General features: G+C 55.2%; 55 protein-coding genes, 2 tRNA genes and 2 riboswitches (1 of these 59 running past the window's edge). Of the genes, 37 read left to right on the forward strand and 20 right to left on the reverse strand.

What is annotated here, in order from left to right:
* The first annotated feature begins 1 nt into the window (after position 1).
* Together ACXAGA_RS16000 and ACXAGA_RS16005 are read left to right on the forward strand one after the other, a co-directional pair.
* Positions 2-78, forward strand: a tRNA-Met gene (locus tag ACXAGA_RS16000).
* 113 nt (positions 79-191) lie between these two features.
* Positions 192-1145 carry a class I SAM-dependent methyltransferase gene (locus ACXAGA_RS16005; protein ID WP_475118472.1) on the forward strand — a complete coding sequence of 318 codons (954 nt, stop codon included), beginning with the start codon at positions 192-194 and terminating at the stop codon, positions 1143-1145.
* Between the two features lie 40 nt (positions 1146-1185).
* Here the strand turns inward: ACXAGA_RS16005 and ACXAGA_RS16010 are convergent, their stop codons facing one another.
* The 3 genes from ACXAGA_RS16010 to ACXAGA_RS16020 all read right to left on the reverse strand — a co-directional run bounded on the left by ACXAGA_RS16010 (position 1186) and on the right by ACXAGA_RS16020 (position 4310).
* Positions 1186-2574, reverse strand: a complete 1389-nt coding sequence (locus tag ACXAGA_RS16010) for a TRAP transporter large permease (RefSeq protein ID WP_475118473.1) — start codon at positions 2572-2574, stop codon at positions 1186-1188.
* Positions 2574-3122 carry a TRAP transporter small permease subunit gene (locus tag ACXAGA_RS16015; protein ID WP_475118474.1) on the reverse strand — a complete coding sequence of 183 codons (549 nt, stop codon included), beginning with the start codon at positions 3120-3122 and terminating at the stop codon, positions 2574-2576. The genes ACXAGA_RS16010 and ACXAGA_RS16015 overlap by 1 nt, the downstream gene beginning before the upstream one ends.
* An 81-nt stretch (positions 3123-3203) precedes the next feature.
* Positions 3204-4310, reverse strand: coding sequence for a TRAP transporter substrate-binding protein (locus ACXAGA_RS16020; RefSeq protein WP_475118475.1), 1107 nt, complete (start codon positions 4308-4310; stop codon positions 3204-3206).
* A gap of 144 nt (positions 4311-4454) precedes the next feature.
* Here ACXAGA_RS16020 and ACXAGA_RS16025 point away from each other — a divergent pair, with 144 nt between their 5' ends.
* Positions 4455-5183 (forward strand): sulfite exporter TauE/SafE family protein, encoded by a 729-nt coding sequence (locus ACXAGA_RS16025; RefSeq protein WP_475118477.1) that lies wholly within the window; start codon positions 4455-4457, stop codon positions 5181-5183.
* Between the two features lie 30 nt (positions 5184-5213).
* On the opposite strand, the gene ACXAGA_RS16030 is transcribed toward ACXAGA_RS16025, so the two are convergent.
* From ACXAGA_RS16030 to ACXAGA_RS16040, 3 genes are read right to left on the reverse strand one after another with little or no spacing between them, the layout of a single operon-like run.
* Entirely contained in the window at positions 5214-6308 is a 1095-nt protein-coding gene (locus ACXAGA_RS16030) for a Gfo/Idh/MocA family protein (protein WP_475118478.1), read from the reverse strand.
* Positions 6305-7360 carry a sugar phosphate isomerase/epimerase family protein gene (locus tag ACXAGA_RS16035; RefSeq protein ID WP_475118479.1) on the reverse strand — a complete coding sequence of 352 codons (1056 nt, stop codon included), beginning with the start codon at positions 7358-7360 and terminating at the stop codon, positions 6305-6307. The genes ACXAGA_RS16030 and ACXAGA_RS16035 overlap by 4 nt, the downstream gene beginning before the upstream one ends.
* 21 nt (positions 7361-7381) lie before the next feature.
* Complete coding sequence (locus tag ACXAGA_RS16040; protein ID WP_475118480.1) at positions 7382-8419, reverse strand: LacI family transcriptional regulator; 1038 nt, start codon at positions 8417-8419, stop codon at positions 7382-7384.
* A 205-nt stretch (positions 8420-8624) separates the two neighbouring features.
* Here ACXAGA_RS16040 and ACXAGA_RS16045 point away from each other — a divergent pair, with 205 nt between their 5' ends.
* From ACXAGA_RS16045 to ACXAGA_RS16080, 8 genes are all read left to right on the forward strand, one after another.
* Positions 8625-9857 carry an ABC transporter substrate-binding protein gene (locus ACXAGA_RS16045; protein ID WP_475118481.1) on the forward strand — a complete coding sequence of 411 codons (1233 nt, stop codon included), beginning with the start codon at positions 8625-8627 and terminating at the stop codon, positions 9855-9857.
* Positions 9858-10412: 555 nt separating this feature from the next.
* Positions 10413-11243: a carbohydrate ABC transporter permease gene (locus tag ACXAGA_RS16050; RefSeq protein ID WP_475118535.1), complete on the forward strand. Its 831-nt coding sequence runs from the start codon at positions 10413-10415 to the stop codon at positions 11241-11243.
* Positions 11236-12135, forward strand: a complete 900-nt coding sequence (locus ACXAGA_RS16055; RefSeq protein ID WP_475118482.1) for a carbohydrate ABC transporter permease — start codon at positions 11236-11238, stop codon at positions 12133-12135. Before ACXAGA_RS16050 ends, ACXAGA_RS16055 begins: the two co-directional genes overlap by 8 nt.
* A 4-nt stretch (positions 12136-12139) precedes the next feature.
* Complete coding sequence (locus ACXAGA_RS16060) at positions 12140-13210, forward strand: ABC transporter ATP-binding protein (RefSeq protein WP_475118483.1); 1071 nt, start codon at positions 12140-12142, stop codon at positions 13208-13210.
* A gap of 2 nt (positions 13211-13212) precedes the next feature.
* The gene (locus tag ACXAGA_RS16065) at positions 13213-15591 is read left to right on the forward strand and encodes a beta-mannosidase (RefSeq protein ID WP_475118484.1); all 2379 of its coding nucleotides are present in this window, start codon (positions 13213-13215) and stop codon (positions 15589-15591) included.
* A gap of 11 nt (positions 15592-15602) precedes the next feature.
* A complete protein-coding gene (locus ACXAGA_RS16070; RefSeq protein ID WP_475118485.1) occupies positions 15603-16346 on the forward strand; it encodes a sugar phosphate isomerase/epimerase family protein in 744 nt (247 codons plus the stop codon).
* A gap of 10 nt (positions 16347-16356) precedes the next feature.
* Positions 16357-17487 carry a Gfo/Idh/MocA family protein gene (locus ACXAGA_RS16075; RefSeq protein ID WP_475118486.1) on the forward strand — a complete coding sequence of 377 codons (1131 nt, stop codon included), beginning with the start codon at positions 16357-16359 and terminating at the stop codon, positions 17485-17487.
* A 12-nt stretch (positions 17488-17499) separates the two neighbouring features.
* The gene (locus tag ACXAGA_RS16080) at positions 17500-19947 is read left to right on the forward strand and encodes a beta-glucosidase (RefSeq protein WP_475118487.1); all 2448 of its coding nucleotides are present in this window, start codon (positions 17500-17502) and stop codon (positions 19945-19947) included.
* Between the two features lie 60 nt (positions 19948-20007).
* On the opposite strand, the gene ACXAGA_RS16085 is transcribed toward ACXAGA_RS16080, so the two are convergent.
* From ACXAGA_RS16085 to ACXAGA_RS16100, 4 genes are read right to left on the reverse strand one after another with little or no spacing between them, the layout of a single operon-like run.
* Positions 20008-20799 (reverse strand): heme ABC transporter ATP-binding protein, encoded by a 792-nt coding sequence (locus ACXAGA_RS16085; RefSeq protein ID WP_475118488.1) that lies wholly within the window; start codon positions 20797-20799, stop codon positions 20008-20010.
* Positions 20799-21881, reverse strand: coding sequence for a FecCD family ABC transporter permease (locus ACXAGA_RS16090; protein ID WP_475118489.1), 1083 nt, complete (start codon positions 21879-21881; stop codon positions 20799-20801). Before ACXAGA_RS16090 ends, ACXAGA_RS16085 begins: the two co-directional genes overlap by 1 nt.
* 2 nt (positions 21882-21883) lie before the next feature.
* On the reverse strand, positions 21884-22720 hold the full coding sequence (locus tag ACXAGA_RS16095; RefSeq protein WP_475118490.1) for a heme/hemin ABC transporter substrate-binding protein: 837 nt from the start codon (positions 22718-22720) through the stop codon (positions 21884-21886).
* Complete coding sequence (locus ACXAGA_RS16100; RefSeq protein ID WP_475118491.1) at positions 22721-23776, reverse strand: hemin-degrading factor; 1056 nt, start codon at positions 23774-23776, stop codon at positions 22721-22723.
* A 239-nt stretch (positions 23777-24015) separates the two neighbouring features.
* On the opposite strand from ACXAGA_RS16100, the gene ACXAGA_RS16105 reads away from it, so the two are divergent.
* The 12 genes from ACXAGA_RS16105 to hemP all read left to right on the forward strand — a co-directional run bounded on the left by ACXAGA_RS16105 (position 24016) and on the right by hemP (position 34566).
* A complete protein-coding gene (locus ACXAGA_RS16105; RefSeq protein ID WP_475118492.1) occupies positions 24016-24462 on the forward strand; it encodes a hypothetical protein in 447 nt (148 codons plus the stop codon).
* Positions 24459-25088, forward strand: a complete 630-nt coding sequence (locus tag ACXAGA_RS16110; protein ID WP_475118493.1) for a MotA/TolQ/ExbB proton channel family protein — start codon at positions 24459-24461, stop codon at positions 25086-25088. The genes ACXAGA_RS16105 and ACXAGA_RS16110 overlap by 4 nt, the downstream gene beginning before the upstream one ends.
* A 34-nt stretch (positions 25089-25122) precedes the next feature.
* Positions 25123-25461 carry a biopolymer transporter ExbD gene (locus ACXAGA_RS16115; protein ID WP_475118494.1) on the forward strand — a complete coding sequence of 113 codons (339 nt, stop codon included), beginning with the start codon at positions 25123-25125 and terminating at the stop codon, positions 25459-25461.
* Positions 25461-25853 carry an ExbD/TolR family protein gene (locus ACXAGA_RS16120; protein ID WP_475118495.1) on the forward strand — a complete coding sequence of 131 codons (393 nt, stop codon included), beginning with the start codon at positions 25461-25463 and terminating at the stop codon, positions 25851-25853. The genes ACXAGA_RS16115 and ACXAGA_RS16120 overlap by 1 nt, the downstream gene beginning before the upstream one ends.
* Positions 25850-26623 carry an energy transducer TonB family protein gene (locus tag ACXAGA_RS16125; RefSeq protein WP_475118496.1) on the forward strand — a complete coding sequence of 258 codons (774 nt, stop codon included), beginning with the start codon at positions 25850-25852 and terminating at the stop codon, positions 26621-26623. Before ACXAGA_RS16120 ends, ACXAGA_RS16125 begins: the two co-directional genes overlap by 4 nt.
* Positions 26624-26876: 253 nt before the next feature.
* Complete coding sequence (locus ACXAGA_RS16130; protein WP_475118497.1) at positions 26877-28892, forward strand: TonB-dependent receptor domain-containing protein; 2016 nt, start codon at positions 26877-26879, stop codon at positions 28890-28892.
* Positions 28893-28953: 61 nt separating this feature from the next.
* Positions 28954-29265 carry a heme-degrading protein HmuQ gene (gene hmuQ, locus ACXAGA_RS16135; RefSeq protein WP_475118498.1) on the forward strand — a complete coding sequence of 104 codons (312 nt, stop codon included), beginning with the start codon at positions 28954-28956 and terminating at the stop codon, positions 29263-29265.
* An 81-nt stretch (positions 29266-29346) separates the two neighbouring features.
* Positions 29347-30306, forward strand: coding sequence for a sugar-binding transcriptional regulator (locus ACXAGA_RS16140; RefSeq protein ID WP_475118499.1), 960 nt, complete (start codon positions 29347-29349; stop codon positions 30304-30306).
* The gene (deoC, locus tag ACXAGA_RS16145) at positions 30296-31258 is read left to right on the forward strand and encodes a deoxyribose-phosphate aldolase (protein ID WP_475118500.1); all 963 of its coding nucleotides are present in this window, start codon (positions 30296-30298) and stop codon (positions 31256-31258) included. The genes ACXAGA_RS16140 and deoC overlap by 11 nt, the downstream gene beginning before the upstream one ends.
* 11 nt (positions 31259-31269) lie before the next feature.
* Positions 31270-33627 carry an aldehyde dehydrogenase family protein gene (locus ACXAGA_RS16150; RefSeq protein ID WP_475118501.1) on the forward strand — a complete coding sequence of 786 codons (2358 nt, stop codon included), beginning with the start codon at positions 31270-31272 and terminating at the stop codon, positions 33625-33627.
* Positions 33628-33724: 97 nt separating this feature from the next.
* The gene (locus ACXAGA_RS16155) at positions 33725-34231 is read left to right on the forward strand and encodes a PhnA domain-containing protein (RefSeq protein WP_475118502.1); all 507 of its coding nucleotides are present in this window, start codon (positions 33725-33727) and stop codon (positions 34229-34231) included.
* 203 nt (positions 34232-34434) lie between these two features.
* The gene (hemP, locus tag ACXAGA_RS16160; protein ID WP_475118536.1) at positions 34435-34566 is read left to right on the forward strand and encodes a hemin uptake protein HemP; all 132 of its coding nucleotides are present in this window, start codon (positions 34435-34437) and stop codon (positions 34564-34566) included.
* Between the two features lie 21 nt (positions 34567-34587).
* On the opposite strand, the gene nrdF is transcribed toward hemP, so the two are convergent.
* Genes nrdF through nrdH form a run of 4 tightly spaced genes read right to left on the reverse strand, consistent with a single transcriptional unit; the run spans position 34588 to position 38329 of the window.
* Positions 34588-35556, reverse strand: coding sequence for a class 1b ribonucleoside-diphosphate reductase subunit beta (nrdF, locus tag ACXAGA_RS16165; RefSeq protein ID WP_475118503.1), 969 nt, complete (start codon positions 35554-35556; stop codon positions 34588-34590).
* 7 nt (positions 35557-35563) lie between these two features.
* Positions 35564-37702 carry a class 1b ribonucleoside-diphosphate reductase subunit alpha gene (gene nrdE, locus ACXAGA_RS16170; protein ID WP_475118504.1) on the reverse strand — a complete coding sequence of 713 codons (2139 nt, stop codon included), beginning with the start codon at positions 37700-37702 and terminating at the stop codon, positions 35564-35566.
* Positions 37684-38100: a class Ib ribonucleoside-diphosphate reductase assembly flavoprotein NrdI gene (gene nrdI, locus ACXAGA_RS16175; RefSeq protein WP_475118505.1), complete on the reverse strand. Its 417-nt coding sequence runs from the start codon at positions 38098-38100 to the stop codon at positions 37684-37686. Before nrdI ends, nrdE begins: the two co-directional genes overlap by 19 nt.
* A gap of 7 nt (positions 38101-38107) precedes the next feature.
* Complete coding sequence (gene nrdH, locus ACXAGA_RS16180; protein WP_475118506.1) at positions 38108-38329, reverse strand: glutaredoxin-like protein NrdH; 222 nt, start codon at positions 38327-38329, stop codon at positions 38108-38110.
* 96 nt (positions 38330-38425) lie between these two features.
* Positions 38426-38610: riboswitch (cobalamin riboswitch) on the reverse strand.
* A 119-nt stretch (positions 38611-38729) separates the two neighbouring features.
* Positions 38730-38921: riboswitch (cobalamin riboswitch) on the forward strand.
* 108 nt (positions 38922-39029) lie between these two features.
* Between nrdH and ACXAGA_RS16185 the strand changes: the two genes are divergently transcribed.
* The gene (locus ACXAGA_RS16185) at positions 39030-40256 is read left to right on the forward strand and encodes an aromatic ring-hydroxylating oxygenase subunit alpha (protein WP_475118507.1); all 1227 of its coding nucleotides are present in this window, start codon (positions 39030-39032) and stop codon (positions 40254-40256) included.
* A 3-nt stretch (positions 40257-40259) separates the two neighbouring features.
* On the forward strand, positions 40260-41333 hold the full coding sequence (locus ACXAGA_RS16190) for an FAD-binding oxidoreductase (RefSeq protein WP_475118508.1): 1074 nt from the start codon (positions 40260-40262) through the stop codon (positions 41331-41333).
* On the opposite strand, the gene ACXAGA_RS16195 is transcribed toward ACXAGA_RS16190, so the two are convergent.
* On the reverse strand, positions 41330-41869 hold the full coding sequence (locus ACXAGA_RS16195; RefSeq protein WP_475118509.1) for a YdcF family protein: 540 nt from the start codon (positions 41867-41869) through the stop codon (positions 41330-41332). The two genes, ACXAGA_RS16190 and ACXAGA_RS16195, sit on opposite strands and share 4 nt — an antisense overlap.
* Before the next feature lie 4 nt (positions 41870-41873).
* Between ACXAGA_RS16195 and ACXAGA_RS16200 the strand changes: the two genes are divergently transcribed.
* Entirely contained in the window at positions 41874-42140 is a 267-nt protein-coding gene (locus ACXAGA_RS16200) for a TFIIB-type zinc ribbon-containing protein (RefSeq protein ID WP_475118510.1), read from the forward strand.
* Between the two features lie 67 nt (positions 42141-42207).
* Complete coding sequence (locus ACXAGA_RS16205; RefSeq protein ID WP_475118511.1) at positions 42208-42615, forward strand: universal stress protein; 408 nt, start codon at positions 42208-42210, stop codon at positions 42613-42615.
* Positions 42616-42648: 33 nt separating this feature from the next.
* On the opposite strand, the gene ACXAGA_RS16210 is transcribed toward ACXAGA_RS16205, so the two are convergent.
* Complete coding sequence (locus ACXAGA_RS16210) at positions 42649-42834, reverse strand: PLDc N-terminal domain-containing protein (RefSeq protein WP_475118512.1); 186 nt, start codon at positions 42832-42834, stop codon at positions 42649-42651.
* 152 nt (positions 42835-42986) lie between these two features.
* Here ACXAGA_RS16210 and ACXAGA_RS16215 point away from each other — a divergent pair, with 152 nt between their 5' ends.
* The gene (locus tag ACXAGA_RS16215; RefSeq protein WP_475118513.1) at positions 42987-43112 is read left to right on the forward strand and encodes a hypothetical protein; all 126 of its coding nucleotides are present in this window, start codon (positions 42987-42989) and stop codon (positions 43110-43112) included.
* On the opposite strand, the gene uvrB is transcribed toward ACXAGA_RS16215, so the two are convergent.
* On the reverse strand, positions 43109-45301 hold the full coding sequence (gene uvrB, locus ACXAGA_RS16220) for an excinuclease ABC subunit UvrB (RefSeq protein WP_475118514.1): 2193 nt from the start codon (positions 45299-45301) through the stop codon (positions 43109-43111). The genes ACXAGA_RS16215 and uvrB overlap by 4 nt on opposite strands.
* Positions 45302-45434: 133 nt before the next feature.
* On the opposite strand from uvrB, the gene ACXAGA_RS16225 reads away from it, so the two are divergent.
* The 9 genes from ACXAGA_RS16225 (at position 45435) to ACXAGA_RS16265 (ending at position 54786) form a co-directional block, all read left to right on the forward strand.
* Positions 45435-45746: an ETC complex I subunit gene (locus tag ACXAGA_RS16225; protein ID WP_475118515.1), complete on the forward strand. Its 312-nt coding sequence runs from the start codon at positions 45435-45437 to the stop codon at positions 45744-45746.
* Positions 45747-46081: 335 nt separating this feature from the next.
* A complete protein-coding gene (locus ACXAGA_RS16230) occupies positions 46082-47095 on the forward strand; it encodes a tRNA-dihydrouridine synthase (protein WP_475118516.1) in 1014 nt (337 codons plus the stop codon).
* Positions 47096-47226: 131 nt separating this feature from the next.
* A complete protein-coding gene (locus tag ACXAGA_RS16235) occupies positions 47227-48156 on the forward strand; it encodes an MYG1 family protein (protein WP_475118517.1) in 930 nt (309 codons plus the stop codon).
* Positions 48157-48528: 372 nt separating this feature from the next.
* Positions 48529-48966, forward strand: coding sequence for a hypothetical protein (locus ACXAGA_RS16240; protein WP_475118518.1), 438 nt, complete (start codon positions 48529-48531; stop codon positions 48964-48966).
* Positions 48967-49122: 156 nt separating this feature from the next.
* Positions 49123-49788 (forward strand): hypothetical protein, encoded by a 666-nt coding sequence (locus ACXAGA_RS16245; RefSeq protein ID WP_475118519.1) that lies wholly within the window; start codon positions 49123-49125, stop codon positions 49786-49788.
* Positions 49785-51224 (forward strand): O-antigen ligase family protein, encoded by a 1440-nt coding sequence (locus tag ACXAGA_RS16250; protein ID WP_475118520.1) that lies wholly within the window; start codon positions 49785-49787, stop codon positions 51222-51224. The genes ACXAGA_RS16245 and ACXAGA_RS16250 overlap by 4 nt, the downstream gene beginning before the upstream one ends.
* Before the next feature lies 1 nt (position 51225).
* Positions 51226-52035 (forward strand): metallophosphoesterase, encoded by an 810-nt coding sequence (locus ACXAGA_RS16255; RefSeq protein WP_475118521.1) that lies wholly within the window; start codon positions 51226-51228, stop codon positions 52033-52035.
* A 3-nt stretch (positions 52036-52038) separates the two neighbouring features.
* Positions 52039-54192 (forward strand): GumC family protein, encoded by a 2154-nt coding sequence (locus ACXAGA_RS16260; protein WP_475118522.1) that lies wholly within the window; start codon positions 52039-52041, stop codon positions 54190-54192.
* A 165-nt stretch (positions 54193-54357) separates the two neighbouring features.
* The gene (locus tag ACXAGA_RS16265) at positions 54358-54786 is read left to right on the forward strand and encodes a hypothetical protein (protein WP_475118523.1); all 429 of its coding nucleotides are present in this window, start codon (positions 54358-54360) and stop codon (positions 54784-54786) included.
* 127 nt (positions 54787-54913) lie between these two features.
* Here ACXAGA_RS16265 and ACXAGA_RS16270 read toward each other — a convergent pair.
* The 3 genes from ACXAGA_RS16270 to ACXAGA_RS16280 form a co-directional block, all read right to left on the reverse strand.
* Positions 54914-54988 (reverse strand) — tRNA-Gln (locus ACXAGA_RS16270).
* A gap of 60 nt (positions 54989-55048) precedes the next feature.
* Positions 55049-56353 carry a mechanosensitive ion channel domain-containing protein gene (locus ACXAGA_RS16275; RefSeq protein WP_475118524.1) on the reverse strand — a complete coding sequence of 435 codons (1305 nt, stop codon included), beginning with the start codon at positions 56351-56353 and terminating at the stop codon, positions 55049-55051.
* 60 nt (positions 56354-56413) lie between these two features.
* Positions 56414-56819, reverse strand: the end of a protein-coding gene (locus tag ACXAGA_RS16280; RefSeq protein ID WP_475118525.1) for a KpsE/RkpR family capsule polysaccharide export protein. The gene runs 1244 nt beyond the window's last position; 406 of the gene's 1650 nt are visible here — the last part of the coding sequence; its start codon lies off the right edge, out of view — the gene reads right to left on this strand; the stop codon is at positions 56414-56416.

A 56819-nucleotide genomic window follows, 5' to 3' on the forward strand; every position in this document is an offset into this window, starting at 1 on the left:
TCGCGGGGTGGAGCAGCCCGGTAGCTCGTCAGGCTCATAACCTGAAGGTCGTAGGTTCAAATCCTACCCCCGCAACCAATTCATTTGACTTATCGGAAATCGCCAAATAAATGCGGCTTGCTATGGAATTTGTCCGTAGTGCTTCCTTGATCTGCCGCATAAGCAGTTCAGGACCTTTCTAGAAAGTACTGATGATGGTTGGAAAGCCATTCCCTTCGGGTCATTTGATCGCGGACAGACGTGCGGATTTCGCTGCAACGATGGCGCATCTGGGCGATATGGATGCTGCGATTGAAATCTTGCGCTCTGCTTTGGATATTGCGCCAGATTGGGCGGCGGGTTGGTTCAGGTTGGGTGAATATTTCGAACTGATTGACGACCGCGATTCCGCGATTAAGGCGTGGCAGCATGTTGTTGAACATGATCCCAGCGATCCGTTCGGCGCGGGTTTGAAAATAGATTTGATGTCAGGCCTGACGGTGAGCGACACTGCGCCGTCTGCATTCGTTGAAATGCTGTTCGATCAGTACGCGCCCCGTTTCGAAGCCTCGCTTGTCGAAAAATTGGAGTATCGTGCACCCGATTTGCTGATGCAGGGTTTGATGGAGACCGGCCTGAAGACCGCCAAGAAAACATTGGATTTGGGCTGCGGCACGGGCCTGATGGGGGAACGGCTTCGGCCTTATACCGAATGGCTGGGTGGCTATGATATTTCTCAGGGGATGCTGAATGAGGCGCAGGATAAGAACATCTATGACCTGTTAGAAAAGCAGGATTTGAATGCGCTTGAACCCGTACATGGTCAGTTTGATTTGATCGTTGCTGCCGATGTTTTCATCTATTTAGGCGCGCTGGAGCGTATCGTGTCTTGGACATCGCAGGCACTGACGCCGAATGGACGATTTGCATTTACGTTGGAACGTGGTGACCTGCCATATCAGTTGAAAGACAGTCGTCGCTTTGCCCATTCCAGAACCTATGTTCAGGACCTTCTTCAGCAAGCTGGGTTTACGCATATGCACCTAGTGAATTGCGTATTGCGTCAGGACCGTGGCCAAGACGTGAATGGTTTCATGGTTGTCGCCACGCGTGTTGATGATCATTTCAGGCGCGACAGGGACGGAGAACAATCCGAGTTGGCCTAGAAACAAAAAGGCCGCCTGACTAAAGGCGGCCTTTGGTTATTTAGAACAGTTTGGATGGCAGCCACGTGACCAGTTCAGGGAATATGAACAGGAGCACAATCGCCATGATCTGTAGCAGCACAAAGGGAATGACGCCTTTGTATATCTGCCCCGTCGTGATCGAGGCCGGAGCCACACCGCGCAAGTAGAACAGCGCAAAGCCGAACGGCGGGGTTAAGAAACTGGTCTGCAGGTTCACGCCGATCATGACGCCCAGCCAAATGGGGTCAACGCCCAACAGCAACAGGGTTGGCGCTGTAATGGGCAGGACGATGAAGATGATTTCGAACGTATCCAGAATGAAACCCAGAACAAACATCGTCAGCATGACCGCGATCATGGCGCCTGTTGCGCCGCCCGGGATGTTGGACAGGAATTCATGAACCAAATCATCGCCGCCCATCTGACGGAAGACGACGGAAAAGACCGATGCGCCAAACAAGATGATGAAGATCATCGACGTGATCTTTGCGGTGCTTAGCGCGGTGTGGCGGATGATTGCGAAATTCAGACGCCCACGGATCAAGGCAAGAACGGTCGCGCCAACAGCGCCCACGGACGACGCCTCGGTCGGGGTGGCGATGCCGCCCAAAATGGACCCCAGAACGGCTAGGATCAGCAATAGCGGTGGGACCAAGGCCACAAAGACTTCGCGTAGCAAATGTTTGCGGTCTTCTGGGGATACGGGTGTTGCCGGGCAGCTGGCGGGGTCGGTCACAGCTTTGAACAAAACATAGCTGATGTAGATCGCAACCAACAGCATGCCGGGAATAAAGGCGCCTGCGAACAGATCGCCGACGGACACGGCACTAGGGGCAAAATTGCCAAGGCTCATTTGTGCCTGCGAATGCATACCCGCGATCATGTCACCCATGAAAATCAGCACTGTCGACGGCGGGATGATTTGGCCCAATGTGCCCGATGCGCAGATCGTACCGCAGGCAAGTTTCGGATCATATCCAGCCCGCATCATCGCAGGGAGCGAGATTAGACCCATGGTCACGACCGTTGCACCCACAACGCCCGTAGACGCGGCCAGTAGTGCACCAACCACAATCACAGAAATACCCAGACCGCCGCGCATGTTTCCAAACAGCTTGCCCATGGTGGACAGCAGTTGTTCGGCGATATTGGATTTTTCCAGCATCACACCCATAAAGATGAACAGCGGCACAGCGACCAGAACTTCGTTTGTCATATAGCCGGTGAATTTACCCGCCAGCGCGCCCATGTTGGAAAAATCAAAAACGCCCAACCAATACCCGATCAGGCCAAATAGGATCGATGTACCTGCAAGCGTAAAGGCGACAGGAAACCCCAGCATAAGCATGCCGATGACGCCCAGAAACATCAGGCCAGACAGCAATTCTCCGATCAATGTCAGGTCCATTATACGGGCTCCTTATAACGGTAGTCTTCGGGGATCAGGTCGGTTTTTCCGCTGATGGTCAGGATCGAACGGATCAGCATCGAAATCCCCTGTAGCGCGACCGTGATCGCGAAAAAGATAATAAAGGCTTTGACCAGAAACAGGCCTGGTGCGCCGCCTGGGTTGGCGGAGGCTTCTTTCAGGCCCCAACTGCGCGTCACAAATGTCAGGCAGTAGGTGTAGACGACGTACATAAACGGCAACAGGAAAACGGTCACGCCGACCAAATCCATCCATGCCTTTTTTAATGGCGAACCGGGGCGATAAAAGATGTCGACACGCACGTGGTCGTCATGAAACAGCGCAAATGCGGCGACTGCGGTGAACATCACGCCGTTCAGCCATGGATACAGATCCTGCATCCAAAGGCGGGTGTTGGAAAACAGGTATCGTTCGACGACAACCCAGAAACAAATCAGAACGATGGCGATGGATAGCCATGAAAAAACGTTTCCTATCAAACGGTTAATGCCATTTATGAAACGCATGATATGGGACAATAAAGCCATGATTTGCCCTTTCTGCCTTGAACGTTGTTGCGCCAAAGGCCCCGCACGGTGGCAGGGCCTTTGACCGACTTTGACAGTCGATTACAGGTCGGAATAGTCCATGAATTTCTGACGTACAGCGTTGAACGTCTGATCCGTGTTTTCCGTACGGGTGCGCAGCAACTGCAGCGAGTCGATAAAGCTGCGGCCAGTACGGCGAACCAGTTCGTCGTCCGAATTCAGAACGTTGCCTAGAACTTCCTTAGCGGATGCTGCTGCGGCTTCCATGATGTCGTCTGGGAATTGGCTGTGGATGGTCACGCCGTGTTCTTCGACCAGCGTTTTCAGGGCGCGTGGATCGTTTGCATAGAAATCCGATGCAACCTGATCGTATTCTGCCTGCGCTACATCGCGAACGATCGCCTGTAGGTTTGCTGGCAGAGCCTGATATTTCGCTTTGTCTACAACGACTTCGGTCGCTAGGCCCGGTTCGTTGAACGACGATGTGTAGTAGTGTTTGCACACCTGATAGAAACCCAGTGCCAGATCGTTGTACGGACCAACGAATTCGGCTGCGTCCAATGCACCGGACTGTAGCGCTTGGAAAATTTCGCCGCCTGCAAGGTTGGTCACGGATGCGCCCATGCCCTGCCAAACCTGACCGCCCAGACCCGGGGTGCGGAAACGCAGGCCCTGAATGTCGTCGATCGAGGTCAGTTCATTGCGGAACCAACCGCCAGCTTGGGTGCCGGTGTCGCCTGATAGGAAACCCTGAACGCCGAACTGGTCATAGATTTCATCCCACAGTTCCTGACCGCCCATGTAACGGACCCAAGCCGCCATTTCGCGGCTGGTCATGCCGAATGGCACACCGGTAAAGAACGACAGAGCGGTCGATTTGTTCTGCCAGTAATAGGCAGCGCCGTGGCTCATTTCGGCGGTGCCGTCGATAACCGCGTCCAGCGATTGTAGTGGCGGAACCAGTTCACCGGCAGAATAAACTTCGACGGTCAGTGCGCCGTCGGATGCGGCGGTGATGCGGTCGGCCAGACGCTGAGCGCCGACGCCCAGACCTGGGAAATTCTTTGGCCAAGTGGTGACCATGCGCCATGTGATGCGGCCCTGCGCTACGGCTGGCGCGGCTAGCGATGATGCCGCGGCTGCGGTACCGCCCAATGCAGACGTGCGTAGAAATGAACGACGATCCATTTGTTTTCCTCCCAAAATGTCTCAACCTCCCCTCCGAGGTTGCTGCGTGCATACTTGCATTACCTCTACGAAAGGCAAGTAATTTTAGACCAATCGGTGAAATTTTGTTTGCAATTCCAATTGGTTTGGCATCGGTATGCTTGGATGGAGGAAATCATTCTTATAATCGCAGGGTTCATTGCTGGCGTGATGAATGCAATTGCGGGTGGCGGGACCTTTGTGTCCTTTCCTGCGCTCGTTTGGGCGGGGGTGCCGCCATTGTCGGCAAATGCGACCGCGACCTTTGCCGCGCTTCCGGGGTATCTAAGCAGCGCATGGGCCTATCGCGGCGAATTCCGTCAGGCACGACAACGGATTCTGGCGCTGATCGGGGCGGCGGCGGTTGGCGGGCTATGCGGAGCGGGCCTGCTGTTGGTCACGCCTGCACAGATATTCGACGGCTTGGTGCCATGGTTGTTGGTCGTTGCGACGGTCGTTTTTGTTTGGGGACCAGCGATTTTACTGCGGACAGGTCCGCTGCCATCGGTTTTTGCAGCGGCCTGTGTGTTCGCGATCTGCGTCTACGGAGGCTATTTCAACGGTGGGCTGGGCATCATGTTGCTGGCTGGGCTATCGCTGGCTGGAATGCAGAACATCCACGAAATGAACGGTTTGAAAAACCTGATGTCTGCGGTGATTTCGGTGACATCGGTGTCGGCCTATTTTGCGGCTGGCCTGATTGATGTGCGTTCCGCGTTCATCGTTGGTGTTGCTGGTTTGATGGGTGGCATTGCAGGGGCAACATTTGCGCGGCAAATTAAACGCACCGATATCTTGCGTTGGGCCATCGGGGTCATTGGTGCCGTGATGGCGATCCTGTTCTTTCTTAAATAAAAACGGCGACCAGATGGCCGCCGTTTTTGTTTATCGATCAACCCATACGGAATTTTGCTGGGCGCTATGTTGGCAGGCGCGGATGAACCACATCCCGTCCAGCCCAGCGTTGATATCAGTCAGCAAATCGCCGCCCGTTCCCAGAATGCGATCTGCGGCATCGGAATAGATGGTGGCGAACGCTTCGAGGTAGCCTTCGGGGTGGCCGCCCGGGATACGGGTCCATTCGGCGTTGCCGGTTTGGCCGCGGGTGATGATCTGCTTGGGCTCTCCAAATCGGGTAAAGGTCATCCGATTTGGATTTTCCTGTTCCCATTCAATCCCGCCTTTGTCGCCGTAAATGCGTAATTTCAGGCTGTTTTCATTGCCCACAGCGACCTGACTGGCCCAGAGCATTGCACGGGCGCCGCCCTCCATTCGCAGCATGATGTGCGCGTTGTCATCGACCTGACGGCCATCCACGAAGGCATGCAGATCCGCCATCAGCGATTCAGTGCCCAACCCCGTCACAAAGGACAGCAGGTTAAACGCATGGGTGCCGATGTCTCCGATAGCGCCCGCGCCTGACAGTTTGGGATCGGTGCGCCATGCGGCCTGTTTGTTGTCCGCGTCAGATGGTTCGGTCAGCCAATCTTGGGCGTATTCGGCCTGTATCACGCGCAGTTTGCCCAATGCGCCATCAGCGATCATCTGGCGGGCCTGACGCATCAGGGGGTAGCCCGTGTAGTTATGTGTCAGGATGAAATGCGCATCCGATGCCTGCGCCGCGCGGGCCAACTCTTCGGCTTGTTCTGCTGTGGCTGTCAGCGGTTTGTCGCAGATAACGTGGATACCCGCCTTTAGGAACGCGATCGCGGGGGCGGCGTGCATGTGGTTGGGCGTCACGATCGCCACGGCGTCAATACCGTCGTCGCGGGCCGATTCAACGGCTGCCATTTCGTTGAAATCCGAATAGCTGCGTTCGATGTCCAGTTCCGCCGCCGACGCAGCGGCCCGTTCGGGATCAGACGACAAAGCGCCCGCGACCAAATCAAATCGCCCGTCCAGACGCGCCGCATAGCGATGCACGCCGCCGATAAACGCGCCTTGGCCGCCGCCGACCATACCCAGTTTCAGTTTCTTCATAGGCCCAGCATCCGTTTGATCTGTGCCTCGTCCTTTTCCGCGCCGGCGAAGTCGTCGAAGGCTTTTTCGGTCACCTCGATCAGGTGTTTGGCGATGAATGGGGCGCCTTCGGCTGCGCCCTGTTCTGGGGATTTGATGCAGCATTCCCATTCCAGCACAGCCCATGAATCATAGCCATATTGGGTGAGCTTGCTGAAGATGCCGCCAAAATCGACCTGACCATCGCCCAAGCTGCGGAAACGGCCCGCGCGGTTGGTCCAGCCCTGATAGCCTGAATAAACACCCTGACGCCCTGTCGGGTTGAATTCGGCGTCTTTGACGTGAAACGCGTTGATGCGGTCGTGGTAGATGTCGATGAACGCCAGATAATCCAGCTGCTGCAGCAGGAAATGCGACGGATCGTAGTTGATCATCGCGGCCTCGTGTCCGCCGCAGGCATCGACAAACATTTCAAAGGTCGCGCCGTCGAACACGTCTTCGCCTGGGTGGATTTCAAATCCGATGTCCTGCCCATTATCGCGGTAGTGATCCAAAATCGGGGTCCAGCGGCGACCCAGTTCGGCAAATGCCTCTTCGATTAGGCCAGCGGGGCGCTGGGGCCATGGGTACAGATAGGGAAAGGCCAGCGAACCGGTAAAGGACACGGTGTGTTTCAAGCCCAGTTTGCGCGACGCCACGGCGGCCTTTTTCATCTGGTCGACGGCCCATTCCTGACGGCCCTTTGGGTTGCCGTGCAGATGTGCAGGGGCAAAAGCGTCGAACGCATCATCATAGGCGGGGTTCACGGCGACCAGCTGCCCCTGCAAATGGGTCGATAGTTCGGTGATTTCAACGCCTGCGTCGGCGCAGATGCCTTTAACCTCGTCGCAATAGGTGTGAGAGGTTGCGGCCTTTTCCAGATCAAACAGGCGGGCGTCAAAGGTGGGGATCTGTACGCCTTTGTACCCCAGCCCTGCGGCCCATTTCGTGATACCCTCCAATGAATTGAAAGGTCCGTCGTCCCCTGCAAATTGCGCCAGAAATAGCGCGGGGCCTTTGATCTGAGATGGCATGTTATCCTCCGTTAGTAATGCCTAGGGTGCCAGATCGTCCTCGGTTGGCACCTGTAATCCTTGCATCGGCGGCGCGAGCGGATCGCGGATCGCCTCGATGGTTGCGCGGGCCAGAAATGCACCGGCGCGCGCGACGTCTTCTTTCATGACGATGATGTCTCTGCGGAATATCCGCAGAAAATTGATCGCCTCTTTGCCGAACACATCAATGTCACCGCCCAAAACGCGGCCCTTTTTTTCGACCGCCACGGCCGCGCCCATCGCAGCCAGAGGGGACGAACAAATGATCCCGTCGATTGTGGGGTCTTCGGTCAGGATGTCTTTGAGCGCTGCACAGGCAACTTCGGCGCTGTTGTCACTGTTAATGCGGCGGATAATGCGCAGCGATGCGCCCAGTTTTTCGGCTGCTTCGGTGGCGCCGTTAATGGTGTCTTCGGCATAAAATTGTCCGCGCGGCGGCGCGACGACAACCAGATGTTTGCGGCCGCGTTTGACCAGATGTTCTACCGCAAAGGCGGCGTAGGCGTGGTTGTCAAAATCGAAATAAGGATGGGTTTTCAGGCTGGTACGGCCGTGGGTCGCGAAAGGAAAATTATGGTCGATCAAATAGCGGACACGTGGATCGTTCGGCGTGGTTTGGTTCATGATGATGGCATCGGCCGAATGGTTTTCGACGACATAACGGATCGGTTTCAACGGATCATCATCGTAGAAATAGGGCGTGATGTTCAGGTGGTAATTCGTGCCACGTAATTCGCGCGTGATTGAATTAATCAGCTGCGCGGTGTGGTTCATCATGTCGTTTTCAGGGGCCAGAACCAGACTGATCACATTGGTACGTCCCGTGCGCAGACGCACCCCCGCGCGGTTCGGCACATACCCGATAGCGTCCGCAATTTCGCGAATCGTTTTTTTGGTTTCGACGTTGATATCGGGGGCATCGTTCAGCGCACGCGAAACGGTAGGGACGGCCATCCCGCTTAACCTTGAGATTGTTTTTAGTGTTGGTTTTTCACCAGGCAGCAGCTCGTACTGCGTGGGGTTTTGATCCTGAGCCATCCGTTCGTCCCTTATTTATATGCCGATTTCTTTTGTGCTGTTTTGGCGGGCCCCCGTCCAGTCTGTGGTGTTGGGTTTTAACGCCGCAGCGCGGCAACCCGAGTTTGCGCGTGCGGCGAAAAAAACCTTTGAAAATTTCTTGTCAGGGCAATCTAAAACGTTATAGAAATTTCTACAACGATTTAGATTCAGGGAGGAGCAAATCGTGAAACTAACAACCAAACTGCTTGCCGCTACGGCACTTTGCGCCGCTACATCCGCTGGTGCGACCGAATTAGAAGTCACTCACTGGTGGACTTCGGGTGGTGAAGCCGCAGCGGTGGCCGAGCTGGCCAATGCATTCAATTCGAAAACCGAACACGAATGGGTTGATGGCGCGATTGCGGGTTCGTCCGGCGTGGCACGTCCTATCATCATCAGCCGTATTATCGGCGGCGAACCGATGGGCGCGACCCAGCTGAACCACGGCCGCCAAGCCGAAGAACTGATCGAAGCAGGCCTGTTGTTGGACATCACCGATGTTGCCGAAGCAAACGGTTGGTTGGACGTTGTGAATCCGTCGAACCTGTTGTCGTCCTGTACCGTTGATGGTCGCGTTTACTGTGCGCCTGTGAACATCCACTCGACCCAATGGATCTGGCTAAGCCATGACGCGTTCGAAAAGGCAGGCACTGCTGTTCCAACCAACTGGGATGAATTCGTAGCCGCTGGTCCAGCCCTGCGCGAAGCAGGTGTTGTGCCGCTGGCAATGGGTCAGCAGCAGTGGCAGACCAACCTAGCGTTTGGTGCGCTGGCGGTAGCGCTATTGCCAGAGGCTTCGTGGCGTGCGGTCAACGTCGACAAAGACGCATCCGTTGCAGCGGGTCCTGATTACACTCGCGTGTTTGAGGCATTCGACGATGCGCGTCAGCTGGCCGTTGGTTCGAACGTAAACGACTGGAACATGGCGACCAACATGGTCATCACCGGCGAAGCGGGTGCGCAAATCCACGGTGACTGGGCGCAGGGTGAATTCGCAGTGGCCGGTCAGGTCGCAGGCGAAGATTACAGCTGTTTGCCAGGTCTGGGTTTCCGCGAAGTTCTGGATACAGGTGGCGACGCGTTCTATTTCCCTGTGAACGATGATGAAGACGTCGAAGCCGCACAAAAAGAACTGGCCGCTCTGTTGCTAAGCCCAGAAGTACAGGTCGCCTTTAACCTGAAAAAAGGTTCGCTGCCGGTACGCGGTGATATCGATATGTCCTCTGCAAACGACTGTATGCAGAAAGGCATCGAAATCCTGAATGCGGGCGGCGTTCTGCCATCGGCGGATATGACCTTTACTCAGGACACCATCACGCAGATCGACGAACTGATGACCACATTCTGGAACACCCCAGACATGACCGTGGCAGAGGTACAGGAATCCTACGCGAAAATCATCGCGTCGGCTGACTAACCACTGCAAATATCGGGGCCAGTCTGCGGGCTGGCCCCTTTTTTGACCCTATGGGGTCGGATCAACGGAAAAAGGGGAGCCGTCATGCCGCAAACGCGGATTGAACGGGCATTTTTGTGGTCAATCAGTCTGGCCAGCCTGTTTTTTATTCTTAGACAAATTGGGGTCGAGGGGCTGATTTTTGATCACGCACCCGAGGCGATATTGCTGGTTGGTGCCGCTATTTTGGCCGTTATGTTCGCCAAATTGCGCCGACTTGAGCTGTTTTCAAACCGCCTACGCGGGCCGGTTTTGGGTTGGATATTCGGCATTTGTTTGGCTGCCGCCATCCTGATCTTGGCGCAAAAAGGCGTTCAGGACAGTTGGGAATTTGCCAAGGAATATAAAAAGGCGTGGAAAGCGCTGTCGCCGTTCGCATCGTTTGCGATCAAAGTTTTCGCCCTGTTTTCAATCGCTTTGTTGATTGTTGGCACGCGCGATGACGCAACCACCCCACGCGGCGCGATCGAACGTGCGTTTGGGGCCAATCTATCTTCCAAAGTCGCAGCGGTTCCCATGGCGTTTACCTCTGTCGGTATCTTTGTCATCGCCACCCTTTGGACGGTTTATCATTCGTTTACCAATTCTAAATTGCTGCCCAAAAGCGAACTGATCGGGTTCGATCAATACGAACGCCTGTGGGATTCTGATCGCTGGATTTTGTCGATCAAAAACCTTGCGGTTTACGGCGCCTGTTCAATGGTGTTTTCGCTGGTGATCGGGTTTGTTCTGGCGGCGTTGTTGGATCAGAAAATCCGTCTGGAAAGCCTGTTCCGCACCATTTTCCTATACCCTTTCGCGCTGTCGTTCATTGTGACCGGTTTGGTCTGGCAGTGGATTTTGACGCCTGAATTCGGCGTGCAGCATATCGTGCGCAGCCTAGGTTGGGAAAGCTTTACCTTTGACCCGCTGTTTAACCCTGACATCGTGATCTACGGCATCCTGATCGCGGGTTTGTGGCAGGGCACGGGGCTGGTCATGTGTCTGATGCTGGCTGGTCTGCGCGGCATCGATCAAGACGTCTGGAAAGCCGCGCGCGTTGACGGCATCCCTGCGTGGAAAACCTATATTTTCGTTGTCATTCCGATGATGAAACCTGTGTTCGTGACCACGCTGGTGCTGATCGCTTCGGGCATTATCAAACTCTACGATCTGGTCGTGGCCCAAACGTCGGGCGGACCGGGGCTCGCGTCGGAAGTGCCTGCAAAATACGTCTATGACTACATGTTCGGTGGCCAGAACTTGGGCCAAGGCTTTGCTGCGTCGACCATGATGCTTGTTGGCGTGCTGATCGCGCTAATCCCATTCGCATATCTAGAATTCGGAGGCCGTAAGAAACATGGCTGATCCAGTACAATTCACCGGCCCACACGGCCCGAAACCGAAAACGCCATTCTCGAGCCGCAACATCATGCTCTATGGCACGCTGATCGTGATTTCGCTGTACTACCTTGTGCCGCTGTACGTGATGATCGTGACGTCGCTCAAGGGTATGCCTGAAATCCGCATGGGCAATATCTTTGCTCCGCCCATGGAGATCACATTCGAACCATGGGTCAAAGCCTGGTCCCAGGCCTGTACCGGCCTGAACTGTGACGGCCTGTCGCGCGGGTTCTGGAATTCCGTTCAAATCACAATCCCGTCGGTTCTGGCGTCGATCATCATTGCATCCGTTAACGGTTATGCATTGGCCAACTGGCGGTTCAAGGGTGCGAATGTGTTCTTTGGCATCCTGATCTTTGGCGCGTTCATTCCGTATCAGGTGATGATCTACCCAATCGTGATCATGCTGCGCGAAATGGGCCTGTATACCAAATTGGGTGGCCTTGTGATCGTGCATTCGATCTTTGGTATGCCTATCCTTACGCTGCTTTTCCGCAACTACTTTGCTTCTCTCCCAGAAGAGTTGTTCAAAGCGGCCCGCGTTGATGGCGCCCGTTTCTGGGGCATCTATTTCCGTATCATGTTGCCGATGTCGATGCCGATCTTTGTGGTCGCCATCATCCTACAGGTCACGGGTATCTGGAACGATTTCCTGTTCGGTGTGATCTACTCGAAACCTGACTCTTATCCGATGACGGTTCAGCTCAATAACATCGTGAATTCGGTCCAAGGCGTCAAAGAATACAACGTCAACATGGCGGCGACCCTTCTGACCGGGGCGGTTCCTCTCTTTATTTACTTTGTCTCTGGCAAACTTTTCGTGCGCGGCGTCGCGGCGGGCGCTGTGAAAGGCTAAGAATATGCATTCTGTTGAAATCAAAAACCTCGATCTGAACTTTGGCGCGGTCAAAGTCCTGCAAAACCTGAATCTGGACATCAAACAGGGCGAATTTGTCGTGCTGCTGGGGTCTTCGGGATGCGGTAAATCCACGTTGCTGAACTGTATCGCGGGCCTGCTAGAGGTCTCTGCCGGTCAGCTGTTCATCAACGGCAAAAACGTCACCTGGTCCGAACCCAATGAACGCGGTATTGGAATGGTGTTCCAGTCCTACGCGCTGTACCCACAGATGACGGTTAAGGGGAACCTGACCTTTGGCCTGAAAAACGCCAAAATGCCAAAGGACGAAATCGAAAAACGCGTCGCGCGTGCTGCGGAAATTCTGCAAATCGAACCTTTGCTGGATCGTAAACCTGCGGCTCTTTCGGGTGGTCAGCGTCAGCGCGTTGCGATTGGCCGTGCTTTGGTTCGCGATGTGGATGTGTTCCTGTTCGATGAACCGCTGTCGAACCTAGATGCGAAACTGCGCGCCGACCTGCGGGTCGAGATTAAAAAGCTGCACCAGCAGTTGCAGAACACCATGATCTACGTGACCCACGACCAGATCGAAGCCATGACGCTGGCCGACCGCATCGCGATCATGAAGGGCGGCAAGATCATGCAGCTGGGGTCGCCTGACGAAATCTATAACCGTCCGCAAAACCTCTATGTGGCTGATTTCATTGGATCACCTTCGATGGATTTCTTCGAAGGTCATCTGGAAAACGGCGTGTTCACCATGGGCGACATCACGCTGCCTATGGGCGGTTACGAATATGCGAACGGCGCCGTGAACGGACCCGCGATCGTGGGTATTCGCCCTGAACATATCCTGACCGGCGATCAGGTCGGCGATGCGGTCACGACCCAAGTGACCGTCGATATCGTCGAACCGATGGGGTCGGACACGTTGGTCTATTCGTCGCTGAACGGCAAACCGCTGCATATCCGCATGGACGGCAAGGCCAAAGTCGCAGCCGGTGAAACGATCACCATTGGTATCGATCCGACATCAGCCTCGATGTTCGACCCATCGACCGAAGAACGGATCTGATAATGACGCCGAACCCCATTTCACTGGCCCAAAACTGGCAGCTATCGGACGATAGCGGCAGCTATTCCTGTGCCTTTTCTGTGCCAGGCGATGGGGTTTCGGCATTGTTCAACGCGGGTTTGATCAGCGATCCCTACTGGGGCCGCAACGAATATGACCTGCGTTGGATTTGCGAACGCGATTGGACGATCCGCAGATCGTTCATGGCGGACGGGGCGTTTGATCTGGTGCTGAACGGTGTTGATACCGTGGCGACCGTCACGCTGAATGGCAAAGTCATCGCGGAATGCGACAATGCTTTTCGTGCGTATCGGGTGCCGGTGCATTGTTCGGGCGAAAATCAGATTGAAATACGATTCCAATCACCCGTAACGGCAGCAGCGGAACGGCAGGAAAAACAGCCGTTCTACATCCCCTATCACGAACCCAATTGCCCGATCCCGAACGGAAATATGCTGCGCAAGGTGCAGTGTGATTTTGGTTGGGATTGGAATATCGCTTTGGCGCCTATCGGCATAACCGGCGACATTCGGTTAGAGCCCGCACAAGCCCCCCGTATCGATGATGTCATGGTCTGGCAGGATCATTCCTCTGATCGTGTGCGCGTGAAAATTCAGGCAAACGGATGGCATTTAACGGATACCGTTGCGGTTTCCCTGTGTGGGCAGACCGTTACGTGCGACTGCATCGATGGTATCATCCACGCCGAGCTGGACATTCAGAACCCCGTTCTATGGTGGCCCAATGGGCATGGCGATCAGGTACTGCATGATCTGACATTGACCAGCGGCGATACCCACGTGACCCGCCGCATTGGTCTACGCCGGATTGAACTGGTGACGGACCCTGACGCCGACGGCGCGACATTTAAATTCCGCGTCAATGGCCGCGATGTTTTTGCCAAGGGCGCGAACTGGATTCCAGCCGACGCTTTGGCGGGGCGCATCACGGACAACGCAACGCACGACCTGCTGAAATCCGCCAAAGACGCCAATATGAACATGATCCGCGTCTGGGGCGGCGGCAGATACGAAACCTACAGTTTCTATGCGTCTTGTGACGCGCTGGGCCTGTTGGTTTGGCAGGATTTCATGTTCGCCTGTCATTTGTATCCTTCGACCGATGCGTTTTTGGACAACATCACGCTCGAGGTTCGCGAAAACGTAACCCGCATACAGCATCACGCCTGTCTGGCGCTGTGGTGCGGGGATAATGAACTGGTCGGGGCGCTGGACTGGTTCGAAGAAAGCCGTTCTAATCGTGATCGTTACCTTGTGAATTACGACCGCATGAACCGCGCGATCGAGGTGGCGTTAAAAGACACCGATCCTGCGGCCAATTGGTGGCCTTCGTCGCCGTCTTTGGGGCGTTTGGATTTCGGTGACGCGTGGCATCGGTCGGGGTCTGGCGATATGCATTTCTGGTCGGTCTGGCACGAAGGCCGCGATTTCGATCACTACCGCGACGTCCGCCCGCGGTTCTGTTCTGAATTCGGGTTCCAAAGCTATCCGTCGATGGATGTAATCGAAACATTCACGGCGCCTCAGGATCGCAACATCGCGTCCCCCGTATTCGAAAGCCATCAGAAAAACGCAGGCGGGAATGCGCGGATTGCAGAAACGATGTTCCGCTATTTCCGCTGGCCCGAACGGTTCGAAGATTTCGTCTGGCTTAGCCAAATCCAGCAGGGACTGGCGATCAAAACGGCTGTGACCCAATGGCGGGGGCTGTCGCCCTATTGCATGGGTACGTTGATCTGGCAGCTGAACGATACGTGGCCCGTGTGTTCGTGGTCGTCGCTGGATTATGGCGGCGGGTGGAAAATGCTGCATTACATGGCGCGGGAATTCTATGCGCCGATCACGGTTGTGGTCGAACCCATTGGCGACGAACTGGTGTTTCGTGCCGTGAATGACACTGGCGCGGCGCGGGATGTGTCTGTGAGCGTAATGTGTTGTACGCCGTCAGGCGCAACCCGTTTGATCGCCGATGCCCAGACATCCGTCACCAATGGCGCGGTCGAGGCGATCCGTATCCCGCGCGCATCAATCGCACCCGATGAAATCATTTTGATCGAATGGGCTGATGATCAGGGCGGTTCGGGCACCGAGCATTTCGCGCCGCAGCCCTACAAAACATACGATCTGCAGGATGCTGAACTGACGATGGAACAGGACGGAAATTCCGTGATCGTTTCTGCATCGGCTTTGGCCCTGTTCGTGACCGTTCAGGCGGATGTGCCTGGCCGTTTCAGTCGTAACGCCGTGACGGTGCTGCCCGATGCACCTGTGCGGTTCGATTTTATTCCAAATGATCCTGCGGCGACGGCTACGTTCCGTATCCGCGATCTATACAGCGCAACCATGGCGCCACGCCAATAAGGACCAAACACATGACTCAATTGTCTTATCAGCTGTTTTCATCCCGCAATTATGACTTTGCCGACACGATTTCGATGTTGGCCGGTGTTGGTTTCAAAAACGTCGAAGGTTTCGGGGCGCAATACGAAGATACAGCAGCCACCAAAGCGTTGCTGGACCAGCACGATATGTCGATGCCATCGGGCCATTTCGCGATCGAACTGGTTGAACAAACCCCTGAAAAAGCGATCGAAATCGCTAAGACGCTGGGCATTCAGAACGTGATCGTCCCGTGGATCGCACCCGAAGATCGCCCAACAGATACCGCAGGCTGGACCGCCTTTGCGGAACGTCTGGCGGCGGCGGCGAAACCGATTGTCGCGGCGGGTCTGACCTTTGGCTACCACAACCACGATTTCGAATTTTTCCGCACGCCTCAGGGCGATATTCCGATGGACCTGATCTATTCGGCCTCTAGCGATATTCATATCGAACTGGATCTGGCGTGGGTGCATGTGGCGGGTCTGAATCCTGTGGATTACATCAATGCCTATGGCGACCGCATGATCGCGGCCCACATCAAAGACCGCGCTCCAGCAGGCGATTGCGCAGACGAAGATGGCTGGGCCGATCTGGGTCACGGCGAAATCGATTTTGCCCCGATTGCGGATGCCTTGCGCGCCAATAACGTCGGCATCTGGGTCTGCGAACACGACAACCCGAACGACCATTCGCGTTTTGCGACCCGTTCGCATGCAACTGCCATCACTTTGTAAGGACGACACCATGACCAAAATGGGCGTAGGTATCATTGGCTGCGGTAACATCTCTACCGCGTATCTAGAGCTGGCCCCTCTGTTCAAATCGTTAGAAGTCCGCGCAGTTGCCGACATTAACGAAGCCGCAGCACAAGCGCAGGCTGACAAATTTGGCGTGCGCGCGCATACGGTCGAAGGGCTGTTGGCATCAGGCGACATCGACATGGTCGTGAACCTGACCATTCCCGCTGCGCATTACGACATCACCCGCCAAATCCTAGAGGCAGGCAAACACGCCTATTCGGAAAAACCGTTGGTCCTGTCACTAGAGGAAGGCACCGCGCTGCGCGAACTGGCGGCGGCAAAGGGTCTGCGCATTGGATCGGCGCCTGACACGTTCTTTGGCGGGGCGCATCAACAGGCCCGCGCGGCCATCGACGAAGGCAAAATTGGCCGCATCATCGGCGGCACCTGCCACGTCATGTCCCACGGGATGGAAGACTGGCACCCGAACCCTGATTTCTTTTTCCAGCCGGGTGCGGGGCCGGTTCTGGATTTGGGGCCGTATTACATCACGAACCTTGTTCAACTGCTGGGCCCAGTCAAAGCCGTCACCGCAATGACCGCCGCCAGTTTCCCGACCCGCACGATTGGCAACGGCCCGCGCGACGGCGAAACCGTGCCTGTCGATACGCCAACCAATATCCATGCTGTGATGGAATTTGCGAACGGCGCGTTGGTCACATTGGGCGCCAGCTGGGATGTCTGGGCGCACCGCCACAAAGAAATGGAGCTATATGGCGAAACCGGATCGCTGTACCTGCCTGACCCGAATTTCTTTGGCGGTGACGTGGAATTGGCGACCAAAGACGGCGCAAACGCGATGGGCGATTGGGGCCATCCGTTCGGCAAAAACAACATCGAGGACGGCGAGGGCAATCCGCGCGCCAATTACCGCTGTGCAGGTTTGGCCGATATGGCCGACGCCATCGCAACTGGCCGCGCGCACCGTTGCAATATCGACCTTGCGGTCCATGTCATCGACGTAATGACCGCGATTTTGGCATCGGGCGAAAAACGCGAATGGATCGAAATGACAACGACTTGTGATCGGCCCGAGGCGTTATCGCCCGCACAAGCCGCTGAACTGCTGGCCTAAGGAAAGACGACTATGACCAAACCGACAATTGACGAACTTGTGGACCTGATGACGCTAGAGGAACAGGTATCTATCCTCTCTGGCGAAGATTTTTGGTCGACCCCTGCGGTCCCGCGTCTGGGTATCCAGAAAATGTATGTGACGGATGGCCCGAATGGCGCGCGCGGGGGCGGTTCGTTGATTGGCGGTGTGTCGGCGGCGGCTTTCCCTGTGGGCATTGCGCTGGGCGCCACATGGGATGTCGAACTGGCCGAAGACATCGGTCACGCCATCGCGGACGAGGTGAAATCCAAATCCGCTCATGTGTCGTTGGCGCCAACCGTGAACATCCACCGCAGCGTCACCAACGGTCGCAATTTCGAATGCTATTCCGAAGACCCCGAATTGGCCGCAGGCATGGCCGTTGGCTATATCAAAGGCCTGCAGAAAAATGGCGTGTCGGCGACGATCAAACACTATGCGGGCAATGAATCTGAAATTGAACGCACCACGATCAATTCGGACATCAGCGAACGGGCCCTGCGCGAGGTCTACCTACGCCCGTTCGAAGACGCGGTGAAAAAGGCGGGCACTTGGGGCATTATGTCGTCCTATAACAAAGTGAACGGCACCTATGCGGCTGAAAACACGTTCCTTTTGACCAAAGTCCTGCGCGAAGATTGGAAATACGACGGCATCGTGATGTCTGACTGGTTCGGGTCACGCTCGACCGAACCGACGGTGAATGCCGGTCTGGATCTGGAAATGCCCGGCCCAACCCGTGATCGCGGCGAAAAACTGGTTCAGGCCGTGAACGAAGGCCGCGTGAGCCGCGACACGATCCGCACCCGCGCGCTGAATATGCTGCGCCTGATGGAACGCTGCGGTTCGCTGTGGGACGACAAAGAATTCCACGAAATCGCCGACAATCGCCCCGAACATCGTGCCCTGATCCGCAAGGCAGGCGCGGCGGGTACCGTCATGCTGAAAAACGAAGGCAAATTGCCCCTGTCCAAATCGGCCAAGGTCGCGCTGATCGGCCCGAACGCCAAAGACGCGAAAATCATGGGCGGCGGGTCGGCGCAATTGAACCCGCATTACGTTGTTTCGCCGTTTGACGCGTTTTCGGACGTGTTGGGTGCGGGCAACGTCACCTTTGCCCAAGGCTGCACCAACCACCGCTGGGAACCTGTGCTGAGCGGCGATTTTTCGGTCGAATTCTATGACAACGTCAGCTTGGACGGATCGCCTGTTCACACCGATAAAATGGACGCGATCAACGCGTTCTGGATCCCGCCATTGGGCGGCGGTAAGGTCGATCCGGCGGCATTTTCGGCACGCATCATCGGCACCTACACCCCCACCGAAACCGCAGCGTTCAACATCGGCGCACATGCGGCGGGTTACTTCCGTATCTGGGTCGATGGCGAATTGGTCATCGACGCGTGGGGCGACAAATGGATCAAAGGGCGCACTTTCTTTGAAGAAGGCAATGACGAAGTCGTCGCTTCGGTCGATCTGACCGCGGGCAATGCCCACGACATCGTTGTCGAATTCGGGTCGAAAAAGGCGGACAACCTGAACTTTGGCGCGTTGCGCGTCGGTATTTCGCGTCCGCTGGGGGATGCGGACATTGCGCAGGCCGCAGAAACCGCAGCGGCGGCAGATGTGGCTGTGGTGTTTGTGGGACGTTCGGGCGAATGGGATACCGAAGGGTCCGATCTGGAAAATATCGCGCTACCTGGCCGTCAGGATGAATTGGTCGCTGCCGTTCTGAATGCGAACCCGAACACGGTCGTGGTGCTGCAAACGGGCGGCCCGATTGAGCTGCCTTGGATGCACGATGCGCCAGCGATCCTGCAATCGTGGTATCCGGGTCAGGAATGCGGAAATTCGATTGCGGATGTGGTGTTTGGCGACGTCGATCCATCGGGCCGTTTGCCGCAAACATTCCCTCAGCGCTGGAACGACAACCCGACATGGAGTCAAGACCCAGAAATTTACCCCGGTCTGAACGGCAAAGTCCGCTACGAAGAAGGCGTAATGATTGGCTATCGCCATTACATCAAAACGGGCATCAAACCGATGTTCCCGTTCGGCTTTGGCCTGTCTTATACCTCGTTTGAATTGTCGGAATTGTCGGCAGAGCCAACCGAAACAGGTGCGGTTGCCAACGTCACCGTTACGAATACAGGGGACCGTTCTGGAACCTCGGTGGTGCAGCTATATGTCGGCGACATCGAAGCATCAGTTGAACGCCCCGAACGCGAGCTGAAAGCGTATCAAAAGGTAACGCTAGAAGCAGGAGAGAGCCGAAGCGTCCGGTTTGACCTTGATCAGCGCGCATTCTGTTATTTTGATGATAGCGTAAAAAAATGGCGGATTGAGGGTGGTGAATTTTCAATTTCGGTAGGCCTTAATGCCGAAGAAATGGATCATACTGTTGAAATCGAAAAACAGGATGCCCTGTTGGATCTGTGATTTTCTGTAATGACTGCGGACGGCCATTGGTCGTCCGCAATGCAATCTGGGCGGATTTGCTTACCCCGCCTGATAGGCTGGAACGGCTTGCGGCAGGATATAGGGGATATTCGCGTCAACTGGCGGAGTGCTGATCTGCAAAGCACAACCATAGGCATCCGACAAATACGCGTTTGTTAAAACAGATTGGGGCCTGTCCTGACGTAAAATTTCACCGCCCCGCATCAGCGCAACACTGTCTGCAAACATCGCCGTCAGGTTTAGGTCGTGCATAACAGCAATGACACCGCCACCATTGTCGGCATAATCACGGGCGATGCGCATCACCTCTAACTGATGGCCGATATCCAGCGCAGAAACAGGTTCGTCCAATAGCAACCAGTTTGGGTGGTCATCCGTTTTGGGGTGCCACACCTGACATAACACGCGTGCCAATTGGCACCGTTGCTGTTCGCCGCCTGAGAGTTCGTTGTAGGTGCGGCCTTCGTACCCAGCCAGCCCAACCCGCGCCAACGCATGAAGCGCCAGAGATGGATTGGCACCGCCGCCGGCCTCTACGCCGATGCGCACGATTTCCATAACCGTAAAGGGAAACGCAATCGTGGTGGATTGAGGCAGGACGGCGCGACGTGCGGCCAATCCTGCTGGCGATAGATTGCGAATATTAGCACCATCCAGTGAAATGGCCCCAGTGCTGGGGATTTCGCCTGTGATTGCCTTTAGCAACGTGCTTTTCCCTGACCCATTCGGTCCGACAATTGCGGTAAGCGCGCCAGCCTTTGCAGAAAAGGACAAATCGTTGATGATGGTCTTTTGCCCGTATCGAACATTCAGGTGTGATGCGTTAAACATTATGCCTCCAACATGCCGCGATTGCGCAAGAGGATGTATAGGAAAAACGGGCCGCCCAATATTGCCGTGATGATGCCGATTGGCAGGTCTGAAGGCGCGACCGCAACCCGCGCGACCATATCGGCAATCAGCAAAATAATGGCGCCCAGCAATGCTGATGCAGGCAATAAATAGCGGTGGTCTGGCCCGATGCTGATCCGCAGCAGGTGCGGAACGACAATACCGACAAAACCGATCCCGCCCGAAATGGCAACAGCTGCGCCGGTCGCCCCTGCAACTGCCAAAATAGCGAAACGTTTCATGCGCTGCACATTGATCCCCATATGCATGGCGCTGGTTTCCCCCAGAGCCATCGCGTTCAATGCCCGCGCCAATGCAGGCGCGCTGATCAGCGCAACAAGGATCATAGGTGCCGCGACCCAAACTTTGGTCCATGTGGCTCCGGCAAGGGATCCCATGCCCCAAAACGTCAGGTCGCGCAGTTCTGAATCGTCCGCAATATAGATCAAGATGCCAGAAACCGCGCCGCTAAGCGCGCCGACCGCGATGCCGGCCAATAGCATAACTGCAACCGAAGTTCGGCCGCCCCGTGTTGACACCCGATACAATAGCAACGTCGTTGCCCATGCGCCGACGAACGCAGCAAACGGCACCAGCGATGGCCCGAAAGTCGCGGCCAGCTGTGCGGGCAAATACGACCCCAGTACGATCGCGATGATCGCGCCCAACGCGGCCCCAGACCCGACCCCAATCAGGCCAGGGTCGGCCAAAGGATTGCGAAACAGCCCTTGCATGATTGTACCCGAAACCGACAGAGCCGACCCGACCAGCACGCCCATCACCATACGAGGCATGCGGATGTCGAACAGAACAATGGTTTCGGTATGTGATAGGCCGATACCGTTGATAAACCGCGCCAGAATTTCCCAAATCGGTAACCCTGTTGCACCAACGCCCAGACTATTGATCGCCGTAAATACCAGCGCAATCGACAGCGCAATGGTGACAAACCGACCGCGCTGTTGCCGGTCGCCCGCAAAATGAGCGCCAAGTTTTGGGATGTTTTGGGAAATGTCGGCCATGATTAGTCTGTGTATAGTGCGGAGTTAACGGATTGGATCGCGTCACCTGTGCGCGGGCCAAATCCCAGCAACAACAGCCCATCAATACGCGCGATATTGCCTGTGTTTGCGGCGGGGGTTGTGCCCAAACCAACGTGCGCGATGATCTGTTCGTCGGTAATGGTGTGGCCGCCCGATTGCATCATTAGGATGAGATCAGGGGCAGCTTCGATAATGGCTTCGTTCGATACAGGTTTATAACCCTCAAAGGCGCTCATCGTATTTTGTCCCCCAGCCAGCGATATGATCGCGTCAGCGGATGTTTGTTGGCCAGCTGCCATGACACGGTCACCTTGGACCGACAGAACGAACAGGACCGATTTGGGGTCGTCATGCGCTGCGGTTTGCGCCGCCGCTTGCATATCTTCGGTGACTTGTGCTGCCAGTGTCGCGGCGGCTTCGCTTTGGTTTAGGGCATCGCCGATGATTGTGATTTTTTCGGCGACCGCTTCTGCGGTGTAACCCGTTGGCACTGTGACGTATTCAATTGACGCTTCTTTTAGAACGTCGATTGTCTCGATTGGGCCGCTGCCTTCTTCGGCAATGATCAGGGTTGGATCGACCGACAGAACGCCTTCGGGGGATAGGGCACGCATATAGCCGACGTCAGGCAATTGGCTGGCTTCGGCTGGGTAGGTTGACGTGGTGTCGCGCGCGACGATCAGGTCTGACTGGCCCAACGCATAGATAATTTCCGTGACGGTTCCGCCAATGGAAACGATCCGATGCTCTGGTTCTTGTGCCGTCGCGACAGATCCGAAGGCTGTCGCGGTGATGATGCTCAGAATGCGGGTAAACATTTATACGGTCTCTTTTTCTAAGGTCGGTAGGCCGGCGCAGAGCGCGGCAAATTTTTCGGTGAAATCGCCAGCGTCACTACGCATTCCGAAAATTTGCAGAATGATCGCGCCGTCTTTGTCAAAAGCTTCGATAGAATGTGCCATGCCGCGCCGCGTGGGTTTGTGCACCGCATAGACTTCGGCAATGTGATCCAGTCGCAGGTGCAAATTGAATTCGGGGTCCATTACATTTTGCCACGGGCCCATTTTGCGCAGGTTATGGATCGGGCCGCTGTGGATTTGGATGCAGCCGCGGTTTCCAACGAAAATCATGCTGGGCAGTTCTGTGGCGACCAGCTGTTCTAACGCCGTGTTCACAGCGTCAGTGTGCAATTGCTGCACGTATGGATCGCCAACGATGCGATAGGCACCCAGTCGGTTCATGCCCAGCTTTGATGTCAGGCGCAGGAACTGATGGGTGTCTGTCATCCGGTCCCATTCTTGGCGCAGGATTTCCAGTTTTGCAGTGTTGGATCTCGGCGCCTCTGTGGGGTGCCGTGTGGCCAGCGTCAGAGTGTCTGGTTGGTCATCGGTTGCCAGTTCTGCGGTCAGGCGTTCCAGTGCCGCAATGTCGGTGCCTTGCCGCGCGTGGATTTTGTGAACAGCATCGCCTGCAGCGTCAAAGATTTGGATCGAATGACGCACAGATTCATCGGTTTCGACCCGTACTGCAAAGGCGTGCACCCAGTGGGACGGGAACATGCGTAGATCAATCGCGCCGTTTAGCACCATCGAAGCGTGATCGCCCGCATGGTAATTGTCGTAAATCCCGTCCTTTTCATGAACGACCGATGCCGTGCGTGTTAGCGCCATGACAGGGCCCAATTCTTTTAGGCGCGGAATCAGAACATTTGGGTCAGCCGCAATTTTTGTAGCGCCGCCGACAGACACTTGCGCAGCAACCAATGCCGCTTCGCCAATGTTCAATGAATCGGCCAAATCGCGGGCGCGTTTTTTGGGATTGTCCAGAATGGCCTGCCGAATTTGTGCGGCGGTCAAAGTATTTGAATTGCCCATAGCGGCTCCTCTTATCTCGGGACCTCGCTATGCGGAAATTGCATTTGCTGGGGATGTTGAATTTTCTTGACTAAAATAATCGGAATTAGTAGGAGCGCAAGAATATTGTTGCAGGATATGCAATATTTGCCAGCGACCCGCGAGCCTCAGTTCGAAAACAACGTGATGTGCGGGGCGTTTATCCAATGGAAAACAAAACACTTTTTCAATGCGGTTGGGTGGGCGCACAGCCGAATTTTATGACCAAATCATTTAGCGTATTTGCAATGGCCGCAGTGGTCGCGTTCACTGCGATTCCAGCAAATGCGCAAAATGTCCCGGCAGGTTCATCAGAACCTGCCGGGGTTTTAATCGAACTGAATGGCGCAGCAGAGGTGGACGGCGCCTGCCGCATTTCATTGATGGCGACCAATAATTCCGCAGCCGATATCAACGACATGACATTGGAAACCGTGTTGTTCCGTCAATCAGGCGAGGTAGACCGCCTAACGCTGTTCAATCTGGAAACTTTGCCTTTGGGTCGGCCACGTGTTCGGCAATTTGATATTGCTGGTCTGGCTTGTTCCGACCTGTCGCAAATTCTGATCAACGGCGTGTCCACCTGCGAAGGAGAAGGCGTAACACCCGCCATTTGCAGCGATTTGCTGTCTTTGACCTCGCGTATCGATTTGGGGCTGATCGGATGATTCAGGCGGTTTGGGCAGGCGTCATCGCCGTTTATGAATTGGGCGGTCCCGTTATCGCAATTTTGCTGGGCCTGTCCGTTATTTCGATTGCGACAATCCTATGGAAACTATGGCAGTTTTGGCATCTAGGCGTCGGGCGGCATACCGCCATTCGCGCGGGGTTGCGTCTGTGTGATACAGGCGATTTTCAGGATGCGACCGCTGTTTTCAATCAATCGCCTAACAGATTGGGGCCCGTTTTCGCGGACAGCGCAGCGCATCGCGCGGATCAGTCCCAATCCCGAACCGAAACCGAAGCCGACAGTGTTATCACGCGGTTGGAAAGCGGTTTCAAATTGCTGGACAGCATTGCGCAAGTGTCCCCTTTGCTGGGGTTGTTCGGCACGGTTTTGGGCATGATTGATGCCTTTCAGGCGATGCAGCAGGCGGGGGCGAATGTTGATCCTGCGCTGTTGGCCGGCGGTATTTGGGTGGCACTGTTGACGACGGCGGCTGGGTTGGCCGTGGCGATCCCAACAACTTTGGTGCTGACCTTTTTCGAAACCCGTGTGGCCATAGAACGGTCCATCGCGATTTTGGGGATTGAAACGATCTATTCGCCAAAGGGTGAACGGGATGCCGCTTAGGTCTGGCACACATGGGCGTCGGCGCGCGCTGTCTATGACATCGCTGATTGATGTCATTTTCCTGCTGCTGTTGTTCTTTATGCTAAGTTCGACCTTTACGCGGTTTTCAGAAATTCCGCTGACAGCGGCGTCAGCTGGTACAGGAGCGGCAACGGCGCCGCCCCTTTTTTTGCAATTGGGGTCCGAGGATCTACGCCTAAATGGCGCGCGGATCGACATGTCGAATTTAATTGAACAGGCCGATCAGTTCCTAAGGCAGGGCGACCGCCAGGTTCTGGTCGCGCTGGGCACAGGCGTGTCGTCCCAAAGATTGGTTGACCTGATGGTGCAACTGGCTTTGCGGCCCGAATTATCCGTCACGGTGCTACAGTAATGGCCCTGCGTCAGCGCATAACACGTCAAAGGCAAGAGCCGACCATTGCCCTGATCAACATCGTATTTTTGATGCTGGTCTTTTTCTTGGTTGCGGGGACCATTTCGGCGACACAATCGGGTGAAGTGAACCTGATTACAGTCGCGGATATGGTGGGTCAGCAACCAGCCGATGCAGTCGTGATACATGCCGATGGGTCGATTTACCTGCGCGGTGAACCCGTCGATATGACGTCTGCGATTTTGGCATTGGGATATGGCGCTGGCGATGTGTTGCGATTGATGCCGGATCGGGATTTGCCTGCGCAGGATTTGGTGCGCATCGCCGGTGAATTCGCACAATCCGGCGCCGAAAATATTGTGGTAGTGACAGAGCGAGGGACATCGCGATGAAAAATGTCATTGCCGCAGTCTGCGCGGCAACGATTTCGGTTGTGGCGCATGGCGTCGGCCTGATGCGGGATCAGGTCGACGCTATTGAGCCGCCAGCAGCCGCGCCGCCTAGGCAGGTTCAGTTGGGCAATCATTTTGAAAGCCTGACAATGGGGGCTGTATCGGCCGTCGAACCGGTCGCAGCCGCGACGCCGCCCGCCAGTAGCCTTGCTGCCACGGTAACGCCGACGGTGACGCCGACCTACGCCGCCCAAACGGCGGTATCGCCCACGACGCTAGACCCTATTGACCCTGTGCGCGAACAAACGGCGCTGACGGCGGTCGAAACGGGCCCGCGTCCGATCGTGCGTCCCGAAAATTTGCGCCCGCCGCAGCAACAAGTGACGCAAGGCGGCGCGCAGCAAAATACCGTTGCAGGTGCGCAAAGGGCGACAACAGCGGCGCAAACCACGACAGCCGCGCCATCAGGTCAAGGCGCCGAAGAAACCGCAGTCGTGACCACCAACAGCCGTGCCGCGCGAAATTACGGTAATGTAGTCATGCGTAAAATCAGTCGAACGCGGCGGGTTTCAACGGGGCTTCGGGGGCGGACCTTGGTGGCTTTTGCAATTGGCGGGACGGGCGCATTGGATAGCGTTTCTGTGGCCCAATCGTCGGGAAATGCCGAACTGGACAATCTGGCCGTCGATCACATTCGCCGCGCCGCCCCATTCGATCCACCCCCACAAGGGGCGGAGCGACGGTTTTCTGTCGTCATCGAAGGTAGATAGACCGCTTTGCTGGCCCTTATGGATACAAAGTAAACAAATTTCTAATTTGTTGCTACATCAATAGTTGACTCTTTTAGTCAATTGATACAATCCGTCTACATCGCCAGCCACAGGTCGCGCCAACGCATTCCCGAGCGCGCCGTGCAAGCAATCTTTGATTTCACAGCTGATACCTGACCGAACCCAATTGGGTTCGGTTGGATTTTCGCAGCGCATCTAATCCGGTGATGGGGCCGGAGGGTTGGGATATACAATGTACCTTCGTAATAAATTGGTCAGCACGACCGCTATGGCACTGGGGTTGGCGTTCGTTGCAATGCCGATGAACGCTCAGACGGTAGAAGACACAACGCTGCTGGGACGCGTCATTCTGGGGTATGCAGATGATGGCACGCCTATCACCGCAGGCGAAAATTCGACGGGTTTGGATTCTGATGATCTGGCCGCGCAGGGCGGTGCATCTTCGGTTGATACGGTTTTGCGCCAGCAAACATCGGTCTACACGCAGCTTGATCCATCTAACCCAGGTGTCGCAGTCAATATTCGCGGGTTCGAAGGGTCGGGCCGTGTCGCAATGTCGGTCGATGGCGTGCCTCAGAACTACCGCTTTACCGGCCACGCGGGCATGGGGTTTTCCTACTTTGATGAAAACCTGTTGGCAGGCATCGAAATTAGCCGCGGCGCACAAACGACGGCAGGCGGCACCGGTATCGCAGGGTCGGTAGATTTCCGCACCTTGTCCGCGACGGACGTTGTCGACGGCACCGGCTTTGGCGGCATCAGCCGTTTTAGCTATGGCGAAAACGGCGAAAACTTTAGCCGTATGGTTGGCGTGGGTTATGTCGACGACACCTTCGAAGCCTTGGCCGCCTTTAGTTTAAATAACGAAGAAAACTATACCGACGGTTCGGGCGAAGAGATCGCGAATACGTGGGAAGATACTGAATCTGGCCTGTTGAAATTCGCCTATCATCTGGACGGCGCGCAATCGCTATCGTTTTCGGCAATGCGGTATCAATCGACCTTCGCCGCAAACAGCTATGAACAGGACCTGACCAACGATATTTATACGCTGGGCTACGATCTGGATACGGCGGACGGAATTTGGGATCTGGACGTCAACGCCTATGTCGGCACCACTGCGACTGAATATACGTCCTATGCGGGAACATCGGCATGGGGTGGTTCGTATGTTGGCCGCCAAATGGAGACCAAGACTGTTGGTTTTGATGTGACGAACATCAGCGAAGGGACTTTGGGCAACTGGGATCTGGTGTCGATCAACGGTCTAGAGTTTTCGCGCGACGAACTGAATGGCGCGTCTTCGGGTGTGAACCCGAACCAAGGTACAGCAATACGCGCCGCGATCTTTAGCGAAAATATCCTGACCCAAGGCGATTGGGAGGTCACCGCAGGCCTGCGTGCGCTGCAGTACGGCCAAGAAGGCACGACCGAAAGCGGCGATGTCGATATCGACTTCAGTGGTGTCGATCCAAAACTGACGATCGCATATCAGGTGAACGATTGGTTCCAACCTTATGCAACGGCATCACGGGCGACGCGCATGCCAACGGCACAAGAATCCATGCTGGGCGGAAATGCGCACGGCAGTTCCACGGCATTCATCGCCAACCCTGAACTGGAACCAGAGGTATCGACCGGTTACGAGATCGGTTTCAACGTCGAACGTTTTGGTTTGTTCACGGACAACGACCAGCTGTCTGGCCGCGTGAATTACTATAACATGGACGTCGAAAACTACATTTTGGCCAGCTATCCCTCGACCTTCACTAACAGCTTTGGTGAAACGGGCTTTGCCTTTGTGAACGTTGACGGTGTTTCGCAAACCAGCGGCCTAGAGGTCGAACTGAACTACATCGTCGGCGCGTTCGATTTTGGTCTGTCCTACACCAAAAACGATTCTGATATGCCGACACAGGTTGCCGGTTTGGGATCGGTGCAGTTCCTTCCTGAACAAACCGCCAGCCTGCGCGTTGCCGCGCATTTGATGGACGACGCCCTGACCGTTGGCGGGCAGTATCACTATGTGTCGGGCGGCAAATACGCGTCGACCTATTCCACCACGGTTTCGGAAACCAACGAAGGTTACGAACTGGTCGATCTATTCGCGGAATATCAGGTCAGCGATGCGTTTTCGGTGAACACCAAAGTCACGAACGTGTTCGACACGACTTATACGCCTTGGTTGTCCAGCGGCACCTCGGGCGAAGGTCGTAACGTCTATCTGGGCGGCGAAATCAAATTCTAATTTTTTTAGGGCGCGGCCAATTTGGTCGCGCCTTTTAGCAACGTGAATAAAGGAGCAAATTATGTATCTTGCCATGAACAGGTTTCAGGTCCCCGTCGAAAATGCTGATGATTTCGAACAGGTTTGGCTGAACCGCGATAGCCAGTTGAAAGAACTAGAGGGCTTTGTGGAATTCCACATGCTGAAAGGCGCCGAGGAGGATGGCATTCGCCTGTATGCGTCCCACACCGTTTGGGAAACCGAAGAACATTTCATCGCCTGGACCCGCAGCGAACAATTCCGCGCGGCGCACAAACGCGCGCCGGGTTCGAAACCGCTGCACAGTGGTCACCCGAAATTCGAAGGTTTCGCCGCGATCCAGCATATCGCGTGACGTAAAACGGTTCTGCTGTTGACAGATGTGACCCAAATGCACAATTGTGAAAACTGTTCACAATTGTGATTGGATCAAACAATGGCAGAGCCGGATCGCGCCGGCAGTAGACTCCCGATCGAGGATGCTGCCCGCGAACAACTGATGGTGCGCATCGCGCGGATGGCGTTCCTGCAGGACGCCACCCAGACCGAAATCGCACGCGCCACGGGCCTGAACCGTTGGCAAGTCAGCCGCCTATTGGCCGAGGCGCGGGACACAGGGATCGTGCAAATCCGCATTGTCCCGAAATCTGGCCGCATGCCCGACCTGGAATACGCGCTGCAGCAGCGTTTTGGTTTGTCAGACGTGGTGATCTGCGCGGATGAAACGGGCGTCGCACCTGCGGCGGGTCAATATATCGCGACACTGACGCCCGCGCGTCTGGGTGTATCATGGGGCCGCACGATGGGGGCCGTGGCGCAGGCGGTCCCGTCGGGTTGGGCCAACGGGGTCGAGGTCGTCCAGATCAACGGCACCGTCCCGCCCATTCCCCAAGAAAAACACCACAACGATGTGGCGTCGACCATCGCCGAAAAAGGCGCTGGGCAGTTTGTACCGCTGCCTGTCCCCGCGATCGTCGGTGCTGCTGAAACGCGCCAAGTGTTGGAACAGGACCGCATTGTGCGCAACGTGATCGAACGGGCGCGGTCGGCGGATTGTCTGATGTTTTCGATGGGCGCTTTGGTCGGATCGGCCTTATTAGAGTCTGGAAATATCGAACCTGATGAACATGCAGCACTGGTTGCGGCAGGTGCTGTTGGGGACATTTTGGGCCGGTTTGTGGATGCGCAGGGGCAGGTCGTGGATCACGCTCTGGACGCCCGCACCATCGGATTGGAATTTGACGACCTACGCGGGGCCGAACGGGCCATCGCCGTGGCGTCGGGAACAGAAAAACAGAAAATCGTACTGGCAGCGTTGCGCGCAGGGGTGGTCAAAACTCTGATCACGGATGCGGGCATCGCGGCCTATGTGTTGGAGCATGAAGATGACAACTAATGGATTTCCACGCAACGCGGGGTGCCCTCTGGACCCCACGATGTTCGAAGGCCACGCGGTAAACCTGTCCGCCGCTGAACGCCGCGCAGCGACTTTGGGCACGCGCCGTTCGGTGAAAAAGGCGCATCAGGCGGCGTGGCTGGTTAACGCGATCAAAATGATCGACCTGACAACGCTGGCGGGTGACGACACCAAAGAACGGGTTCAACGTTTGTGCGCCAAAGCGGCTCAGCCTCTGGCCCCGCATTTAAAATCCGCGCTGGGGTTGGACGACGTGCGCCTGACCACCGGCGCGGTCTGTGTCTATCCCACGATGGTTGGCCACGCGGTTCAGGCGTTAGAAGGCACTGATATTCCCGTGGCATCGGTTGCGACGGGGTTTCCTGCTGGCCTGACGCCTCTGCCCCTGCGGATCGAAGAAATCAAATATGCCGTGGCCGAAGGCGCGCATGAAATTGACATCGTCATCACCCGCGAACACGTGCTGAAAGAAAACTGGTCCGCGCTATACGATGAAATCGCGATGATGCGCGAAGCCTGCGGTGATGCGCACCTAAAGGCGATCCTTGCCACGGGCGAATTGCGCACGCTGCGAAACGTTTATGCAGCATCGATGGTCGCCATGCAGGCAGGTGCCGATTTCATCAAAACATCGACGGGCAAAGAAGGCGTGAACGCCACCTTGCCTGTGTCGCTGACCATGGTGCGTGCGCTGCGCGACTATGGCGCGGAAACGGGGTTCAAAATCGGGTTCAAACCCGCTGGCGGCATCAAATCCGCGAAAGAGTCCATCGCCTGGCAAATCCTGATGAAAGAGGAAATGGGCCGCGATTGGCTGAACCCTGATCTGTTCCGTTTCGGGGCGTCGTCCATGCTGGGCGATATTGAACGCCAGATCGAACACTATGTAACGGGCCGGTATTCGGCCGCCAACCGCCACGCAATCGCGTAAGGGGCAGGGCTATGACGGATATTATTTCACTAATGGATGCAATGGATTACGGCGTGGCACCAGAGGATACAAAGATCGTTGATCAATGGCTGGCGGATCATCAGGACGGTTTCGGCCATTTCATCGATGGCGCGTTTACCGCCGTGGGACAAACGTTTGATGTGTCGAACCCAGCAACAGGCGCGAAAATCGCGCGCGTGACCCAAGGCACCGCAGCAGATGTTGACGCAGCTGTTGCCGCCGCCCGCAAGGCACAGCCGAAATGGGCGAAATTGTCGGGGCATGAACGCGCGAAATATCTATACGCAATGGCGCGTCACGTGCAGCAACACGCGCGTTTTTTGGCGGTGCTGGAAACCATCGACAACGGCAAACCGATCCGCGAAACCCGCGACATCGACATCCCACTGGTCGCGCGGCATTTCTATCACCACGCGGGCTGGGCCGAAATTCTGGCGGATGAATTCCCCAATGCCGAACCTGTGGGCGTGTGCGGTCAGGTGATCCCGTGGAATTTCCCGCTGTTGATGCTGGCATGGAAAATCGCGCCAGCGCTTGCGGCGGGTAACACCGTTGTTCTGAAACCTGCGGAATATACCCCGCTGACCGCGCTGGCCTTTGCGCAGATCGCGGCGGAATGCGGATTGCCCAAAGGCGTGTTGAATATCGTCACAGGCGACGGCGCAACGGGCGCGGCGATTGCGGGTCATGACGGCGTGGACAAAGTCGCCTTTACCGGATCGACCGAGGTAGGCCGCATCATCCGCGAACAAACCGCAGGTTCGGGCAAAGGTCTGACGCTGGAATTGGGCGGGAAGTCCCCGTTCATCGTGTTTGCTGACGCTGATCTGGATGCCGCCGTCGAAGGCGTGGTTGATGCGATCTGGTTCAATCAGGGCCAAGTCTGCTGCGCGGGGTCGCGTATTCTGGTGGCTGAATCTGTGGCGCCGAAATTTGAATCGCTGCTGAAAACGCGGATGGCGAAACTGCGGGTCGGTGATCCGCTGGACAAAAACACGGATATGGGCGCCATCGTTGACCCTGTTCAGCGTGACCGCATCGCGCAATTGGTCGAACAGGGCCGCGCAACGGGCGTTGATGTGCATCAGGCCACCGCGCCGAACGGGTGTTTCTATGCCCCGACACTGATCACAGGCGTTGATCCTGCGTCCTCATTGTGGAGCGAGGAAATCTTTGGCCCTGTTGTCACGATGACCACATTCCGCACGGTAGATGACGCTTTGGCATTGGCGAATAATTCGCGCTATGGGCTGGCGGCTTCGGTCTGGTCGGAAAACATCAACCTGTGTCTGGACACCGCGGCCAAGGTCAAAGCGGGCGTTGTCTGGATCAATGCGACCAACCTGTTCGATGCCGCCGCAGGGTTCGGCGGATATCGCGAAAGCGGTTATGGCCGCGAAGGTGGCCGCGAAGGCATGTTGGCCTATCTGAAAACGCCATTGGCAAAACAGGGCAAGGCAGAGCCGACCCCCGCAGCCCCGCAGGCCGCCGTTGGGGTGGGCGTCAGCGATGACATCGACCGCACGGCGAAACTGTACGTCGGCGGCAAACAGGCGCGTCCGGACAGCGGGTATTCCTACGCGGTAAACGGTCCCAAAGGTCCTGTTGGTCTGGCGCCATTGGGCAGCCGCAAAGATATCCGCAACGCGGTCGAAGCTGCGACCAAAGCCAGCGGTTGGGGCAAAGCAACAGGCCATAACCGCGCGCAGGTTCTGTATTACATTGGCGAAAACCTATCCGCCCGCGCGGCCGAATTCGAATCCCGCCTGATCGCCTTGGGCCAATCCAAAGCCGCCGCAAAGGCAGAGGTGGAAACGACTATCCGCCGCTGTTTCTGGTACGCGGCGCAGGCCGATAAATTCGACGGCCAAGTGCATTCGACTACGGGCCGCATGGTGACGATCGCGATGAACGAACCGCTGGGCGTTGTTGGCGCGGTGGCCCCTGACGCTGCGCCGCTGCTGGGGCTGATGTCGCTGATTTTGCCAGCGATCGCCTTGGGCAATGCGGTGGTGGCTGTGGCGTCGCAATCGCATCCATTGGCGGCGACGGATTTGTATCAGGTGCTGGAAACCTCGGACGTGCCTGCGGGCGTCGTAAACATTATTACGGGTCCGCGCGACGATCTGGCGAAAACACTGGCACAGCACGATAATGTCGACGCTGTTTGGTATTTCGGCAGCACCGATGGTTGCGCGATGGTTGAGGCTGCTAGCACCGGAAACCTGAAACAAACATGGACCGAAGTTGCGGGCGTTCGCGATTTCGCGGGGCCAGACGGGCAGGGGAAACAGTTCCTATCGCGTGCGTCTCAGGTGAAAAATATCTGGGTGCCATACGGCGAATAAACGAATAGGGGCCAGCTGTCGCAGCTGGCCCTTTTCACTCGCAATCTGACGAACAGGGGCGTAAGGCACGGGCAACCAATTGATAGGAATCTGCCTTATGACCTGCGCTTTGTGCTCTGCCGATGCCCCGCTGAACGAATTTCCTGTGTCGGGCGGCCCATCGGGTGCGGTGATCCAGATTTGCGAGACCTGTGCCGATCAGATCAACAGCACGCCTGACGCGAACCACTGGCGTTGCCTTGCTTCGGCCATGTGGAGCGAAGAGCCAGCCGTGCAGGTGGTCGCCGCACGCATGTTGGATAAACTGAGCGACGAACCATGGGCGCGTGATCTGGCGGATCAGCTGTATCTGGACGACGAAACCCGCGCGTGGGCCGATAACGTGGAAAAACAGATTCATTTCGATTCCAACGGCGCGCCATTGTCGTCCGGCGATACCGTCGTTCTGATCAAAGACCTGCCCGTCAAAGGCGGCGGGTTCACGGCGAAACGGGGCACTGCCGTGCATCGCATCAGTGTGGTGCCTGACGTCCCCACCCAAATCGAAGGCCGTGTCGAAGGTCAGCGCATCGTGATTCTAACCGAGTTCGTCAAAAAACGATAAGCGCCCACCCATTATCCCGACAAAAACAATCAACAACACGTTGAAATCTTTGATTTCAGCGGGTTGTGCTGTTTTGGGGGCGTCAATTTGGGTTGTAGGGCTGACGAAAAAGTGTATCTTACAAAAATAGTCAACAATTGGCGGGCTGCAATTCCGCCTCAACCTGAAAAGCCGCGAACATGGACATGTCGAACCACGATCAAATGACCGTACAAATACCGTGTCACGAAGCCGTCACCCTGACAAAGGGCGGGCAGACCGCAAATATTGTTCTGAATGGGCAGGTTTATACGCTGCGCATCACGCGCGCGGGAAAGCTGATCCTGACCAAATAATCAGGATCAGCGCGGGGATTTTTAGAAATCCCAATCTTCGTCTTCGGTCGCAACGGCTTTGCCGATGACATAGGACGACCCAGACCCCGAAAAGAAATCGTGGTTTTCGCTGTCGGTTGACAGGGCTGCCAGAATTGCGGGGTTTACCTCGCAGGCGGCGGGTGGGAACAGCGCCTCGAACCCTAGGTTTTGCAGGGCTTTGTTCGCGTTATAATGCAGGAACGCTTTGACGTCTTCGGTCAGGCCGATGTCGTCATAGAGTTCCTCTGCATATTTCGATTCAATCTCGTACAGATCGAACATCAGCGCAAAGGCGAAATCCTTTAGCTCTTGGCGGCGTTCTTCGGTCGCGGTTTCCAGCGCGCGCTGGAATTTGTAACCGATGTAATAGCCGTGGACGGCTTCGTCGCGGATGATCAGACGGATCAGATCTGCGGTGTTGGTCAGCTTTGCGCGGCTGGACCAGTACATCGGCAGATAGAACCCCGAATAGAACAGGAAACTTTCCAGAAAAACGCTGGCGATTTTGCGTTTCAGCGGGTCCGCGTCCGTATTGTATTCCTGCAAAACCAAACGTGCCTTGGCCTGAAGATGCGGGTTTTCTTCGGACCAGCGGAATGCCTCGTCGACCTCTTTCGTGGAACATAGGGTCGAAAAGATCGACGAATAGGACCGCGCGTGGACGGCCTCCATGAACGCGATGTTGGTCAGAACCGCCTCTTCGTGCGGAGTCTGGGAATCGGGCAACATGGCGGGCGCGCCAACGGCGTTCTGGATGGTGTCCAGCAGGGTCAGGCCGGTGAATACGCGGATCGTCAGTTCACGTTCCTCTGGGCGCAGGGTGCCCCAGCTGGGAATGTCGTTCGACAAAGGTACCTTTTCAGGCAGCCAGAAATTGACGGTCAGGCGGTTCCATACCTCTAGGTCTTTTTCGTCCTGAAGGCGGTTCCAGTTGATGGCGCGGGGGATGGATGTGGTCAGGTCTTTCATATCATCCTCACAAAGTACAAGAAACGCAGCCCTGAACCTCGGTCCCTTCTAGGGACGACTGGCGCAGGCGCACGTAGTAGATGGTTTTGATGCCTTTTTTCCACGCGTAGATCTGCGCGCGGTTGATGTCGCGGGTCGTTGCCTCGGCTGGGAAAAACAGCGTCAGGGATAGGCCCTGATCCACGTGTTCTGTGGCGGCGGCATAGGTGTCGATCAACGCTTCGGGGCCGATTTCATAGGCATCGCGATAGTATTCCAGATTATCGTTCGACATGAACGCGGCTGGATAATACACGCGGCCGATTTTGCCCTCTTTGCGGATTTCAACCTTGGACACGATCGGGTGGATCGAAGAGGTCGAATTGTTGATGTAGCTGATCGAACCCGTTGGCGGAACGGCCTGCAGGTTGCGGTTATACAGCCCGTGTTCCATCACCGATTTTTTCAGCGCAGCCCAATCATCGCGGGTCGGCAGGGTGACGTTCATACGGTCGAACAGCGCCTGAATTTCTTCGGTTTCAGGCAACCAATCACGGTCGGTGTATTTGTCGAAAAATTCACCTGTCGCATATGTTGATTTTTCGAAACCAGCGAATGTTTCGCCTTTTTCGATGGAGATTTGATTGGATGCGCGGATCGCGTGATAGGCGATAGCCGCGAAATAGACGCTGGTGAAATCCACGCCTTCGGTGCTGCCATAATGAATGCGTTCGCGGGCAAGGAACCCGTGCAGGTTCATCTGGCCTAGGCCGATAGCGTGGGCTTCGTCGTTGCCGCGGCGGATGGATGGCACGCTGTCGATGGCGGACATTTCCGATACGGCGGTCAGCGCACGGACGGCGGTTTCAACGGTTGCGCCGAAATCTGGGCTGTCCATGGTTTTCGCGATGTTCAGCGACCCAAGGTTACACGAAATGTCGGTGCCTAGGTGATCATAGGATAGGTCGTCGTTGAATTTCGACGCCTCGTTCACCTGCAGGATTTCCGAACACAGGTTCGACATGGTGATGCGGCCGTCGATTGGGTTCGCTTTGTTCACGGTGTCTTCGAACATGATGTAAGGGTAACCGGATTCGAACTGGATTTCCGCCAGGGTCTGGAAGAATTCGCGCGCGTTGATCTTTTTCTTGCGGATGCGTTTGTCGTCGACCATCTCGTCATATTTTTCAGTGACCGAGATTTCCGAGAAAGGCACGCCATAGACCTTTTCGATGTCATGGGGCGAAAACAGGTACATGTCTTCGTTCTTTTTCGCCAATTCGAACGTGATGTCAGGGATCACAACGCCCAGCGACAGGGTTTTGATGCGGATTTTTTCGTCGGCGTTTTCGCGTTTGGTATCCAAGAAACGCAAAATATCTGGGTGGTGCGCGTTCAGGTAAACCGCGCCCGCGCCCTGACGCGCGCCCAGCTGGTTCGCGTAAGAGAACGAATCCTCTAGCAGTTTCATCACAGGGATGACGCCCGAGGACTGGTTTTCGATGCCTTTGATCGGCGCGCCGTGTTCGCGGATGTTGGTTAGCATCAACGCCACGCCGCCGCCGCGTTTGGACAGCTGCAGGGCCGAATTGATGCCGCGACCGATGGATTCCATGTTGTCTTCTAGACGTAGAAGGAAACAGGAAATCAGCTCGCCGCGGCTTTTCTTGCCTGCGTTCAGGAACGTCGGGGTGGCAGGCTGGAAACGGCCGGCGATGATTTCGCGCATGAACGCCATCGCGTGTTCCTGATTGCCGCGTGCCAGCGCCAGCGACACCATAACAACTCGGTCTTCGAAACGTTCCAGATAGCGCTGACCGTCACGGGTTTTCAGCGTGTAGGACGTGTAATATTTGAACGCGCCCAAAAATGTCGGGAAACGGAATTTCGCAGCATAGGCCGCATCCCACATCTGGGTCAGGAATTCGCGAGGGTACTGGGCCAGAACGTCGGCCTCATAGTAGCCTTCTTCGACCAGATAACGCAGTTTTTCGTCCAGCGAATGAAAGAACACGGTGTTCTGGTTTACGTGCTGTAGGAAATACTGGCGGGCGGCCATGCGGTCTGCGTCGAAACGGATGTGGCCGTTTTCGTCGTACAGGTTCAGCATCGCGTTCAGCGCGTGATAGTCCAGTGTTTCGCCGTCTTTCATGCCGTGATCGAGCATGTCATCCCCTCAAACTTTTCCAGTCCCGCGCGGACGCGGTTGATGTCTGTTTCGGTGCCCGCCAGTTCGAATTTATACAGCAGCGGCACGTTGCATTTTTTCGCGATAACATCGCTGGCCATCCCATAGGTCGGGCCGAAATTTCTGTTTCCTGTGCCGATCACACCGCGAATGAAACTGCGGCGGGCAGGATCGTTTAGGAAACGGATAACTTGTTTGGGAACCGCGCCGTTGCCGTTTCCGTCCGCATAGGTGGGACAAATCAGGACATAGGGCGCGGCAATCTTTGGTTGATCTGTATTCGCATCAATCGGAATACGCTGGGCTGGCAGACCCAAGGCATCGATAAACCTTTGTGTGTTCCCAGAACGGGACGAAAAGTAGACGATGCCGATCATTGTGTGATTAGGCCAGACGGCCAATCAGGTCAGGGCGGAAACCGGACCAGTGATCTTCGCCAGCGACAACAACCGGTACCTGACGGTAGCCCATTTCGGTCACGCGCGAATGTGCGTCGTCGTCTTCGGTCAGGTCGATGACTTGGTAATCCAGGCCTTTGGCTGCTAAAGCGCGAGTCGTTGCGGTGCACTGAACGCAGGCTGGTTTGGAATATACTGTGATTGTCATTGCTCGGTTCCCCAGTTGGTTTTTTAAAGCGACGCAGGGACGTGGAGCAGGCGAAAATATGCCACCTATATGCGCTCCCAGACCCTCCGTCTGTGGTCGTACTATGGTGCTTCGGCAGGTCTCCTGACTTGCGGCTTTGACGCTTGGCTGGCCTTCCCGGGGTGACCCAGTGGCGATTCAGCTATGCTTGCCGCTAACAGTTGCGGGGGCAGTGCCAGAATTACACTGGCTTCCCTCTTAGCCCGTGATGAATCACAGGAACCTTAGCAACATCATCTAGATATTTTTGTTCACCTTTCGTCAATATTTAGTTTTCCACAATCGCCTGTGGGTAAAATTTTTCCGTGCCGATTTTGCACCGTTCAGGTCGTTTTCGGGCCAATTGCATAGGGATTAGGCTGCTATCGTATAGGGGTAAGGTGCGGGCCCACGGGTCCGAGAATTGGGAAGCCGGTGCAATACCGGCGCTGCCCCCGCAACGGTAACTAGGTTTAGGCGCGGCGACATACCACTGGGGAGGAGCCGGGAAGGTGTCGCGCTAGGGTTTTGCCCAACTAGAAGTCCGGAAACCAGCCTTGCTGAAACGTCAACCGCGGGCGGCGGTGCAGACGCGGATCAGGCGCGCAATTTTCGCGCGCCCCGTGGCCTGTTTGTCGTCCCACCCATTTTTATCGCCGTGATTTGCGGCAGGAGAACGACAATGACGCTGCAAGTGTCCCAGATGTTGGCCGAACGGGTTCCAGGGCATGCGCTGCCTCGTGCGGCATATACGGACGCATCGATTTTTCAGGCTGATCTACAGACGATATTCTATCGTCAGTGGCTGTTTGTTGCGCCTGCCTGTGAATTACCAAAGGCGGGAAATTACATTACCCATCAGGTCGGCGACTATCGCGTCATAGTTGTTCGCGGCACAGACGGCGAAATTCGCGCGTTCCACAATTCGTGTCGTCACCGCGGGTCGGTTTTGTGCTCAAAGGCCAAAGGAACGTCCCCGAAATTGGTGTGCCCGTATCACCAATGGACCTATGAATTGGATGGTCGCCTGTTGTGGGCCAAAGATATGGGTGCTGATTTCGATGCGTCGAAACACGGGTTGAAAACCGTTCACTGCCGCGAACTGGCGGGATTGGTCTACATTTGTCTGGCCGAAGAGGCACCCGATTTCGACACCTTTGCCGAACTGGCGCGCCCCTATCTGGAACACCACGATTTGGCAAATGCCAAGGTCGCGTTTGAATCGTCGATCATTGAAAACGGCAACTGGAAACTGGTCTGGGAAAATAACCGCGAATGTTACCACTGCGCGGGCAACCACCCTTCGCTGTGCCGCACCTACCCCGAAGACCCGTCAATCACTGGCGTAGAAGAGGACGGATCGGTCCCCGAACGCCTGCAAAACCATTTCGACCGACTGGAAAATGCAGGCATCAAGTCGCAGTTTCATATCGCGCAGGGCGGTCAGTACCGTTTGGCCCGCGTGCCGCTGAATCTGGGCACCAAAAGCTATACCATGGACGGCGAATTCGCCGTGACGCGGAAACTGGGAAACATCGGCGTTGATGATGCGGGTCCTTTGCTGCAATTCCATTACCCAACCACGTGGAACCATTTCCTGCCTGATCATTCGATCGTTTTCCGCGTGACCCCCATCAGCCCGACGGAAACGCAGGTCACCACGAAATGGCTGGTGCACAAAGACGCAGTCGAAGGCGTGGATTACGACCTGAACCGCTTGACCGAGGTCTGGATGCATACCAACGACGAAGACCGCGAAGTGGTTGAAAACAACCAAGCCGGCATCAATTCGCCCGCATTCGTCCCTGGCCCGTATTCCGCCATTCAGGAATCCGGCGTCATTCAGTTTGTCGATTGGTACTGCGCCCAGATGGCGGGCGGCACCGAACTAAAAATCGCGGCGGAGTAAGCGATGAAAGACCTACCCATCCCCCCGCGTGCGATTTGGACCGATGCAGAGCCGTTAGAATGTGTATCCGTCATTCCAGAGGTGCCACATACCGCAACCTTTACGTTTCGGTCCCCAACGGGCGCGATGTTTGATTTCCTACCGGGTCAATTTCTGACGCTGGAAATTCCTGCGCCAACAGGCACCGTCCATCGGACCTACACGATTTCATCGTCGCCTTCGCGGCCTCGGTCGATTTCGATCACGGCCAAGGCGCAGGATGACAGCATCGGCACCCGCTGGATGATCGATCATCTGAAACCGGGCATGCAGCTAAAGGCGTTCGGCCCCGCAGGTGTGTTCACCCATATGAACAAACCCGCCGAAAAATATCTGTTCATCACCGCAGGCAGCGGCATCACGCCCGCCATGTCGATGACGACGTATATGTGGGATCTGGGCCAAGAACCCGACATCGTTTTCGTCAACTGCGCCAAACGCCCGTCCGAGATTATTTTCCGCGAACGTCTGGAACACATGGCCAGCCGCGTTCCGGGGATCAAACTGAAATGGATCGTGGGCGAGGCGGACCCCTATAAACCGTGGACAGGGTTCGAAGGGCAGTTCAATCAGCTGATGCTGGGCCTGCTTGCGCCTGATTATCTGGAACGCGATGTCTATTGTTGCGGGCCTGAACCGTTCATGTTGGCCGTGCGCGAAGCGTTGGCCGGTCTGGGCTATGACATGGACCGCTACAATCAGGAAAGTTTTCAAGCACCAGCCGAAACCGCATCTGACGTGCCCGACATCGACGATCTGGTGCCGGACGAGGATACCAGCGCCGAGGTCACCTTTGCCCTGTCTGGCGTCACGGCCAAGGTTGCGCAGACGGATACCATTTTGGCAGCGGCAAAATCGAACGGCCTGAATATCCCGTCGGGCTGCACATTCGGCGTTTGCGGCACGTGTAAGGTCAAGAAAACGTCGGGCGATGTGCACATGGTGCACAACGGCGGCATTTCCGATGATGACATTGCGGATGGCTACATTCTGGCCTGTTGTTCCAACCCGATCGGCAAGGTCGAGGTAGAGGTCTAACGCCAGTATTTTATCAGATAGTAGGGGATGGCGATTGCCTCTCTTGCTGCGGCGCGAATTTGTGTCCCCGTTTTCGCGCCGCGCCCTGATGGGCAGGCAAATTGGGGGCGAAACCCATGATGCCGCGCAACCAGCCAAGATCGCGGAACATGATACCAATTGGTCACTATGGTAATTTCTTTCGTATCGGTTAGTAATTTGGAAAGCGCGAAATTTTCGTAAGTTGACGTTGCTTTGTCCTCAACCGTGATCGCGTCGTCGGGCACGCCGTTTGCGATCAAAACGCGGTGCATAATGGATGCTTCGGTCGGGGGATATTTGCCTAAACCGCCCGTCACGATGATGTGTGAAATGGCGCCTGCGTTGTATAATTCAGCGCCCTTTAGAACGCGGCGCATCAACGCGGGCGATGCGCCGTTTTTCCAGACCGCTGCCCCTAGAATGATGGCCGTTTTACCCATTTGCGACAGAATTTCCCACTTGCGCCGTTCAATAGCGAACCCATCTAGGATGTAGACGAATAGAAAAAGGATCAACCGAATGAAGTGTCCAATCGACGGCGAACTATTGGTTATGGCGACCCGCGAAGGTGTCGAAATCGATTACTGCCCCAAATGCCGTGGTGTTTGGCTGGATCGTGGCGAATTGGATAAAATCATCGAACGATCCTCTGCCGCGCCCGAACCCGCGCCAGCACCGCGATATGACGACCGCGATTATCGTCGTGATGACGACGACTATAAATACCGCAAGTCGTACAAGAAAAAGCGCAAAGAAAGTTTCCTGTCCGAACTATTCGATTTCTAGGTGATCTGGATCAAGGCAACTTGGATCGGCGCGGGCGATGATTTCTGCAAGCTTGCAGGAGATTGCCATGTACAAACACGTCCTAGTGCCCGTTGCCTTTGATGCAGGGTTCGAACATCTGGATCCGCTGCCCATTGCCAAAACGCTGGTCGCAGGCGGCGGTAAGATCAGTTTGCTTCATGTAATGGAAGAAGTTCCCAGCTATGCTGTGAGCTTTATGCCTGATGATTTCAGAAACGAAAGCCGCGACGCGATCCGTGCCGAACTACAGGGCATGGCCGCGCGGTTGCCGAATGCGAATGTCTGGGTCGTGGATGGCCACGCGGGGCGCACCATTCTGGATTGGGCCGAAGAACACGCCGTCGATCTGATCGTTATGGCGTCGCATCATCCGGGTTTGGGGGATTATCTGCTGGGATCAACGGCTGCGCGTGTTGTGCGACATGCAAATTGTTCTGTGCACGTCATTCGATGAAAAAAGGGCGGGGAAATCCCCGCCCGATTTGTTTTATACCGTTGCTGTCGACGAACGCGGACCGGCGACCAGCCACGCGACAAAGCCCAGCACAGGCAGGAAGAATACAACCAGCGCCCAAATCAGTTTGGACAGGCCGCTTGCGCGCGAACCGATGATTTGAATGATTGCGTAGATGTCAGCGATCAGAACGATCAGACCAAAAATACCATATTCCATTATACTCACTCCAATTGAACATTTGATAGAACAACGCCCAGCGATTGGTTTTGTTCCGATGTGTCTTGGTCGCCATGTTCGCAATTTGGTGAATTTTTAGGGTTCCCTGTGCAAAGAGGATCATACAGAACCGTCACGCAAAGGAGTGAACGATGCGTGTTTTGTTAATGATTGCTATTTTATCGACGCTGACGGCCTGTGGGCCGCGCAAAATGGTTGGCGCGGTTGTCAAAACAGGTGTTGCCGCCACCTATGTCGCGACAGACATCGTGTTTTAACGCGATTTGCGGCTGCGTTTGTTGCCGCCGCGTTGCCCTGCTCGGCCAGCGGATGATCGTCCTGATGCTTTGCGGCTTTCTTCGACCGCGGAATCAACAGCGGATTGACGGGCCAAAGGATCGTCCGACACCACCAAATCCACAGTTTCCAGACGTTTGATTTCGTCGCGCAGGCGGGCGGCTTCTTCGAATTCCAGATTTTCGGCGGCTTTGCGCATGTCGGTGCGCAGCCCATCCAGAACGGATTCCAGATTGCCACCATGCAGCGGTTTATCGATCGTTGCCGTGACGCGAGATTGGTCGGTGTCGCCGTTGTATAGGCCGGCCAGAATATCCTCGACGTTCTTTTTGACGGTCTGCGGCGTGATCCCGTGTTCTTCGTTATAGGCCATCTGACGGGCGCGGCGGCGTTCGGTTTCTTTCATCGCGCGGTCCATCGACCCCGTGATTTTATCCGCATACATGATCACACGGCCTTCGGCGTTACGTGCGGCGCGGCCGATGGTCTGAACCAAAGACGTTTCGGATCGCAAGAAACCTTCTTTATCTGCGTCGAGAATGGCGACCAATCCGCATTCGGGGATGTCCAGACCTTCGCGCAATAGGTTGATCCCGATCAGCACGTCGAATGCCCCCAGTCGCAGGTCACGCAGGATTTCGATCCGTTCAATGGTGTCGATGTCCGAATGCATGTATCGGACCTTGATCCCCTGTTCATGCAGGTATTCGGTCAAATCTTCGGCCATGCGTTTGGTCAAAGTGGTGCACAAAACGCGGTAGCCGTCGGCGGTGACGCGGCGGATTTCGTCCAGCAGATCGTCGACTTGGGTTTCTACGGGCCGAATTTCGATCACGGGGTCCAATAGGCCTGTGGGGCGAATGATCTGTTCGGTGAAAACGCCGCCCGTTTGTTCCAGTTCCCACGCGGCGGGGGTGGCCGACACATAGATCGACTGCGGGCGCATGGCGTCCCATTCTTCGAACTTTAGCGGGCGGTTATCCATGCACGACGGCAGGCGGAACCCGTGTTCGGCCAGCGTGAATTTGCGGCGATAGTCGCCTTTGTACATCGCGCCGATTTGCGGAACCGATACGTGGCTTTCGTCAGCGAACACAATCGCGTTGTCGGGGATGAATTCGAACAACGTGGGCGGTGGTTCCCCCGGAGCGCGACCCGTCAGATACCGCGAATAGTTTTCGATGCCGTTGCAAACGCCCGTTGCCTCTAGCATCTCCAGATCGAAATTCGTTCGCTGTTCCAGGCGCTGGGCTTCTAGCAGTTTGCCTTCGTCCTGCATCTGTTTCAGGCGCACGGCCAATTCTTCTTTGATGCCTTTGATCGCCTGATTCATCGTCGGGCGGGGCGTAACATAGTGGCTGTTCGCGTAGATGCGGACCTTTTCAAAGGTATCGGTTTTTTCGCCTGTCAGCGGGTCGAATTCGTGGATCGCCTCTAGCTCTTCGCCAAAGAACGACAAACGCCACGCGCGGTCGTCCAAGTGTGCGGGCCAAATTTCCAGACTGTCGCCGCGCACACGGAAGCAGCCGCGCTGGAACGCAGCATCGTTACGGCGGTATTGCTGGGCGACCAGATCGGCCATGACTTGGCGCTGATCATACATTTTGCCTGCAAACAGGTCCTGGGTCATAGCCGAATAGGTTTCGACCGAACCGATGCCGTAGATACAGGACACGGACGCCACGATAATAACGTCGTCCCGTTCCAACAGCGCCCGCGTGGCCGAGTGGCGCATGCGGTCGATCTGTTCGTTAATCTGACTTTCCTTTTCGATATAGGTGTCCGACCGCGGCACGTAGGCCTCTGGCTGATAATAGTCATAGTAGGACACGAAATATTCGACGGCGTTGTCCGGAAAGAACCCTTTGAATTCGCCATATAGCTGGGCCGCCAGCGTTTTGTTCGGGGCAAGGATGATGGCAGGGCGCTGGGTTTCTTCGATCACCTTGGCCATGGTGAATGTTTTACCCGTGCCCGTTGCGCCGAGCAGAACCTGATCGTGATCGCCGCCCAAAACGCCAGCTGCCAATTCTTTGATCGCGGTAGGCTGGTCGCCCGCAGGTTCAAAGGATGTGTTCATGACAAATTGTTTGCCGCCCTCCAGCTTTTCACGCTGTTGGGGCGCGCGGTTTTGCATGACCGGCATTTGTTCGGGCGAATTGTTGTGCATATCGGCTCCTGATGTCGGGTCTATAATGTGCTCTTTTTGTTCGCCTTCAAGGGCCAAAGGCGCATTGGTCTATCGCGTCTTGAACTGTGCGGCGTTTTTCGGGATAAGAGGCCAACAAATACGGAGCTATCCAATGCGTGCACGAATCTACCGTCCAGCTAAGACCGCTATGCAATCCGGCGTTGCCAAGACCAAACAGTGGGTTTTGGAGTACGCTCAATCGTCCGCACGTGACATCGACCCGCTGATGGGTTGGACATCGTCGTCCGACACCCAAACGCAGGTTAAATTGCGTTTCGATACCAAAGAGGCGGCTTTGGAATACGCCGAAGCGCACGGTATCGACGCTGTGGTTCAGGAACCAAAACAGCGCGCCGTGAACATTCGCGCGGGTGGTTACGGCGAAAACTTTGCCACAAATCGTCGTGGTGCTTGGACTCACTAACAGTCCACTGACGACATTTATTCCGTTGTGATTGAACCTAGGGCGCCCAATGGGCGCCTTTTGTCTGTCTGGGTTTTTGGTATGATTATGCTTAGACAGCGGGCAAAGTTCTAAAAAATGTGCGTTTTTCGGGTCGTTTGCGCCAAGTTTCGTCTGATCCGCCCTTTGGTCGCTGAAATAGTTGACATATTTCACGATCGGTCTGAATATTTTTACCAGACGGTAAAATAAGGAATGCTGCGTTGCCCACTCTTGCTACAAAATTCACCGGCCTAGATTTTGTAAATCCTTTCGTTTTGGCGTCGGCGCCACCGACCGAAAGCAAACGAAAGATCATGAAGGCGTTTGAATCCGGCTGGGGCGGTGTTGTGACCAAAACCATCGGTTTGCATCCTGTTGAAAACGTCGCCGGACCGCGCACCATTTTTCAGCGGGCAAGTGAAACAAAACCGTATGTGTCGCGAACCAAACGCCCTGATAGCGTGTCGCATTCGTCGTGGAATTGGGAATTGATTTCTGACCAGCCGTTGGATTTGTGGCTGCCTGACCTGGAAGAGATCAAATCGACATATCCTGACCGAATGCTGATTGGGTCAATTATGGCTGGTACCGGCAGCGAAGAAGAAATGAACAATTGGCGCAAATTGGCCACCGCTTGCGTCGGTGCGGGGTGCGATGCGCTAGAGCTGAATTTGTCCTGCCCGCATATGGATCGCAAAGATATGGGCGCGCATATCGCCAATGATGAAGACATCATTCGGTCTATCATGGAGGCGGTGACATCTGTTGTTAGTGTCCCGATTTGGGTCAAGCTAACGCCAGCAACGTCGACGGTGGTTGATGGTGCGCGGGCGGCTTATGACGCGGGGGCTTCTGCGATTTCGCTGTGCAATACATTTCCGTCGATGCCATTGATGGACCCCGAAACCATGAAGTTCGAAGTTGAGGTTGATGGCTATGTATCGTCGGGCGGCATGGGCGGTTTGGCGATTTTGAACCAAGCCCTGCAAAGGGTTTCAGATATTTCGCGTGCTTTGCCTGGTAAATCGATTTCCGGCATTGGCGGGATCAAAGGGTTTAACGAAGCCTTTAATTTCATCGCCCACGGCGCGGGCAACCTTCAGGTCTGTACCGCCGCGATGGAGGAAAAAGGCAGCGGCGGTGTTGGCGTCAAATTGATCCAAGACCTCAAGGACGATTTGCTGGACTATCTGACGCGCAAAGGGTTCGACAGCATTGACGATTTCAAAGGTATCGCTTGCGATCGCGTCGTCGAACAGTCGCAAATTCGACGCAAGAGCGAAGATTACAACGGTGGTTTCGTCGCAGAAGTCGAAGAGGTCGAATAGGCACCTAACGCTGGCTTGTGCTGGATGTGCGATTTGCGTTAGGCAGGGTGCGATCCGCAGGGCAAAGGCCTGTGATTGAATTGGCGGCGATCTGAACGGTCGCCGTTTTCATTTGAGCCATAGGTGATTTCATGACCATATCGCATCTTGTGACCCATTCGGGTGGATTTCATGCCGACGAGCTGCTTTCGTCGGTCATTCTGACGCGTTTGTTTCCGGATGCGACCATCGTGCGGACACGAGATGATGACTGGATCACACCTGGCGCTGGCAAAATTATTTATGATGTGGGCCGCGCATATGATGCGGATCAGTTCATTTTTGATCACCACCAGCGCCCAACGCCTTTGCGCGATGATGAAAATCCCTACAGTTCATTTGGGTTGGTGTGGAAACACTTCGGCCGTGACTATTTGGCGGCGTTAGATATTCCAGAAACGCACATCGAAGATATCTGGACCAGTTTCGATAAGGGCTTTGTTTTGCCCATCGACCAAATGGACAATGGTGCGATGAACCCATCTGTCGCGGGGCCATTGGTTGCGATGACGCTGCCTGTTTTGCTGGAGAGCCTAAAGCCTGAATTCGATAATCGTGCCGACGGCGTTGATGATGACGCGTTCATGCGTGCATTGCCGATTGCGCGCGCGTTTGTCGAAGCTTCGATTGGGAAAAAAGCGGCCAAAAGACGTGCTGAGGCGATGGTTATGGATGCGATCACTGCGGCGGGCGATTCCGCGATCCTAGAATTGCCGATGGGGATGCCGTTCCGTTCCGCGATTGATAAGGCAGAAGCGGACCATTTGCTGTTTGTGGTGAACCCTAGGGGGACCGATTGGGCGATTGGCGGCATTCGGATCAGCGGCGATAGTTTTGAACAGCGTGCTGATTTGCCTGCAGCATGGGCCGGTCTGACGGACGAAGATCTGGAAAAAGCCAGCGGCGTAAAGGGCGCAAAGTTTTGCCATAACGGCCTATTTATCGCTGTGGCTGCAAATCGCGATGCGGCGATGAAAATGGCTGAAATTGCTGTTGAACAGGCGCAGACGCCGCAAAATTAAACCCTAGCGAAAGCGGTCCGGAAAAAGAATCACCTGCGGCAGCGCAGGTGGCATGCCTTTTGCAAGCTGCCGCGCCGGCCGATCCCGTTTCAGTTGCATCGTTAGAAAAATGTTATACCACCAATGAGATTTTTGTAGCGTATGGCGGATTGCCTTAATGGCACCTCAGATTACCCGAACGTCTAGCTAGGTAAGCGGGCGTTATATCCCTCTATGCCGACGACTTGAGGTAAATCCTCAATATTTTCCGCAATATAGGGGCGAACTCGAAAGCAGTCGTAAACCAGAAATGGTGTTTGCTGAAAACGCAAGTCACCGCGCCAAATCGTGCTGCCGCCGAAAATGTATGCGTAAGAAAAAGGTAATCCGTTGATGTCCCGTGTCACGTTGTTTGGAAAAATCGCTGTTGTGCTGCTTATGGTTGTTGGCGGACTGGCTCAGGCTGCGCCGAATGTGCGCGTGATCAGGAATGATCCGGGCGGCAATGTGAATGATTATCTGATGAACGTGAATATAGCGGTGCTTACGGGGGAAACCATTCGCATCGATGGCTGGTGTGCGTCTGCGTGCACGTTGTATCTGGCATCGGTAAACACCTGCGTGACACGTAGCGCGAATTTTGGGTTCCACGCGCCGCGCGGCGGATCTGCTGCCGACAATCGCCATGCCGCGCAAGTTATCAGCACGCGTCTGCCTGCACCTTTGGCGCAATGGTACCTGCAGAATGCTGCATTTTTGCCCGAGGACCAGCACGTCACCCTGTCCGGGCGTCAGTTGGTACAAATGGGTGCCGCGCGCTATTGTCGCTAAACTGGGCAATTACAGCCTGATTTTGTTTGAATCTTGCAACGCAAAGGGGGGATTGTCTTACCTTGCGTTGCTATAAGTCATTTGCAAAGGTAACCTAAGCTTACATTTTTTTAAGGCCGGACCGTTGGGGCAATTTGGCGGTTCAGGAGTTGAACGTTGAATATTTTTCGTAACGCAATGGTTTTGGCCGGATTAGCGTCAGTGGCTTTTGCGTGTTTTGCTGCTAGATCGGAATTTAATTCGGTCATGGCGGCGCCTGATGAAACGCAAATGTATTTGTCTGCGCTACAACAGCAGCCAGATTTTGAATCGTCGCTGTCGAACACCAGTCAGACCTTTCAGATGCGTAATTGCGATGACTACCTGTCTTCGATCGTGGGGCCGTTGTTTGGACGGACGGCGTTGGAAAACGTCGCTGTCGCCTGTGAAAAACGTGCATCAGAAATATTGGCCGTGTCGCCAAATGCGGCTGTGGCGCATCTGGTTCGTGCAGATGCTTTGGCGATCATCGGACAGCCAGATGAATCGTTCGCGGCATATGAACGATCTTATGAACTTGCGCCGTCCGAAGGCTGGCTCGCGACGCGGCGCATGCGGTTGGCGTTTCGTTTGGGCGCTGCGGCGCTGGGCGATGCCGCGGCAAATGATGCCAAGCTGATGGTCGAAAGCCATCTTTATCGCCCGTACCTGGTCGATCTATATCAATCAAACCCAGCTCATCGCGAATGGTTAGCGTCAGCTTTAGACGGTGCTGATCCCGGTGCGTTGCGCACATTCCTGCGCCTTGTTCGCCAAGCGTCGCAGGGAGGAGCCGCCCTGTGATCGATTTTTCCCACGTAAAGCCGGCGGCGGTAAATACATCGCGGGCAAAACAGCCTCAGACGCGCCAGTCGTTGTTCGAATATGAAGTTGTCGAAATTTATGAACGAAAACTTCGGGAATCGCCCAAAGCTGCGTCGCGATTGAATGACGTGATGGCAAAAGTCATCGCGATCTTATTGTTTTTGATGCCCGTTCCATACGGCGCCAACAGGCCACTTGCGTGGTTGGCTGCGATATTCCTGATTGGTGCTGTGACTGCGATTTATTTCGTGATGATTGCGCGTTTCGACCCCAATCGCCCGACGCAATTTAGAAATTACCGCTGGGTCGTTTTCCCCGGTTTGGCGGCGGTCGTTTGGTCTGTCATTCAGATCATACCAGTGGGCGGTGCGGCGCTGTCTGAAACAGTGTCGGCAACGGCACTGGCGATACCGCGCATGGTTTCCTATGGCCTGTTATTTGTCCTGATTTCAGAGGTTTGTACAAACCGTGTGCGCACAGAAAAGCTTGTGACTTGGGTCTTTTACGGCATTGTCGCCCATGCGGTTTGGGCGCTGTTGTCCCTTAGCGTTTTTGGCGACACTTTGCTGTTTCAGGCCAAAACAACATACGAAGGTTTCGCGACGGGTACCTTTATCAACCGAAACTCTTTCGCGACCTATATGGGTATGGGCGTTATTATCGGCGCCGCGATGGTTCTGTTCGAAATGCGATCGCCCGCGCGCCGTTCCCCTAATCGCAAATCGCGCGTCAAAGGGTTCACCACCGATGCTGCCTATACGACCATATTGGTCTTTGTCGTCTTTGCGGCGCTTTTGGCGTCTGGGTCTCGACTTGGGTTGGCGTCAACGATCGTGGGGGCTTGGGCCACCATCGTTGTGATCCTGTTGAAAACGGGTATTTCCCGCGCCCGCGTGATCTTTGGTTCGGCTGGCGCAGCGGTTGCTGGCGGGGCCGTTTTGGCGGTTATGTTCGGTCAATCGTTGCTACAGCGATTGGTGTTCTTGTTCGTAGATTCTGAAACGCGGATCGAATTGTATCGGCAAACCTTGACGATGATTGCCAACCGTTGGGCGACGGGTTTTGGTTTGGATAGCTATGAAATTGCCTTTCATGGCTTTCACGCCCCGACGCTATCGACGTCGCTGATTTGGGATAAACCTCACAACACCTATCTGACACTGTGGTCAGAGCTGGGCGTGATTGCCGGTTCGTTGCCTATGCTTTCCGTCTTGATCGCGTTCGTCATGGTCGCGCGGTCCGTGTTCGTGCGCGAACGTAGCTATTTCCCCGCCGCTGCCGCGACTGGTGTGATCGTGTTGGGGGCGATGCATTCGCTGGGTGATTTCAGCCTGGAAATCGCAGCCAACACCTATGTGTTTGTGGCCATTGTTGCGCTGGGTCTGGCCCGCCGCAGCCGCGCGAGGGAGTATTAAGATGCTGTTTGGCCGTCCCCAAATGCAAAACACTGTCGCGCATCGAATTTTGCGTCTGAAACAACAGCCCGCAGCGATCTACGCGATTGGCGATATTCATGGGTGTCTAGATCTGTACGATGATCTGGAACAACAGATTGTCGCCGATGGTGCGTCAATCAATGGGCCAAAGCTGATCGTTTGTCTGGGCGATGCCGTTGACCGTGGGCCGAATACGGCTGGCATGCTGGATCGTTTGATCGGTCCTGCGCCTGAAAACTTTGATCGGATTGTGCTGCGCGGCAACCACGAAGACATGATGGTCAAGTTCATCGAAACTCCGGAACGGCATCTGAATTGGATCGATTTCGGAGGAGAGGAAACGCTGGCCTCTTACGGTGTAAGGCCGACCACAGAAAAAGGGTTTTGTGCGGAAACGCGCATACTGAAACGCAAACTGGATGTCGGCATTCCGGATGCCCACCGCGTGTTTTTGAATGGTTTGCCGATTGCACTGGAAATAGGCAACCTGCGCTTTGCGCATGCAGGTTATGGTTTGGGAACGGATGCGGCACAGCAATCCCCCGAATTATTGCTGTGGGGCCCGCCCGAGCAATGCGATGGCTATTCAGGCGACGAAGTTTTGGTTCATGGCCATGTGATTGTTGATGATGTTTTGATGACCGATAATCGTGTAAACGTAGATATCGGGGCCTATCAGTCGGGGCGATTGGCGGCTGTGCGTTTTATTCCGGGGTCGAACGACCGAAAGTTATTAGTAGCGACAAAGCCTGGTGTGAAAACACCTGTGGTGAATTTGAAGGACGATTAATTAATGCAAGAAAATCAGGATTTCATTGACCTGAGAGACGTTGTAGCGGTGCTACGTCGACAAGCCCGTTTGATTGGCATCACTGTTTTGATCGTTTTGGCTGTCGCGTTTGTCTACCTGACGCAAGCCACGCCTTTGTATACGGCAACGGCGCTGGTCAAAATCGACCCCCAAGAAACCAACCTTTTGGATCCAACGCAGGTGGGCAACAGCAATTCGTCCATCGAAAGCACGCGTTTGGAAACCGAGGTGGAAATTCTGAAATCGTCGAATTTGGCCATTCAGACGATCACTGCGCTGGACCTGCAAAACACCGCGGAATTTGGTCCATCGGTTTCGCTGCTAGATCAGTTCAAGGTCGCATTGGGCTTTGAACTGCCTGCTGCGCCTAGTGGCTCTCAGCTGCTTAGCTCTAGCTTGAAACGTTTTGGTGATGCGTTGACGGTGCGCCGCCGTGGTTTGACGTATATTGTTGCGGTTCAGGCCACGACAGCCGATCCGGAACTGTCGGCGCAAATTGCAAATACGCACGCGGCGACCTACATCCAGGATCAAATCGCCAGCCGCTCCAGCACGTCGATTGCATCGCGCGATGTTCTGCAGGGGCAGCTACAAACCGCGCGCACGCGACTGGAACAAAGCAATTCGGCTCTGAGCGATTATATCGAGACCAACGTTGTTCGACTGGCCGAAGAAACCGGTAATCCAGAATTGGCAGCCATCGGTCGTCAGTTGCAAAACACAAACGCTCAGATTGCTGATTTCGAACAAACCATCGCCTTGGCGCAGAATGCGTTTGAGGCGGGTGATTGGGAAACATTGGCGGCTCAGGTCGGCGACTCTGCGTTGACAGCGTTGGAACGCCAGCGTCAACAATTGCAAAACCGTCTACAATCCGCCGAAGCAGGATCATCCGAAGCCTTTGATCTGGCTGCCGGTCTGGCCGAACTAGAAACCCAAATCGCTGTAAGGGGCGAGGCTGCCTTTGCTAGCCTAGAAACGCAGATGTTGGATTTCCAGGACAGCCGTATCGCGCTACAGGACGAAGCGCAGCGCGCCGCGCTGGAAAGCGAATTGTCGCCTGCGACCTTGGCTGACATCTATAGTCTGCAACAAGAGGCAGGGATCGCCCAGCGTCAGTACGATCAGCTGTTGGGCCGTATCCGCGATTTGGAAACTCAGGCTGTGCTGCAAGTTGCAAACAGCCGCGTCGTGTCTGATGCGCTTGTGCCGACCGGTCCATCTTATCCGAACAAAAAACTTGTGATGGCTTTGGCGATGGTTTTGGGCGCGGGTCTGGGTGTGGGTCTGGCATTCCTAAAGGAATTTTATTTTGGCGGCATCACGTCGGCCAGCCAGCTAAAGAATATCGTGCCAGTGCCCATGGGCGGTATCATTCCAAAGGTGAACACCACCGATGTGACCGAGGTGTTGTCGGATCGCGTTATTTCCGACCCGATGTCCCCCTTTGCTGAATCGTTCCGAAAACTACGGGCGAGTGTGGACGAAGAAATCGGTCAGACCGACGGTGGCCGTGTGATTATGGTGACCTCTGCCATCCCAGCCGAAGGTAAATCGACGACCGCTCTCGCCCTTGCGCGGACATATGCATCGGCTGGCAAGCTGACATTGCTGATTGACGCCGACCTGCGCAATCCCAGCATTCACGGATATGTGGGGGCCGAGCCTGAAACGGGTTTGTTGGAGTATCTGATGGACCGCACGTCGCATCCACGCAAGGATGCAAAATCCAACGATCTGCTGGATGGCGAACAAGAAGTCGAACAGTTTTATGTGGTCGATCCTTTAACGAATGCGGGTGTAATTTTGGGGCGTAAAAAATCGAACGTGCCAACGGATGCGCCACTGCAATCTGATGTATTTGCCGGCCTTCTGAATGGCGCCCGCCAAAGCTTTGACGTGATTATCGTCGATACCGCGCCTTTGGTCCCAGTTGTTGATACGCGGTATGTGACGCCGCACGTGGATGCGGCTGTATTGTGTGTCCGATTCGGTGAGGCGACGCAGTCCGAGGTGCGCAACGCCTATGAGCAATTGACCAAAGCAGGGCGGGGAAATGTGAAAATCGTCACGGCTCTCAGCTGTTTCGAAGGATCAAACCGCAGCTATCGCTATGACGGCTACTATGGTGCTTAATTTTTGGACTCAACCGTTGCGACATTGTCAAAAAAGCGCTTTAGACTAATGATTAATCTATCGGATATTCAAAATGTATCCGATAGGTGTTATTGTGATAACGAGTATTTATGCTTTTCGCGGTGTTATCGGTTAACGAGCGTCGCACATTTATAGAGGTTTACTATGAAAAAGTTCATTTCTGCTGCTGCAGTCACTATTTCGCTTAGTCTTAGCTCTGTCGCGTACGCGCAGGAACTGAATCTGGACGCGCTGTTGGCTAATCTGTCTGCCGCTTGTAGCGCCCAACCTGCACAATGCGACCAGTTTACCGCTGACGCGATGGACACGCTTCAGGCTGCCGGTCTGTCCGAAGATGCTTTGAACCAAAGCATTGGCGCGGTGATCGCGACGATTACTGTTGTTGCGAACTCGCTTCCTCCGGGCCAGAAAGTGCAAATTGCTCAGGCTGTAAACGTCGCTGCTGGTGGTTTCCAAGGCAACGGTCCAGCTGTTCAGGCGCAGATCGCGGCGGCAAACGGTATCAACACGGCCCTGTCTAACGGCGGCAACGTTGACAACGCTGTATTCTCGCAATTGGGTAGCGGCAACTAAGCCCCCCAATTTCAGCGCATTTGGAAAGCCCGGTCATTTGACTGGGCTTTTTCATTTTTAGGCGTTGAAACTAAATACGAAAACAGCGCCCGTAGGGCGTTAATTTTCTGTCTTTATAGGGAAATACTGGCTGGGGTGGTAGGATTCGAACCTACGGTGCGCGGTACCAAAAACCGGTGCCTTACCACTTGGCTACACCCCAGCAGTGGTGCGCTAATTAACGTCTGCTTCGGGGGGGATCAAGAGTGTTTCGACAAAAACTTCACTCTTTTTTCGCGCCACCGTCCAAAAGGTCTTCGGTGTCTTTATTATCGCGTTCTTCGTTGATTAATCGGTCCAAAGCGGCATCGGTTTCAGCAGAAACTGGCGAAATTTCTGTGTGGTTCGTCGACATAGCCGCAGGTTTGGACTGCGTTGGTTGATCCAGCGACCCCTCTACGCGAATCCTATACGTGGTGTCGGGCATTTCGATGCTCTGAGATTCGAAAACGCCTTTGACTTGGCGGATCGCTTCGCCTCTGGCCAGATTGATAGATGTTTGATTCTGATCGATCCATCCAGCCACCGTAATGCCGACCCCAGATTCGGTTATCGTATCAATCCAGCTTTCTGTGGCGGGGCTTTTGATCACAAAGGGCAGGGCCTGAACGGTTTGCGCCGCCAATGACCGCGCATGGCCGATATCGGACGTGGTCGCGACATATAGCGTGAATAGAAACCGTCGCTCTTCGTTCTGGCTGAAATTCACGATCCGGCTTTTGAACACGGTCGCGTTGGGGATGCGGATGTGATTGCCATCGAACGACAGCAAAATCGTAGCGCGGCTGGTCAGTCGAATGACTTTGCCCTGATCGCCATTGATTTCGACCACATCATTGGGGCGGAACGGTTGGCGCAATGATAACATGACCGAGGCGATGTAATTTTCGACGGTGTCTTTCACGGCAAAGCCTAAGGCCAGACCGATAATCCCCGCAGCGCCCAGAATGGTCGATAACAGCGCGGTCGCATTCAGGATATCCAATGCGATGACCAGTCCCGCCAACCCGAACATCAAAATAACGATCTGACGGTACAGATCAGCGACAAAGCTGTTTGGCGCAAGGCGCGCCCAGAAACGGCGCATAGCCGCAATACGGGTGCCAATCCATAATATGACAGCAAAGACCGCTATGGCGACCAGAACAACAGGCAGGTTGGCCAGAAACTGTTCCCAGCGGGCCTGAAACCGATCTAGCGCAGGATCCAGCCGTCGCCCTAGATCGGCTGTTTCGACGACATCATTTTTGATCGCAACCACACCTTCGACGCGATTGACCAGCGCATTTAGCGCACTGATTTCTGTGGCAGAGGTGGTGGTCCCATCCAAGGTCACGATGCCGTCGGTCACTGTCACCGTGACGTCTTCGTATCCGCCCAGTTCCTGAATGATATCACTGATGCGGTCGGCAATTGCGCTGTCGCTTGCGACTGTGCTGCCTGTGGTGATCGTACCAGTTGGTGCGTCTTGCGCTGTCGCGGTGAGCGCAAAAATACATGCGGCCAGAATGGCGAAAAATCTGAACATGAAAAAACCTGCCCTTAAATCTAAGGGCAGGTTAGCATGGTTATCGGTTGGCGAAAGGGGTTAGGACGAAACCTGTTCGCGCAGCACCGATGCGGTAAGCGATATCATCAGATAGATACCGGCAAATATCAGCAACGCGACCAATGTGTTTTCGAACGCCTTTGGATAGGTTGGATCATCTGGCGCAATGGGTTCGACGCTGGTGGATAGATAACGGACCTGACGGTTTGCCTCGTTTCGGGCGGCGTCCATGGATGCCAGCGCCTGTTCAACCAGAACAATCTGGAACTGATAGTTTTCTTCGGCAGCCCGCAGTTCGGTCGTTTTCGTCGCCAAAGAACTGCCATTACCCGTCGCTTCAGTCAGCTGTTGGCGCAATTCTGTGATCGATCCAACAAGGCTGGCAATTTCGCCTTCGACGGCATTCACGCGCGCTTCGCTAGGGCGGGTGACCGATTGCAGCGAT

It is taken from the genome of Marivivens sp. ABH4_498 (assembly GCF_056160585.1).

Coding starts and splice junctions, on each gene's coding strand:
- ACXAGA_RS16040 (WP_475118480.1), bottom strand. CDS start 8,419: ATGGCTCAGGATCAAAACCCCACGCAGTACGAGCTGCTGCCTGGTGAA.
- ACXAGA_RS16150 (WP_475118501.1), top strand. CDS start 31,270: ATGACGGATATTATTTCACTAATGGATGCAATGGATTACGGCGTGGCA.
- ACXAGA_RS16005 (WP_475118472.1), top strand. CDS start 192: ATGATGGTTGGAAAGCCATTCCCTTCGGGTCATTTGATCGCGGACAGA.
- ACXAGA_RS16205 (WP_475118511.1), top strand. CDS start 42,208: ATGTACAAACACGTCCTAGTGCCCGTTGCCTTTGATGCAGGGTTCGAA.
- ACXAGA_RS16095 (WP_475118490.1), bottom strand. CDS start 22,720: ATGTTTACCCGCATTCTGAGCATCATCACCGCGACAGCCTTCGGATCT.
- ACXAGA_RS16010 (WP_475118473.1), bottom strand. CDS start 2,574: ATGGACCTGACATTGATCGGAGAATTGCTGTCTGGCCTGATGTTTCTG.
- ACXAGA_RS16235 (WP_475118517.1), top strand. CDS start 47,227: ATGACCATATCGCATCTTGTGACCCATTCGGGTGGATTTCATGCCGAC.
- nrdI (WP_475118505.1), bottom strand. CDS start 38,100: ATGATCGGCATCGTCTACTTTTCGTCCCGTTCTGGGAACACACAAAGG.
- hemP (WP_475118536.1), top strand. CDS start 34,435: ATGACCGTACAAATACCGTGTCACGAAGCCGTCACCCTGACAAAGGGC.
- nrdH (WP_475118506.1), bottom strand. CDS start 38,329: ATGACAATCACAGTATATTCCAAACCAGCCTGCGTTCAGTGCACCGCA.
- ACXAGA_RS16225 (WP_475118515.1), top strand. CDS start 45,435: ATGCGTGCACGAATCTACCGTCCAGCTAAGACCGCTATGCAATCCGGC.
- ACXAGA_RS16215 (WP_475118513.1), top strand. CDS start 42,987: ATGCGTGTTTTGTTAATGATTGCTATTTTATCGACGCTGACGGCCTGT.
- ACXAGA_RS16140 (WP_475118499.1), top strand. CDS start 29,347: ATGGCAGAGCCGGATCGCGCCGGCAGTAGACTCCCGATCGAGGATGCT.
- ACXAGA_RS16185 (WP_475118507.1), top strand. CDS start 39,030: ATGACGCTGCAAGTGTCCCAGATGTTGGCCGAACGGGTTCCAGGGCAT.
- ACXAGA_RS16090 (WP_475118489.1), bottom strand. CDS start 21,881: ATGGCCGACATTTCCCAAAACATCCCAAAACTTGGCGCTCATTTTGCG.
- ACXAGA_RS16100 (WP_475118491.1), bottom strand. CDS start 23,776: ATGGGCAATTCAAATACTTTGACCGCCGCACAAATTCGGCAGGCCATT.
- ACXAGA_RS16110 (WP_475118493.1), top strand. CDS start 24,459: ATGATTCAGGCGGTTTGGGCAGGCGTCATCGCCGTTTATGAATTGGGC.
- ACXAGA_RS16120 (WP_475118495.1), top strand. CDS start 25,461: ATGGCCCTGCGTCAGCGCATAACACGTCAAAGGCAAGAGCCGACCATT.
- ACXAGA_RS16190 (WP_475118508.1), top strand. CDS start 40,260: ATGAAAGACCTACCCATCCCCCCGCGTGCGATTTGGACCGATGCAGAG.
- ACXAGA_RS16210 (WP_475118512.1), bottom strand. CDS start 42,834: ATGGAATATGGTATTTTTGGTCTGATCGTTCTGATCGCTGACATCTAC.
- ACXAGA_RS16075 (WP_475118486.1), top strand. CDS start 16,357: ATGACCAAAATGGGCGTAGGTATCATTGGCTGCGGTAACATCTCTACC.
- ACXAGA_RS16115 (WP_475118494.1), top strand. CDS start 25,123: ATGACATCGCTGATTGATGTCATTTTCCTGCTGCTGTTGTTCTTTATG.
- ACXAGA_RS16055 (WP_475118482.1), top strand. CDS start 11,236: ATGGCTGATCCAGTACAATTCACCGGCCCACACGGCCCGAAACCGAAA.
- ACXAGA_RS16030 (WP_475118478.1), bottom strand. CDS start 6,308: ATGAAGAAACTGAAACTGGGTATGGTCGGCGGCGGCCAAGGCGCGTTT.
- ACXAGA_RS16265 (WP_475118523.1), top strand. CDS start 54,358: ATGAAAAAGTTCATTTCTGCTGCTGCAGTCACTATTTCGCTTAGTCTT.
- hmuQ (WP_475118498.1), top strand. CDS start 28,954: ATGTATCTTGCCATGAACAGGTTTCAGGTCCCCGTCGAAAATGCTGAT.
- ACXAGA_RS16255 (WP_475118521.1), top strand. CDS start 51,226: ATGCTGTTTGGCCGTCCCCAAATGCAAAACACTGTCGCGCATCGAATT.
- ACXAGA_RS16105 (WP_475118492.1), top strand. CDS start 24,016: ATGACCAAATCATTTAGCGTATTTGCAATGGCCGCAGTGGTCGCGTTC.
- ACXAGA_RS16020 (WP_475118475.1), bottom strand. CDS start 4,310: ATGGATCGTCGTTCATTTCTACGCACGTCTGCATTGGGCGGTACCGCA.
- nrdF (WP_475118503.1), bottom strand. CDS start 35,556: ATGAAAGACCTGACCACATCCATCCCCCGCGCCATCAACTGGAACCGC.
- ACXAGA_RS16060 (WP_475118483.1), top strand. CDS start 12,140: ATGCATTCTGTTGAAATCAAAAACCTCGATCTGAACTTTGGCGCGGTC.
- ACXAGA_RS16200 (WP_475118510.1), top strand. CDS start 41,874: ATGAAGTGTCCAATCGACGGCGAACTATTGGTTATGGCGACCCGCGAA.
- nrdE (WP_475118504.1), bottom strand. CDS start 37,702: ATGCTCGATCACGGCATGAAAGACGGCGAAACACTGGACTATCACGCG.
- ACXAGA_RS16035 (WP_475118479.1), bottom strand. CDS start 7,360: ATGCCATCTCAGATCAAAGGCCCCGCGCTATTTCTGGCGCAATTTGCA.
- ACXAGA_RS16260 (WP_475118522.1), top strand. CDS start 52,039: ATGCAAGAAAATCAGGATTTCATTGACCTGAGAGACGTTGTAGCGGTG.
- ACXAGA_RS16130 (WP_475118497.1), top strand. CDS start 26,877: ATGTACCTTCGTAATAAATTGGTCAGCACGACCGCTATGGCACTGGGG.
- ACXAGA_RS16240 (WP_475118518.1), top strand. CDS start 48,529: ATGTCCCGTGTCACGTTGTTTGGAAAAATCGCTGTTGTGCTGCTTATG.
- ACXAGA_RS16275 (WP_475118524.1), bottom strand. CDS start 56,353: ATGTTCAGATTTTTCGCCATTCTGGCCGCATGTATTTTTGCGCTCACC.
- ACXAGA_RS16125 (WP_475118496.1), top strand. CDS start 25,850: ATGAAAAATGTCATTGCCGCAGTCTGCGCGGCAACGATTTCGGTTGTG.
- uvrB (WP_475118514.1), bottom strand. CDS start 45,301: ATGCACAACAATTCGCCCGAACAAATGCCGGTCATGCAAAACCGCGCG.
- ACXAGA_RS16015 (WP_475118474.1), bottom strand. CDS start 3,122: ATGGCTTTATTGTCCCATATCATGCGTTTCATAAATGGCATTAACCGT.
- deoC (WP_475118500.1), top strand. CDS start 30,296: ATGACAACTAATGGATTTCCACGCAACGCGGGGTGCCCTCTGGACCCC.
- ACXAGA_RS16025 (WP_475118477.1), top strand. CDS start 4,455: ATGGAGGAAATCATTCTTATAATCGCAGGGTTCATTGCTGGCGTGATG.
- ACXAGA_RS16155 (WP_475118502.1), top strand. CDS start 33,725: ATGACCTGCGCTTTGTGCTCTGCCGATGCCCCGCTGAACGAATTTCCT.
- ACXAGA_RS16065 (WP_475118484.1), top strand. CDS start 13,213: ATGACGCCGAACCCCATTTCACTGGCCCAAAACTGGCAGCTATCGGAC.
- ACXAGA_RS16085 (WP_475118488.1), bottom strand. CDS start 20,799: ATGTTTAACGCATCACACCTGAATGTTCGATACGGGCAAAAGACCATC.
- ACXAGA_RS16070 (WP_475118485.1), top strand. CDS start 15,603: ATGACTCAATTGTCTTATCAGCTGTTTTCATCCCGCAATTATGACTTT.
- ACXAGA_RS16050 (WP_475118535.1), top strand. CDS start 10,413: ATGGCGTTTACCTCTGTCGGTATCTTTGTCATCGCCACCCTTTGGACG.
- ACXAGA_RS16080 (WP_475118487.1), top strand. CDS start 17,500: ATGACCAAACCGACAATTGACGAACTTGTGGACCTGATGACGCTAGAG.
- ACXAGA_RS16230 (WP_475118516.1), top strand. CDS start 46,082: ATGAAGGCGTTTGAATCCGGCTGGGGCGGTGTTGTGACCAAAACCATC.